The organism is Ureibacillus massiliensis 4400831 = CIP 108448 = CCUG 49529 (assembly GCF_000772965.1).
Taxonomy (GTDB): domain Bacteria; phylum Bacillota; class Bacilli; order Bacillales_A; family Planococcaceae; genus Ureibacillus; species Ureibacillus massiliensis.
Genome location: NZ_JPVQ01000004.1, coordinates 1 through 57,671, shown reverse-complemented (window position 1 = coordinate 57,671; position 57,671 = coordinate 1). Strand labels below are relative to the sequence as shown.

At 33.7% G+C, this 57,671-nt stretch carries 63 protein-coding genes (1 of these 63 running past the window's edge); 12 read left to right on the top strand and 51 right to left on the bottom strand.

Features of this window, described 5'->3' with window-relative positions:
- The 8 genes from CD30_RS03945 to CD30_RS03910 form a co-directional block, all read right to left on the bottom strand.
- On the bottom strand, window positions 1–124 hold the 5' end (the start) of the coding sequence (locus CD30_RS03945) for an MFS transporter (RefSeq protein ID WP_036172700.1). The gene continues 1,127 nt to the left of window position 1, outside the view; the window shows 124 of its 1,251 coding nt (coding positions 1–124); it begins with the start codon at window positions 122–124; its stop codon lies beyond the left edge, outside the window.
- 101 nt (window positions 125–225) lie between these two features.
- Window positions 226–861 (bottom strand): FusB/FusC family EF-G-binding protein, encoded by a 636-nt coding sequence (locus CD30_RS03940; protein WP_036172698.1) that lies wholly within the window; start codon window positions 859–861, stop codon window positions 226–228.
- A gap of 128 nt (window positions 862–989) precedes the next feature.
- Complete coding sequence (locus CD30_RS03935; protein WP_036172696.1) at window positions 990–1,271, bottom strand: CD3324 family protein; 282 nt, start codon at window positions 1,269–1,271, stop codon at window positions 990–992.
- Between the two features lie 225 nt (window positions 1,272–1,496).
- Window positions 1,497–2,471 (bottom strand): GGDEF domain-containing protein, encoded by a 975-nt coding sequence (locus tag CD30_RS03930; RefSeq protein ID WP_235802000.1) that lies wholly within the window; start codon window positions 2,469–2,471, stop codon window positions 1,497–1,499.
- Between the two features lie 32 nt (window positions 2,472–2,503).
- Complete coding sequence (locus CD30_RS03925; protein WP_235801999.1) at window positions 2,504–3,247, bottom strand: EAL domain-containing protein; 744 nt, start codon at window positions 3,245–3,247, stop codon at window positions 2,504–2,506.
- A 237-nt stretch (window positions 3,248–3,484) separates the two neighbouring features.
- A complete protein-coding gene (gene abc-f / locus CD30_RS03920) occupies window positions 3,485–5,116 on the bottom strand; it encodes a ribosomal protection-like ABC-F family protein (protein WP_036172690.1) in 1,632 nt (543 codons plus the stop codon).
- A gap of 302 nt (window positions 5,117–5,418) precedes the next feature.
- Window positions 5,419–5,940: a YfiT family bacillithiol transferase gene (locus CD30_RS03915; protein ID WP_036172688.1), complete on the bottom strand. Its 522-nt coding sequence runs from the start codon at window positions 5,938–5,940 to the stop codon at window positions 5,419–5,421.
- A gap of 54 nt (window positions 5,941–5,994) precedes the next feature.
- Window positions 5,995–6,663 (bottom strand): type 1 glutamine amidotransferase, encoded by a 669-nt coding sequence (locus tag CD30_RS03910; RefSeq protein WP_036172687.1) that lies wholly within the window; start codon window positions 6,661–6,663, stop codon window positions 5,995–5,997.
- Between the two features lie 359 nt (window positions 6,664–7,022).
- Between CD30_RS03910 and CD30_RS03905 the strand changes: the two genes are divergently transcribed.
- A complete protein-coding gene (locus CD30_RS03905; protein WP_036172685.1) occupies window positions 7,023–7,664 on the top strand; it encodes a GntR family transcriptional regulator in 642 nt (213 codons plus the stop codon).
- Window positions 7,665–7,803: 139 nt separating this feature from the next.
- On the opposite strand, the gene CD30_RS03900 is transcribed toward CD30_RS03905, so the two are convergent.
- The 6 genes from CD30_RS03900 to CD30_RS03880 all read right to left on the bottom strand — a co-directional run bounded on the left by CD30_RS03900 (window position 7,804) and on the right by CD30_RS03880 (window position 14,751).
- Window positions 7,804–9,378 (bottom strand): BCCT family transporter, encoded by a 1,575-nt coding sequence (locus tag CD30_RS03900; RefSeq protein WP_036172683.1) that lies wholly within the window; start codon window positions 9,376–9,378, stop codon window positions 7,804–7,806.
- A gap of 146 nt (window positions 9,379–9,524) precedes the next feature.
- The gene (locus CD30_RS03895; protein ID WP_036172681.1) at window positions 9,525–10,745 is read right to left on the bottom strand and encodes an MFS transporter; all 1,221 of its coding nucleotides are present in this window, start codon (window positions 10,743–10,745) and stop codon (window positions 9,525–9,527) included.
- 471 nt (window positions 10,746–11,216) lie between these two features.
- Complete coding sequence (locus CD30_RS19715; protein ID WP_084077633.1) at window positions 11,217–11,387, bottom strand: YpzG family protein; 171 nt, start codon at window positions 11,385–11,387, stop codon at window positions 11,217–11,219.
- A 165-nt stretch (window positions 11,388–11,552) separates the two neighbouring features.
- Window positions 11,553–12,725: an MFS transporter gene (locus CD30_RS03890; RefSeq protein ID WP_036172679.1), complete on the bottom strand. Its 1,173-nt coding sequence runs from the start codon at window positions 12,723–12,725 to the stop codon at window positions 11,553–11,555.
- 3 nt (window positions 12,726–12,728) lie between these two features.
- Window positions 12,729–13,880: an MGDG synthase family glycosyltransferase gene (locus tag CD30_RS03885; protein ID WP_036172677.1), complete on the bottom strand. Its 1,152-nt coding sequence runs from the start codon at window positions 13,878–13,880 to the stop codon at window positions 12,729–12,731.
- 370 nt (window positions 13,881–14,250) lie between these two features.
- On the bottom strand, window positions 14,251–14,751 hold the full coding sequence (locus CD30_RS03880) for a pyridoxamine 5'-phosphate oxidase family protein (protein WP_036172675.1): 501 nt from the start codon (window positions 14,749–14,751) through the stop codon (window positions 14,251–14,253).
- A gap of 156 nt (window positions 14,752–14,907) precedes the next feature.
- On the opposite strand from CD30_RS03880, the gene CD30_RS03875 reads away from it, so the two are divergent.
- The 3 genes from CD30_RS03875 (at window position 14,908) to CD30_RS03865 (ending at window position 16,397) form a co-directional block, all read left to right on the top strand.
- Window positions 14,908–15,135 (top strand): hypothetical protein, encoded by a 228-nt coding sequence (locus tag CD30_RS03875; RefSeq protein ID WP_036172673.1) that lies wholly within the window; start codon window positions 14,908–14,910, stop codon window positions 15,133–15,135.
- Window positions 15,136–15,228: 93 nt separating this feature from the next.
- Window positions 15,229–15,795, top strand: a complete 567-nt coding sequence (locus tag CD30_RS03870) for a flavodoxin family protein (protein WP_036172671.1) — start codon at window positions 15,229–15,231, stop codon at window positions 15,793–15,795.
- A 359-nt stretch (window positions 15,796–16,154) separates the two neighbouring features.
- A complete protein-coding gene (locus tag CD30_RS03865) occupies window positions 16,155–16,397 on the top strand; it encodes a YqhV family protein (RefSeq protein WP_052126035.1) in 243 nt (80 codons plus the stop codon).
- A gap of 113 nt (window positions 16,398–16,510) precedes the next feature.
- Here the strand turns inward: CD30_RS03865 and corA are convergent, their stop codons facing one another.
- From corA to CD30_RS03835, 6 genes are all read right to left on the bottom strand, one after another.
- Window positions 16,511–17,473, bottom strand: a complete 963-nt coding sequence (gene corA / locus CD30_RS03860) for a magnesium/cobalt transporter CorA (protein ID WP_036172667.1) — start codon at window positions 17,471–17,473, stop codon at window positions 16,511–16,513.
- 170 nt (window positions 17,474–17,643) lie between these two features.
- On the bottom strand, window positions 17,644–18,876 hold the full coding sequence (locus tag CD30_RS03855) for a quaternary amine ABC transporter ATP-binding protein (RefSeq protein ID WP_036172665.1): 1,233 nt from the start codon (window positions 18,874–18,876) through the stop codon (window positions 17,644–17,646).
- On the bottom strand, window positions 18,873–19,733 hold the full coding sequence (locus CD30_RS03850; protein WP_036172663.1) for an ABC transporter permease: 861 nt from the start codon (window positions 19,731–19,733) through the stop codon (window positions 18,873–18,875). The genes CD30_RS03855 and CD30_RS03850 overlap by 4 nt, the downstream gene beginning before the upstream one ends.
- A 59-nt stretch (window positions 19,734–19,792) precedes the next feature.
- The gene (locus tag CD30_RS03845) at window positions 19,793–20,791 is read right to left on the bottom strand and encodes an ABC transporter substrate-binding protein (protein WP_036172662.1); all 999 of its coding nucleotides are present in this window, start codon (window positions 20,789–20,791) and stop codon (window positions 19,793–19,795) included.
- A gap of 414 nt (window positions 20,792–21,205) precedes the next feature.
- Window positions 21,206–21,775: a nucleoside/nucleotide kinase family protein gene (locus tag CD30_RS03840; protein ID WP_036172661.1), complete on the bottom strand. Its 570-nt coding sequence runs from the start codon at window positions 21,773–21,775 to the stop codon at window positions 21,206–21,208.
- An 83-nt stretch (window positions 21,776–21,858) separates the two neighbouring features.
- On the bottom strand, window positions 21,859–22,845 hold the full coding sequence (locus CD30_RS03835) for a bile acid:sodium symporter family protein (RefSeq protein WP_036172659.1): 987 nt from the start codon (window positions 22,843–22,845) through the stop codon (window positions 21,859–21,861).
- 258 nt (window positions 22,846–23,103) lie between these two features.
- Here CD30_RS03835 and CD30_RS03830 point away from each other — a divergent pair, with 258 nt between their 5' ends.
- Together CD30_RS03830 and CD30_RS03825 are read left to right on the top strand one after the other, a co-directional pair.
- Window positions 23,104–23,553: a LytTR family DNA-binding domain-containing protein gene (locus CD30_RS03830; RefSeq protein ID WP_036172657.1), complete on the top strand. Its 450-nt coding sequence runs from the start codon at window positions 23,104–23,106 to the stop codon at window positions 23,551–23,553.
- Window positions 23,553–23,975 (top strand): DUF3021 domain-containing protein, encoded by a 423-nt coding sequence (locus CD30_RS03825; protein WP_036172655.1) that lies wholly within the window; start codon window positions 23,553–23,555, stop codon window positions 23,973–23,975. The genes CD30_RS03830 and CD30_RS03825 overlap by 1 nt, the downstream gene beginning before the upstream one ends.
- A gap of 180 nt (window positions 23,976–24,155) precedes the next feature.
- On the opposite strand, the gene CD30_RS03820 is transcribed toward CD30_RS03825, so the two are convergent.
- The 10 genes from CD30_RS03820 to CD30_RS03775 form a co-directional block, all read right to left on the bottom strand.
- On the bottom strand, window positions 24,156–24,539 hold the full coding sequence (locus CD30_RS03820) for an SET domain-containing protein (protein WP_036172653.1): 384 nt from the start codon (window positions 24,537–24,539) through the stop codon (window positions 24,156–24,158).
- 166 nt (window positions 24,540–24,705) lie between these two features.
- On the bottom strand, window positions 24,706–25,605 hold the full coding sequence (locus CD30_RS03815; protein ID WP_036172651.1) for an EamA family transporter: 900 nt from the start codon (window positions 25,603–25,605) through the stop codon (window positions 24,706–24,708).
- A gap of 90 nt (window positions 25,606–25,695) precedes the next feature.
- Window positions 25,696–26,397 (bottom strand): AraC family transcriptional regulator, encoded by a 702-nt coding sequence (locus tag CD30_RS03810; RefSeq protein ID WP_036172649.1) that lies wholly within the window; start codon window positions 26,395–26,397, stop codon window positions 25,696–25,698.
- A gap of 28 nt (window positions 26,398–26,425) precedes the next feature.
- Window positions 26,426–26,797, bottom strand: a complete 372-nt coding sequence (locus CD30_RS03805) for an iron chaperone (RefSeq protein WP_036172647.1) — start codon at window positions 26,795–26,797, stop codon at window positions 26,426–26,428.
- A 74-nt stretch (window positions 26,798–26,871) separates the two neighbouring features.
- Window positions 26,872–27,417 (bottom strand): DUF1697 domain-containing protein, encoded by a 546-nt coding sequence (locus CD30_RS03800; protein WP_036172645.1) that lies wholly within the window; start codon window positions 27,415–27,417, stop codon window positions 26,872–26,874.
- A gap of 157 nt (window positions 27,418–27,574) precedes the next feature.
- Window positions 27,575–28,015, bottom strand: coding sequence for an NUDIX domain-containing protein (locus tag CD30_RS03795; protein WP_036172643.1), 441 nt, complete (start codon window positions 28,013–28,015; stop codon window positions 27,575–27,577).
- Between the two features lie 325 nt (window positions 28,016–28,340).
- Window positions 28,341–28,964 carry an FMN-binding negative transcriptional regulator gene (locus tag CD30_RS03790; protein WP_036172642.1) on the bottom strand — a complete coding sequence of 208 codons (624 nt, stop codon included), beginning with the start codon at window positions 28,962–28,964 and terminating at the stop codon, window positions 28,341–28,343.
- 20 nt (window positions 28,965–28,984) lie between these two features.
- Complete coding sequence (locus CD30_RS03785) at window positions 28,985–29,503, bottom strand: GNAT family N-acetyltransferase (protein ID WP_036172640.1); 519 nt, start codon at window positions 29,501–29,503, stop codon at window positions 28,985–28,987.
- 26 nt (window positions 29,504–29,529) lie between these two features.
- The gene (locus CD30_RS03780) at window positions 29,530–29,982 is read right to left on the bottom strand and encodes a MarR family winged helix-turn-helix transcriptional regulator (protein WP_036172638.1); all 453 of its coding nucleotides are present in this window, start codon (window positions 29,980–29,982) and stop codon (window positions 29,530–29,532) included.
- A 174-nt stretch (window positions 29,983–30,156) separates the two neighbouring features.
- Entirely contained in the window at window positions 30,157–30,741 is a 585-nt protein-coding gene (locus CD30_RS03775) for a DJ-1/PfpI family protein (protein WP_036172635.1), read from the bottom strand.
- 137 nt (window positions 30,742–30,878) lie between these two features.
- Between CD30_RS03775 and CD30_RS03770 the strand changes: the two genes are divergently transcribed.
- Complete coding sequence (locus tag CD30_RS03770; protein ID WP_036172633.1) at window positions 30,879–31,316, top strand: Lrp/AsnC family transcriptional regulator; 438 nt, start codon at window positions 30,879–30,881, stop codon at window positions 31,314–31,316.
- A gap of 149 nt (window positions 31,317–31,465) precedes the next feature.
- Window positions 31,466–33,178 carry an ABC transporter ATP-binding protein gene (locus CD30_RS03765; RefSeq protein ID WP_036172632.1) on the top strand — a complete coding sequence of 571 codons (1,713 nt, stop codon included), beginning with the start codon at window positions 31,466–31,468 and terminating at the stop codon, window positions 33,176–33,178.
- Between the two features lie 181 nt (window positions 33,179–33,359).
- On the opposite strand, the gene CD30_RS03760 is transcribed toward CD30_RS03765, so the two are convergent.
- Complete coding sequence (locus CD30_RS03760; RefSeq protein ID WP_036172630.1) at window positions 33,360–34,400, bottom strand: NAD(P)-dependent alcohol dehydrogenase; 1,041 nt, start codon at window positions 34,398–34,400, stop codon at window positions 33,360–33,362.
- Between the two features lie 274 nt (window positions 34,401–34,674).
- Between CD30_RS03760 and CD30_RS03755 the strand changes: the two genes are divergently transcribed.
- The gene (locus CD30_RS03755; RefSeq protein ID WP_036172628.1) at window positions 34,675–35,085 is read left to right on the top strand and encodes a MerR family transcriptional regulator; all 411 of its coding nucleotides are present in this window, start codon (window positions 34,675–34,677) and stop codon (window positions 35,083–35,085) included.
- Window positions 35,086–35,201: 116 nt separating this feature from the next.
- Window positions 35,202–35,711 carry a type 1 glutamine amidotransferase domain-containing protein gene (locus CD30_RS03750; protein WP_036172626.1) on the top strand — a complete coding sequence of 170 codons (510 nt, stop codon included), beginning with the start codon at window positions 35,202–35,204 and terminating at the stop codon, window positions 35,709–35,711.
- A gap of 198 nt (window positions 35,712–35,909) precedes the next feature.
- Here CD30_RS03750 and CD30_RS03745 read toward each other — a convergent pair whose 3' ends face one another.
- From CD30_RS03745 to CD30_RS03695, 11 genes are all read right to left on the bottom strand, one after another.
- A complete protein-coding gene (locus CD30_RS03745; protein ID WP_036172624.1) occupies window positions 35,910–36,713 on the bottom strand; it encodes an ABC transporter ATP-binding protein in 804 nt (267 codons plus the stop codon).
- Window positions 36,713–37,750, bottom strand: a complete 1,038-nt coding sequence (locus CD30_RS03740; RefSeq protein ID WP_036172622.1) for a FecCD family ABC transporter permease — start codon at window positions 37,748–37,750, stop codon at window positions 36,713–36,715. The genes CD30_RS03745 and CD30_RS03740 overlap by 1 nt, the downstream gene beginning before the upstream one ends.
- The gene (locus tag CD30_RS03735; RefSeq protein ID WP_084077631.1) at window positions 37,747–38,790 is read right to left on the bottom strand and encodes a FecCD family ABC transporter permease; all 1,044 of its coding nucleotides are present in this window, start codon (window positions 38,788–38,790) and stop codon (window positions 37,747–37,749) included. The genes CD30_RS03740 and CD30_RS03735 overlap by 4 nt, the downstream gene beginning before the upstream one ends.
- Window positions 38,780–39,844: an ABC transporter substrate-binding protein gene (locus tag CD30_RS03730; protein WP_036172619.1), complete on the bottom strand. Its 1,065-nt coding sequence runs from the start codon at window positions 39,842–39,844 to the stop codon at window positions 38,780–38,782. Before CD30_RS03730 ends, CD30_RS03735 begins: the two co-directional genes overlap by 11 nt.
- Before the next feature lie 121 nt (window positions 39,845–39,965).
- Complete coding sequence (locus tag CD30_RS03725; RefSeq protein WP_036172617.1) at window positions 39,966–41,024, bottom strand: NAD(P)/FAD-dependent oxidoreductase; 1,059 nt, start codon at window positions 41,022–41,024, stop codon at window positions 39,966–39,968.
- 324 nt (window positions 41,025–41,348) lie between these two features.
- Complete coding sequence (locus CD30_RS03720) at window positions 41,349–41,852, bottom strand: hypothetical protein (RefSeq protein WP_036172615.1); 504 nt, start codon at window positions 41,850–41,852, stop codon at window positions 41,349–41,351.
- 150 nt (window positions 41,853–42,002) lie between these two features.
- Entirely contained in the window at window positions 42,003–43,025 is a 1,023-nt protein-coding gene (locus tag CD30_RS03715; protein ID WP_036172613.1) for an LCP family protein, read from the bottom strand.
- Entirely contained in the window at window positions 43,015–43,542 is a 528-nt protein-coding gene (locus tag CD30_RS03710) for a sigma-70 family RNA polymerase sigma factor (protein ID WP_036172611.1), read from the bottom strand. Before CD30_RS03710 ends, CD30_RS03715 begins: the two co-directional genes overlap by 11 nt.
- Before the next feature lie 465 nt (window positions 43,543–44,007).
- Complete coding sequence (locus CD30_RS03705) at window positions 44,008–45,468, bottom strand: CoA-acylating methylmalonate-semialdehyde dehydrogenase (protein WP_036172609.1); 1,461 nt, start codon at window positions 45,466–45,468, stop codon at window positions 44,008–44,010.
- Window positions 45,469–45,503: 35 nt separating this feature from the next.
- Entirely contained in the window at window positions 45,504–46,706 is a 1,203-nt protein-coding gene (locus CD30_RS03700) for an iron-containing alcohol dehydrogenase (protein ID WP_036172607.1), read from the bottom strand.
- 473 nt (window positions 46,707–47,179) lie between these two features.
- Entirely contained in the window at window positions 47,180–47,455 is a 276-nt protein-coding gene (locus tag CD30_RS03695; protein ID WP_036172605.1) for a hypothetical protein, read from the bottom strand.
- A 376-nt stretch (window positions 47,456–47,831) separates the two neighbouring features.
- On the opposite strand from CD30_RS03695, the gene CD30_RS20280 reads away from it, so the two are divergent.
- Window positions 47,832–48,008, top strand: a complete 177-nt coding sequence (locus CD30_RS20280) for a hypothetical protein (RefSeq protein ID WP_170215803.1) — start codon at window positions 47,832–47,834, stop codon at window positions 48,006–48,008.
- 482 nt (window positions 48,009–48,490) lie between these two features.
- On the opposite strand, the gene CD30_RS03690 is transcribed toward CD30_RS20280, so the two are convergent.
- From CD30_RS03690 to CD30_RS03650, 9 genes are all read right to left on the bottom strand, one after another.
- Entirely contained in the window at window positions 48,491–49,489 is a 999-nt protein-coding gene (locus CD30_RS03690) for an NADP-dependent oxidoreductase (RefSeq protein ID WP_036172603.1), read from the bottom strand.
- Window positions 49,490–49,530: 41 nt separating this feature from the next.
- Window positions 49,531–49,866, bottom strand: coding sequence for an ArsR/SmtB family transcription factor (locus CD30_RS03685; protein ID WP_036172600.1), 336 nt, complete (start codon window positions 49,864–49,866; stop codon window positions 49,531–49,533).
- A gap of 421 nt (window positions 49,867–50,287) precedes the next feature.
- Window positions 50,288–50,632: an MmcQ/YjbR family DNA-binding protein gene (locus CD30_RS03680; protein ID WP_036172598.1), complete on the bottom strand. Its 345-nt coding sequence runs from the start codon at window positions 50,630–50,632 to the stop codon at window positions 50,288–50,290.
- Between the two features lie 45 nt (window positions 50,633–50,677).
- Window positions 50,678–51,580: a hypothetical protein gene (locus CD30_RS19395; protein ID WP_052126031.1), complete on the bottom strand. Its 903-nt coding sequence runs from the start codon at window positions 51,578–51,580 to the stop codon at window positions 50,678–50,680.
- A gap of 238 nt (window positions 51,581–51,818) precedes the next feature.
- Entirely contained in the window at window positions 51,819–52,253 is a 435-nt protein-coding gene (locus CD30_RS03670; RefSeq protein ID WP_036172596.1) for a DUF4362 domain-containing protein, read from the bottom strand.
- 161 nt (window positions 52,254–52,414) lie between these two features.
- The gene (locus tag CD30_RS03665) at window positions 52,415–52,969 is read right to left on the bottom strand and encodes a hypothetical protein (RefSeq protein ID WP_036172594.1); all 555 of its coding nucleotides are present in this window, start codon (window positions 52,967–52,969) and stop codon (window positions 52,415–52,417) included.
- Between the two features lie 638 nt (window positions 52,970–53,607).
- Window positions 53,608–53,958: a VOC family protein gene (locus CD30_RS03660; protein ID WP_036172883.1), complete on the bottom strand. Its 351-nt coding sequence runs from the start codon at window positions 53,956–53,958 to the stop codon at window positions 53,608–53,610.
- A gap of 77 nt (window positions 53,959–54,035) precedes the next feature.
- Window positions 54,036–54,263 (bottom strand): hypothetical protein, encoded by a 228-nt coding sequence (locus CD30_RS03655; protein ID WP_036172592.1) that lies wholly within the window; start codon window positions 54,261–54,263, stop codon window positions 54,036–54,038.
- 524 nt (window positions 54,264–54,787) lie between these two features.
- Window positions 54,788–55,564: a MerR family transcriptional regulator gene (locus CD30_RS03650; RefSeq protein WP_036172590.1), complete on the bottom strand. Its 777-nt coding sequence runs from the start codon at window positions 55,562–55,564 to the stop codon at window positions 54,788–54,790.
- A gap of 185 nt (window positions 55,565–55,749) precedes the next feature.
- Here CD30_RS03650 and CD30_RS03645 point away from each other — a divergent pair, with 185 nt between their 5' ends.
- Complete coding sequence (locus CD30_RS03645; RefSeq protein WP_036172588.1) at window positions 55,750–56,967, top strand: MFS transporter; 1,218 nt, start codon at window positions 55,750–55,752, stop codon at window positions 56,965–56,967.
- The last annotated feature ends 704 nt before the right edge of the window (window positions 56,968–57,671 follow it).

Genomic DNA, 57,671 nt, shown 5'->3' with positions numbered 1-57,671 from the left:
TAACATACCACATAATGGCATACTGTACTAACGAAGATCCAAATAATGAGATTGTTTGACTACTCAAAAAAAGAATGATGTTCTTTTTCCAATTCTCCATTGAGTTATTTGCTGTAATAGTCATTGTTATTCCTTTCTGTAACTATTGTATTAGTATTTCAATTATAATCAGCAATAGAATCAATAAAACAATAACATCATCATTTGAAGATCTCTCCTTTTTAATTACCTTAAATTGTTAACAAATTCTTTGAACCGATTTAAATCCGTTAAAGCTTCATTGCAGGATTCACTATTTTCGCAAATATAATTACCTTTTTTCGTATAAGTCCCAAGAGCTGTTCCATTTTTTGAGACCATAAGCATACCAACTTTTGAATGTTGATTACAAACAGAGCATATTCCCATTTTTTCAGTATGACTGAATACGCCACGTACACCTTTTAAAACCCCATCATCATAATAAACTACATACTTACGATTGGAGCCCGAATCAATCCAACTTAAATAGGATATTTCGCTCCAGTCAATGGCTTCAGTCTTTGGTAGCTTTAATTTCTTATCTTTTGGAAATAGCTTTTTAATTTCACTATCTGTCGGTGCCTTGAAAGGAATCACGTATTGTTTTATTTCACTCGCAAATAATTCAAACTGTTCTTTTGTTTGTATGTTGAAAATAGGTTGTAATAAAAGCTGTTGTTCGATGTCATGGAAGGTTAATTTCTCATTAATCTCCTCTTGCACTAGAGCATAAATCGCATTGATTACATTTTTATCTTTAGATGTCGTATTTGCATTTAATATTTTTTTTGCTTGTTTTTTAATAAATTGATATTGCTCGACATTCATAAATTTTGTCATGTTGAACACTCCTTCTGCTCTAGGTTACAGAAAAAGCTTTCTAACATCAATTATGGAAAATGATTTAAAATAAACTCGCCATAAAAAAGAGTACGAGTCAACTTTGAATCGCACTCTTTATTAATACCCTAATAATGTTTAGATTCACATTTTTTATAAACAATTTTTTTAATCGTTTCAACAGATAAAGCAAATTCTTTTGAAAGCCTTTCTAGAGAAACGCCTTCTTTAAATAATTGTCTTATTTCAGCATTTCTATTTTCTAATCGTTGACGCTCACCAGAAAGAACGCCCCATTTGACTTTATTTTCGTCTTGTTTTGGAATATAAATTAAATCACCTTGAACATACTGCTGCAATTCTGCAAGTAGATGTTTAGGTAAGATATCGTTTGCATTTACATAACGCATTGTAAACTCTCCTTACTTTATATTTTAAAGTTAAGGGCAAAGCGTTATGAACAATAGACTTTCACTTAGGCGATGAATAGGATTCACCCCATGCAAAGTATCGCCATATTATTCATAGGCTTTGCATGAGTTTTTGTAGTAAGTGGCACAATATTTTGAAATGCCATACCGTCACTTCCTTTAAATTAAGTCTAATGAAATATAAATATATCCCATATCCATATTTTATTTGGAACAGTCACATTTATCAATTATATAGCAGCTTCCTTTGTATTTTTTACAATCACGTTTGACCGCTGCAACCCTATCGGATAATTCTTCAGCAACTTCGTAATGTTGTTCTTGATTTGTTATTACGGCTATTGATAATGACATTATTGAAATATTCTCCATCTGCCCTGATCTTCCCTTTATTTTTAGAGTTGGATCAGATAAATGGTCTGAATCATAAAATTCCGGAATAGTTCCATCAAATTCTTCAATAATTTTTTGGCAAATTGGTTCAACGTCGTAATGGGGGATGATAGCCATAAAGTCATCACCCCCGATATGTCCTAAGAAATAGCCAAAATGAAGAACATTTCTTTTCAATATTTCGGTTAGATGTAAAAGTACTTTATCTCCTCTATTAAAGCCATATAAGTCGTTATAGGTTTTAAAGAAGTCAATATCAAAATATAAAATACTATATTGTTCAAGGGATATTGTTTCGACAAGTTTTTCATTGATTAAGTGATTACCTGGCAAACTACTTAACGGATTAAGGAAACTCGCTAATTCGACCTGTATTTCTACAGATTTCATCAGTAATGCACGAATACTTACGACACCTGAAAATCTCCCGTCTTTCGTAACGATGACATCATCATATAAATCTTCTTCTTCTCGTTCCATTGCTAAACGGCTGACTTCCGTAATCGATTGAAAATAGTCAACAATCAGAGGATTCGTTTTTGCTAAAAGTTTACTTTCCCGTCCCATAAAAAGATTATATCCATACAAAGTCCCGATTTTTTGATAAAAATGGGTTCTTGTTATATGTGCAATCGGCTTTTCATGATGTACGACAACTATGCCTCGCATATTAGGATTAGCCGTAAACATTTTATCCACTTCTTTATTTTTCACTGATGGATCAATATAAGGGACCTTTTTTACGATTTTCCCTATATTTGTTTCTACTTCTCCTATTTCCGTCACCATTTGATCACCTTATTTTTCAATGGGATATTTTAAAAATTGGGGATTTTTCCAAATGAAATTTCTTGCTGAGGTTTACCCAATGCATAACCTTGAGCATATTGAATACCAACCGATTGAAGATAATGCAATTCTTCAACTCGTTCAATGCCTTCTGCAATAATTTTTGTTTTTGATTGTTCAGCAAAATTATTAATTAATGACACTAACTGTTGCCCAGCTACGTTTTGATCAATATTTTGAATAAGGGAGCGATCTAGTTTGATAAACTCTGGCTTTAAATAAATGAGCGTTTTTAAGCTATTGTAACCCGACCCAACATCATCGATGGCGATTCGATATCCTTGTTCTCGATAATTCGATAACACTCTCTCGAATTCTTTAAAGTCGGTTACTGCACTTCTTTCTGTTAATTCAAACACTACATGCTCTGGCTGAATACCCATTTCTTTTATAAATTTAAAGGTCTCTCCAGCATGGTAGTTTTTATCAAGTAATACATAGGGATGTATATTAATAAACAAGACAAAATCATCTTGAAAATTTTGTTTCTTCAGCCTTTCTGTATATCTTTTAATAGAAAGATTTCTACAAAAACGTTCGAAGGGAAACACAATATTTGTTTGACCAACAAACTCATAAAATAAATCGGTATTTGAAAAAAGTTGTGTCCGTATGGGACGATTTAATGCTTCAAATCCAAAGGTCTCACCGTTTTTAATATTCACGATAGGTTGAAAATAAGTTTCTAAGGATTCTTCCTTAATAATTTTCATCAATTCTTTATATCTCTTAAAATATATCAGCTCTTCATGTCTACGACTAAATATATGCTTAATATAGGAAAAAAGATTAATTGAGCTTGTTTTGGTATATAGGGCTGACTTCATAATTTTCTCCTAATTATAAAGGGATTATTTCCTATACTATTCTTTTATTGTTAACTTGATATTAATCTTACATTAACCTTTGTAAAATAAGACATTCCGCTAATATGTTAGTAATGCAATTCCCTATTTCAGTTCATTAATTTTCTTCGTAAGCTCTTTAAATCGTTGATCCAATTCTAAGTATTGTGCATCCTTTGGTGTCATAAAACTCAATTTCCCCAGTACTTCCTGTCTTTCTGTCTCGTATTTCAGAAGTTGTTCCTTTTTATTGTCGATTGGTTCGGGCGGATTTTCGATGACTTTGACTACACTTTTATTTTTTATTTCTAGTTTATGATTTGTCGTTTTTTCTATAAAATATCGATCGTGGGAAACGACGATTAGTGTACCATTGTATGTTTCTAGCGTTCTCTCAAGCTGCTCTCTTGACGGTAAATCCAGATGGTTTGTTGGTTCATCCAAAATAAGAACGTCTTTTTCTTCCAATATATATAACATGAGCTTACATTTAACTCGTTCACCCATACTCATGTTTTGGATGGGCTGGGTCCAAGCAGATTTTGAAAACCCAAGATGCTTCAGGAGATTTCGAACTTTTCCTTGTTCTTCAAAGGATTCACGATGAAATAATTCCTCAGGTGTGTTCTCTAAAGGTAAATCAAATACTTCTTGTGTTAAATAGCCGATTGAAGCAGATGGCGATATCCATAGTGTACCTTCAGCATGTTCTTCACCAATCAGAATTTTTAAAAGTGTCGTTTTTCCACTACCATTGGAACCGACTAAAGCAATCTTCTCTCCGTGTAAAATCGTAAAATTAACATCTTCAAATAAAGTTCTCTTTCCAAAAGTCTTTTTCAGACTCTTTACTTCAAAAAAACGTTTCCCGCGCTTTTCATTGGCTTTTAATGTGAAGTGAACTTCATATTCATCATCAACACGTTCTATTTTTTCTTTTTCTAGCTCTTTTTCGAGTCGTTTTCTTTTTGATTTTATTTGAGTATCCATTCTTTTTGCTTTTACGCGATAAAATTCTTTAAATCCCTCTTTTTTCGTCGATTCTCGATGTGCCTTTTCTGACCAGCTTGATAATTCATTTATTTGAGACTCAATTTCTGCAATCATTTTCTGCTGTTTTTCGAAGGCCCTTTTTTGAGATAATCGTTTTTGCTCTCTTTCTTTCATATAACTCGTGTAGTGTCCAGTATGTTCAATTAATTTCTTGTTCTCAATAGACCATATTTTAGTGACTACTTTATCTAAAAAATAACGATCATGGGATACTAAAATAACGGTACCTTTATATTGCTTTATTTCCTCAATTAGTAACTGAGCACCTTCTTCATCTAAATGATTCGTTGGTTCGTCAAGTAATAACAAATTCGCATTAGTAGTAAAACCTTTCGCTAGTCTTGCCTTTAGCTTTTCACCACCACTGAGATGGACATACTCATTTGCTGGAACATGCCATTTGGATAAAAGTGCCGCCTCCTCTGTATTCAGTTCATTCGGAGTAAAATGCTCCTTCTCCTGTTCAACAAAGGAAGTGGTTATATTATCCTGTAGCCATTGAATGTGGCCTTTCGTTGGCTGTATTTCACCCTTTATCATTTGAAGCAAGGTTGATTTACCAGCACCATTTTTGCCGATAATACCAATAACGTCTCCCTGATGAATTGAACAACTTACATTTTCAAATAGTCTATTATCCTTTATTTCAAATTGAATATCCTGTAATTTACAAATCTCTTTCATAATATCTCTACCCTTCTTAAGGGAGAAAAAAATCCTCCCGTTTTTTTCGGAAGGATTAGTCTTTTTACATCTCTAAAAAAGCTATCTTTAATTACAGATAACTTGAATTTATAATGAAAATGGGCAGACTAATCCTATTTTGTTGAAATAAACATTTTATTTATCTCAGAACTAAAATAAGATTATTTGTCCATTGTCCACCCATCTTCCCTTCATTTCGTAGTTGGCATCATTGTACCACAGATTTATCGAATAGTTCTATTCTTTCCACCATGATTGGTAAAATGAAACTTCACCATTCACTAATTAGAGTTATATTTTTCTATCGCAATTTTTATATGTGCTAAATGATGATTTGCGTGCCATGCACATTTTAACAAAGTTTCAGCTACTGTGACTTTACCATCTACTGAATGGATGAATCCTCTATTTAATTCCACCTCTGATAAATCTCCTCCTAAATGCACGATACGTTCATTAATTCCTTCCATCATTTTTAAGGAACTCTCTAAAGGCATTTCAGTATCTGGTAGTATAGCCCACTTTTGCTGGTCGAATGCAGAAATTGAAGGAGCATCAACGGTTAAAGCCAATTTTATCCGCTGATATAAATTCAATTGAGCATCTGCTATATGATGTACAAGTTGTTTCACAGTCCAGCTTCCTTCTCGATAAGTACTTTGAAGTGCCTCATCACTTAAAGAGCTAACAGCTTGTCGTAATCTAGTAGGTAACGTTTCAATCTCTTTAAGCCACCCTTGAATATCTTCGGATGTAATTGTTTCTGGAATTTCCATTTTTCCAATCGGATATCTTTCGTCCATTCTTACTCCCCCTGTTCTTTGCTTTAAATTATTCATATAGACATACATTCATGCTTACTTGGAATGTTCTAATAAGTAATCAACAAGCTTTAGCAAAATAATTGCATTTTCTTTCGGTGGATTCTTTTCCAATATTTCTTCTTTTGTTTGGACAAATTCTCCGCCATCTAAATAATCTTCATCTGCTTCAACTAGAGCCTTTAATGTTTCAACTGTTGATTCAAAATGAAATTGAAGACCAATCACATTCTCCTTATAAAGAAATGCCTGATTTTTGCATATTTCTGTTGAGTAGAAAGTAATTGCTTCCTTTGGTAATGTAAATGTATCGCCATGCCAATGCAATACCTCTAATGTATCTGGCAAGAAATTAAATGGCGTTTCATTAGATGTTTTATGAATAGGCCACCAACCAACCTCTTTGCCAGCTCGATTTTCCATAACTTCTCCACCAATGACTTCTGCAATTAACTGCGCTCCCAAGCAAATCCCTAGTACGGGCTTATTTTGATTGATCACATTTTTAATAAATGCTTTTTCTTCTTTTAGCCAATTATACGGATCATAAGCTCCCATTGGGCCACCTAAAACGATTAATAAATCAACCTCTTCAACATTAGGAAATGTATATTTTTCAAACATCTTAATGATTTCATAGTTAGATAAGTTTTCTAAAATTCCTGGCGTTTCGAATGGAACATGTTGAATAATATATGTTTTCATAGTTATCGCTCCTAAGCTATATCATTAGTCCTATTCTACCTATTATAATATTCCTATTTATTTATTGGAAGATGTCAACTAAAGACTTATTTTATTCCATCTATAAACACTTCTATTAAGTAATGAAAAAATCCTTCAAATCCGCAATAATCTATCTAAATTTTCAGAATTTAACATTAACACGAACCTTTTATTTTTAAGACTACAAATTATTTCATTCTAATAAAAGTAATTTTCAGGATTCGCTCATATTCAGCAATTTTTAAGTTAATTAAGCTAGTTGTAAACAAAGGCTAGAATATTACATGATATAATTTGAAGTAAGCTTTTTTAACATACTAAATAAAGGACGAAGAATTATGAAAAGACCAATGGATATCACCTATGAATATTTAAAAGAAAAAATATTAAATGGCACTTTTCTTCCCTCTCAAAAGCTAAACGAAATCGACCTTTCTAAAGAAATTGGTGTGAGTCGAAATACAATTAAAAAGGTTCTGTTAAAGTTAGAAAAAGAGCATCTCGTCGTGACTGAGGATAATAAAGGAGCCACGGTAAAAGCCTATACACTTGAAGAAGTGATAAATTATTTCGAAATACGGGAGGTGCTTGAGGCTCTAATTATAGATAGTGCTATCAAAAATATAACCGATCACGACATTTTAAAATTAGAAGAAATTTATAATAAAATGGAATCCACCTTAAATGAAGTGAAATTTGTTGAATACCCCACATTAAACAAACAATTCCACAATATCATTTACTCCTTAAGCTCAAATAAACAAGCTGTTGAAATGGTAAATATGATTAAATCCCAGCTACAAAAGTATCATTTACGTACAATTTTAATACCGGGTAGAAATGAAAGTTCTTGCCATGAGCATAAAGCAATTTTAAGTGCAATTCAAAACCGTGACCCTTCTGCTGCTAAAATAGCCATTCAAACACACATAGCGAATATTCGAAAAACAATCGTGTCAAATTATAATCTTTTAATGTAACTTATAATCTTGTTGTTTAATCAAATTTTAGTATCTCGAAATTGTTTAGTAAATCGGATTCAAAACGGCTAGTTTATAGTTAAAATAAATGGTACAAAAACAAAGAAGGAGCATAGTTCATAAACTGCTCCTTCTTTCATTATTGTTTATTGTTATTTTCCTTTTCAATAACTTCCCGCATTCTCTTAAGTCGCTTAATATCACTTTTCTTTATTGGGATTATTTCATGTTTTAGCATCTTCCACATTGTAATTCCAAGCAATAATAAAATGATCGCAAATGGTAGGGCTGCTATTAATGATGCTGTTTGTAATGCATCTAAACCACCAGCATATAGTAACACTGCTGAAATTGCTGCCATCAATACCCCCCAAGTTAGCTTTGTAACAACTGTAGGGGACATGGAGCCTTTTGACGTCATACTTGCCATGATAAATGTTGCTGAATCCGCTGAAGTAACTAGGAATGTGAAAATTAATACAATTCCTATGATAGATGCAATTGTTGCTAGCGGTAAATTATTTAAGGTTTCAAAAAGTGCCACAGTAATGTCTTTATTCACTAATGTTGCAATATCTGTTTCTTTATATAAATCTAACCAAATAGCTGTTCCACCGAATGTCGCAATCCAAAAACACGAAATAACAGGTGGGACTATCAGAACCCCGATAATAAATTCTCGTATTGTTCTTCCCCTCGATACTCGTGCAATAAAAGCCCCAACGAAAGGTGACCAGGCGATTGCCCATGCCCAATAAAAGACTGTCCAATCCTTTACCCATGATCCATGTCTATACGGTTCCAGTCTCAAGCTGTATTCCACAAAATGAGTAATATAATCGCCAATTGCTAATGTAAAGGATTCGAGAATAAACACAGTTGGCCCCATGATAAATACAAAGGCTAATAAAAGAATGGCTAAACCCATATTTACGTTACTGAGAATTTTTATCCCTTTCTGTAAACCAGTTGTTGATGAAAGCATGTAACCAACAAACATAACCGCAATAATTGCTATTTGTACTCCAAAATGGACTGGTAAGCCGAAAACTGCATTTAAACCGCCATTCGTTTGGAGAACACCTAGTCCAATAGAAGTCGCTACACCCATTACAGTTGCTATAACAGCAAAAATATCAATCGTATTTTTTATGCCTTTTTTCGATCCTGTAATCGGTTCTAATGATGTAGAGATTAATAAATCCTTCTTTTTATTAAATTGCATATAACACATTACGAGACCCATTAACGTGTAAACGGACCATTGACTAATGCCCCAATGGAAAAATGAATACCCCATCGCAAGACGTGCACCCTCTGCTGTTAATGGCTCAACATTTTCTGTAGGTGCAGTAAAGAAATGACTCATTGGTTCTGCAACACCCCAAAAGACAAGCCCTACTCCTAGACCTGCTGAGAACAACATAGAAATCCATGTAATAAAAGAAAACTCAGGTCTTGCTTCGTTGCCTCCCAAACGGATTGAACCAAATTTACTAATAGCTAAAAATAGTAAAAATAAAATGATAATAAATACGGTAAGTAAGTAAAACCAAGAGAAATAAGTCGTGGTTAAATTAAATACATATGTTGCGACTTCACCGAATTTTTTAGGAACAATTGCTCCTATTGCAACTAAAATTGCGATGACTATTGCCGATACGGAAAATACAGGATTTTTCAAGATATTCTTCACTTCATACACTCCTAACATAACTTAAGTTTATATTTTACTATTCCATTCATTATCATGCGTAAGAAAAATTGTTATGTGGGATATGTAAAAAAAGAGCCCAGTAATTAAAGCCCAGGCTCCTGTTGTTGACAAATAATTATAACATACTAAAATTCATCAATCGTTCACTCAAGTTTTGGTTCTTCTTTTAACTTTAATATCGGAATAATAAATAATACACCAATTAGGAATAATACTCCAGATAAAAGATATATTCCAGAAAGTGTTAGTGGAATTTTAAGCATTCCTGAAATGGACATACCAATAACCATAGTTCCCATAAACATTGGTGACAGTACTCCATTTACCCGACCAATAAATGCAGTTTCTGTATTTTTTAAAATTAAAGTATTAATCCCAATTTGAATACAAGGTAGGAACAAACCATTGATAAACTGTAAAATAATCGTTAACACAACATTAGTTGAGTAACCAATAATGATAGTACCTATCATACTGACTGAAATCCCGATCATTAATAGTACTTGTGGCGAAATTTTCTTTGATAAAGAAAAAATAATTGCACCACCAAGCAACATTCCGATACCACTTGCCATTAGCAACCATTGTAAAAACTCTTTTGTCATCCCTAAGTTTTCAATCGCTATAAAAATAGCCAATGGTTGAACAATCCCTACTGCCAAACCACAAACTGCAAAGATTATTCCCATTGCTTTTAAAATTCTACTAGATAATACATACTTGAACCCGTCAATAAGCTCTTGTTTAAAATTAGCTTGAACATTTTTCTCATTTTCAATATCCTTCGGTAAAAATAATAAGACAAGTGCTGAACATAAAAACATTACGCCCATAATACCGATGGAAATATAAATACCGTATTTTTGATATATTAGTGTTCCAATTACCGGACCAATTACCATAAAGATGGCCATTAACGATTGGAACATCGCCATAACTGATTGAAGTTCACTTCCTGGAACATGCTGTTTAAACAACCTCATTGCTGACGGCATAGAGAATTGAGATAAAATTGCAGAAACCAATGTCGCAAGGAAAATCATATACCAAGATCCATAAAATAAAGTTATGAGTACAACAAAAATTGATACAGCGGATAGGAAGTCACACCAAACCATTGTGAGCTTTGGTTTCCATCTATCTGCAAACGTCCCTCCAATAAACGAAAAGATAAAAATTGGCGCAAATTCCGCTACGGATATTAAGGATATATAAATAGGGTCATTGTTTGTTATTTCCGTAACATACAGTAGGATTGCAAAGTTTCTAATCCAAATACCGAGCTGTAGCAAAACGTTTGACGCCATTATGGCTAACACTATTCGGTTAGCAAAGATTTTCCTTGATTGCTGTTCTGTTAGCATTGAGACCTCCAAATGATATTCTTGATATGCTTAAATACTCTCTTTTTTTACTAATCTAGTGATACCAAAGAAGAATATAAAAAACAATAAAACACAACTCATTTAAACGTTAATGAGCTTCCAACCAATATTAGTACGTTATATAGACGATTAAGTTTCACTTTTCGTGTAAAGTTTATTTCGCTTCTAAAATTATTTCCTACGAAATAATAAGTGCAAAAAATATTATCCATATGTAGAGATATTTCCCTCAATGAAAAATTTAAAAGACCCGGAAAATAAATTCCGGGCCATTCTCACTCATCCTCCATGATTACCTCACCCTCAATTTACAAAGTCTCAAGATTCAATTTTTTGAATTAGTGAGATGTATGCTTTTCTTGAAGGTGCTTCGGCGGGTAGTTCATGACAATCCCTCCTGAATTCATATCGGATAAAGTGAATTAGTGATTCACAAAATCCTAAATGATGTTACCAGTGTCTTGCTTTCGCATTTATTCTCAGTATTTGGGTATTCAGAGGAACCTCTGTTTTACCATTTACTAGAGATTTTTGCAGCTTCGGCTTAGACCAGTTTCGGCTTAGCTTTTGAGCTTTTGGATTGAAATCTCCTGGACCACTCAAGTGCAGCTCACCTCTCATCATTATTGGATTCCTTTGTGAAACCGATTTTAGTATGAGTAATCAATACTAACTTATTCATCTTAATTTAAAATCCAACGTAAAGAATATATCATTTATCATGCATAACGTTATTATCTTTGAGAAAAATAAAACTAGCTTGTATTTTTCAACAAGCTAGTTTTATTATCCGTTTGCCTTAATCTCTTTCTTTTGGTTTTTTAACAAATAAAAGAAGTAGAATAAAGCAGCTATTCCAAAAATAGTAGCACTACCTTGAATCGTTGTTAATGTTTGATAAGAGTCAGCTAGGACACTTCCAATTGCAGGACCAATCATTACACCCAGACCTTGGATGCTTGAGAAAATACCCCATCCCACCGCTTTTAATGATTCTGGGATATATGCTGCAACAAAGGAATTCCAAGCTGGTAAAAATAGCGCGTAAAACACCCCTAAAACAACTACAACTGTAATAATCACTGCTAAACCTGGCTTTGTTCCAAGCGCAAATAATGCAGTAGCAAAAATGACAAATCCAATGATACACAGAATGATCTTATTCTGAATATTATCAACCAATTTACCAAGTGGAAACAGCGCTACTACTAGGCTCGCTCCACCTATTAATATTAATAATGTGTACTGATTTGTTGTAAGATGTAAATCATTCTTTGCAAAAACAGGGAGAATCGGTATTAGCATCCCCATTCCAATCCCTTGGAAAAGGATACCTGGTACAACGACTTTACTTTTACTTACTAGCTCTTTTGTAATATTCCACTGTTTTTTAACGTCTATCTTTTCCACACAAATATTTCCAGTATTCACGATAGTATACATGAGCCACGCTACTATTGTTAACCCTGGAAGTAACCATAATAAATTATCTATATTAAACTGCATTAAATAGTTCAACGTAACGTAGCCCGAGCCTAGACCAAGCAACCAACCAAGATAAACGACACTAATTCGTTGCCCTCTTTTTTCTCCTGCTGCTTTCGTTAGCAAGTAAATCCATATCGGACATGACGCAATACCTGAAAATAGAGCACTGATAATCAATGTAAAGCTATTAGGCCATAAAGTAAACATGCTTAAACTTGCTGTTAATACAAAAAAGCTTAAATGGAGTACCCGATTACTACCTAAGTTTTCTATAATATATCCCATGACAAAATTTGCAAATGTATCACCTATAAAGTGAATTGAAATTGCTACTCCGACAATCGCTAATGATATTCCAATTGGATTAATGGTTAAACTTGGAAGATAACTTATTACATAAGCACCTCTAACAAATTCAACTAATACTAATGGAATAATTAGTAGATAGAATTCATATTTAATAGATTTCATAAATTACACAATTATCCTGTTCATTTTTTCTTTATCAGAGTATAAAGCGATGTCTAAAACATCCTGACATATTACCTCTGAAGAATTTTCGTTGTATAGAGCTTTCATACTCTTTTTCATGCTGAGACGTAACTTTTCATCTTCTAATAAATTTAGGATACTTCCTAGTAAGAGTGATGGACGCTCTACTTGGATTGCTGCGCCTTTACTTTCAAAGAAAAGAGCATTTTCTTTTTCCTGACCAGGAACTGGACGATACAGAATTAATGGCACCTGAACAGCCAATGCTTCACTTAAAGTAATGCCACCTGGCTTTGTCACCATCACAGTAGCCATTTTCATTAACTCATCCATTTTATTCGTATAGCCAAAAATCACTACGTTTTTATTTCCGGCAAACCTTGTTTCCAAAGTATTTTTCAACTCTTCGTTCTTACCACAAACAACCATTATCTGATTTCGATTTCCATCTAACAATTTATTCATTGTTTCATCAAAATCTTTTAAAACACCATAAGCACCAGCAGCAATTAATACAACGGGACGACTGCTATCTAATTGATATGCATCAAATAACGCTTGTTTATCGTACTCTTCCTCAAAAATCGAGTCGATTGGAATACCCGAAACCTTTATTTGTTCACATGAAAAACCTTGATTCATTAAGTCACATTTCAACTGTTCCGTTGCTACATAATATCGGTCAACCTCTTCGTGAATCCAATTTTTATGTGCATAGTAATCAGTAACTACATGAACAATCGGGATTTGTGCACCTGTTCTCTTTCTGAATTCAGGTACAACTAACATCGGAAACGTATTGACAATAATATCAGGCTTTACTTCATCAACGAGTTGTTTCATGGTACTCATACCGTATTTATTTAGGAAATCATACGATACAATCCTCTTATTTTTACTTCCTCCATAATAAAGGAAACCGTAAATCTTTTTACCATAAGTAAAACTTTTAATATATAAATATTTGGAAGCCTTCGTTAGGATAGGATGGGAGGCTAAGTATAAATCGGACTCCACTATATTGTCTTGATCCACCCCTAGTTTCAAGAACATATCTTTTAAGGTTTTTGTCACCTTTAAATGACCATTGCCATAGCTACCTGTTAATAACAAGATCTTCGGGTTCCATGTCATGTTTGTCACCTTTTATCACCTTCGTTAAAATATATATCTATAAAAGAATACATTGCAATTATTAACCAATTATAAAATAAACATTAAGTTTAAGATTAAGATTTGCAAAACTACCCCCTATTTTCAAAATAAAGGTAAATGCATCTTATAATTCTTTATTATATGTGATAAATGCATTTTAAGTATAGTACTTTTTTATAAGTGTACCATTCACCAAACATCATTTCACCCATTAAAATTTATCTTACTAACTGATATTATACTGCGATGGATAAATATTCAAAATTCTAGCCCTCATTATTTTAAAATAACATATAAAATGAGAGCGCTTAACTGCTAGGTAACAGTTGAACCCTCTCATCTCTAACTTTTAATGGCTAAAAGCTTCACTATATTTTCCAGTCATTTTTTCAATTTCAATTTCAAAGAGTTCTGTTTTCGGAAGTGCTGGATAGCCACCCTTTTCGAATTGCCAATTAGGGTCTCCATATTTTTTCCAAAGCTGATCATAGAACCATTCTTTCTTTGAATCCTCTGTTATATGTTGAATCGTCCCAAAAATGACGACACTCGTATATGCTAATGCAGATTGACAAGCATATTTTTTCCCCGGAATGATTTGCCCCATTTCACAAACTTCAACAGATACTTTTTGATTATTTTTAACGTTTGTCCAAAAGTGACTTTCTCTCAAGTTCCCTATATGTATATATAGTTTAGATCCACCTTCATATACGTATACAAACGGAATAACATATGGATATCCGTCTTCCCCGACACTTGCAACATGTGCCACTTGCGCCTTCATTAAAAAATGCTCTGTATCTTCTACTGAGAATTCTCTTTTTTTATTGTTCATTATCCCTTTCATAAATCCCATCTCCTTTATAAATATATATTCTAAATACATCTTTTAATTTCCTTTCTATTTTCGAAATTTTTTCATTTACATATGTTGGTTGTTGATATTTCTAAATTTCTTAAATTATGATAAAATTGTCTTGATTAATTGTAGGGGGTTAGGTTAATGGGAAGCAAAGTACAAAAATTAGATGCAAAAGTAGTGCCAGAGCGTTTAGAAGAAGCTTTAGTTATTCGTGATCGTTTAATTCTTCAGTTAATTATTAATGTTCTAGATGAAAAACAAGTTTTAGAACGCCACATTGTTAAAGAACGTGTAGCAAATTTAATTGAACTTTCTGATCATGATGCAGACTTAAAAGAAACATTACATGCATTAGTTAACAAAATTTAAGATTACTTAATCGAAAAAGATGTACATAGATTTTATATATGTACATCTTTTTTTCTAATCTAACCTATTTCATAACTGAAAAAGGAGGGTAATATGAAGATTGTTGCATTTATTGGTAGCTCTCGGCCAAATGGAAATACGGAAGTTTTAACGGATGTGCTTTTAGAAAACATAAATGTTAGAAAGGTATATTTAAAGGATTTAACGATTAAACCTATTGAGGATATGCGTCATACAGAAGAAGGGTTTCCTATTGTAGATGATGATTATGATTTAATCCTAGATGCGATTTTGGAAAGCGATATGCTTGTTTTTTCTACGCCAATTTATTGGTATAGTGCAACAGGCCTGATGAAAAATATGATTGACCGTATTAGTCAAGCCATTCGAGATCAACGGTATCCAAATTTAAAGGAACATCTTAAAACAGTTGAGACGTTTGTCGTTGCAGTTGGTGGAGATAATCCCCGAATTAAAGGTTTACCATTGATTCAGCAGTTTAAATATACGTTTGATTTTTTAAATATGCCTTTTACGGGATATGTAATAGGAAGAGCGAGTAAGCCCAAGGAAATTTTGCAGGATAAAGTCGCTTTATCCCAAGCTCGATTAATGAATGAGCAAATTAAGAAGCTCATACAATCTAGGGAGCAAAGTTAATATCGTCATATAAAAACCTTTAACTTTTCATTTCAGGAGTTAAAGGTTTTATTCTGTAAAAAGTATTCTATATGGCCTATTTTCTCTATATAAATGGGAAAACAAAAGGAACAAAGTAAACAAGATTGTGAGTATAGTGTATTTTACTAACAGATTGATTGTTGTTTAAAAGCGAAAACTCTATTGTAATGGCCGTTTAGACATTCTACAACTGGCGTTTTGTCTTTGTATAAATGGTTTATTAAGGTTATATTGTAAATTCCCATTTTATATAATAATTTCTATTGGACAATCATACACTTTGTTAAGTTTAAACTGAGAAAGTGGAGGTTAATCCTTTGGGAAGTGCATTGTTATATATGGTATTATTACGTATTTTATCAGGAAGTATTGATATTGCAGCTGCAGGACTCATGTATAAATTTCAGAGCTTAGAAAAGGCTTTAACAATTAATACGATGCTTGCTTTAGTCGGACCTACAGCAATGATTATTACAACAAGTATAGGTGTAGCAGGACTAGGTGATCGTATATCCCTCGGGAAAATTATTTGTTTATTTAGTGGTATTGTTCTAATTTTAATCAGTATGCGAATGAAGTAATTTTGTATAATTTTAGATTTATGTGTTGGATTCGTGATTTTATGTTCGATTTCGGCAAAATACTGTGCGACCTAAGTCTTCCAAAGCTAACATTCATTCGCCAATAATATCAATCACTTAAACCAACCTCTACGCCAAAACCAAAGCAGCATCGCTACACCTATAAACCCCATTAAACCTAGTGATAAAAAGTAGCCGTATTCCCATGTTAACTCTGGGATGTTTTCAAAATTCATTCCGTAAATACCGGCGATAAATGTTAAGGGTGCAAAAATAGATGTAATAATCGTTAGCATTTTCATCACATTGTTCGTTTGATGAGAGTTTAAAGATAAATAACTATCTCGAATATCTGCCGTTACCTCTCGATTTGTCATGACCATCTCAGATAGCTTTAGCAAATGGTCATATATATCATTAAAGTATTCTTTTCTTTCTTCAATTCGGTTCAAATTCAAATGATGCGAATTTAACATCCGATAAAGCAAATCACGCATCGGATTAACGATATGCAGTAGATTTAAAAGCATATTTCTCGTCTCGAATAATTCATCCATTAATTGATTCATTGATTTATTTTCAGTTCTTTTTATCATGGATTCTAACTCATCTTCTATTTTATAGACGATTGGGAAATAATTATCGACGATTTTATCCAGTACTTCATAAAATACATAATATGGATCCCATTTTTCAAGCCTTTCTTGAGCTAATAACATACTCCAAACTTTATTCACTTCAATAGAAGGATTTTTATGAAATGTAACGATGTATTTTTCGCTTATAAAAAAGTCTACTTCATCTTTAATTATATCGTTTTCTTCTTCATGAACCGTATGTGTGACAAAAAATGTATACTCCCTGTAGTAATCTAATTTTGAGCGTTGAAATTCTTGTACACAGTCCTCGATGGCTAATGGATGAAAATGAAAAGTATCAGATAAAAGCTTAATTTCATCCTCTGTTGGTTCACTAAAATCCACCCAATACCATTTAAAGGACATTAAGTCGATGTTTGTGGTGAACGTGTTTTTTTCAAGATGATCTTCATTTGTTATACCAATGAAATTGATCATAATTTTACTTCCTTCTTTTTTATAATTATTTCAATTCTTATAAAGCTTATTATTTGTTGAAGAGGTGTCTTTTACGCATCAATTATTTGGACAACTCTTAGAATCAATAAAAGAGTATCAAATTCCATATGAGGTTTTTGATACTCTTTTATTTTGACTAACTAAGACTTTTAATTGATTACTTCAACTTCCTTAACGGCTTCTATTTCTTCATTTTCCACCGTGTTATCACTAATTAAACTTGCAAGTACATGTACTCTTAAGATAATGCCCTGTATCTCTTCCTCTTCATTTACGACCACTAGAGGATATTTTGACTCTAACGCATATTGAATAATGTCTTGTACATAGTCTTCTGGACGGACAGTTTTAACGTTTGTAGATAACACGTCCACCAGTGCTTTTTTCTGTTTTATTCCATCAATGGCTCTGTCTATCGTAATCATTCCTTGTAGCTGTCGATTTCGATTTGTGACAAAGGCACTGGAAATGCCATTCTCGCGCATGACTTTTACGGCAACATTTAGACCTTCTTCTAGCGATACAAGCCCGTATGGATTCACCATGATATTTTCTGCCTTTAAAATCTTGGATCGATCAATATCACGTATGAAGTCTGTAATATAGTCATTTGCAGGTTCCTCTAAAATTTCTTCAGGGGTTCCAATTTGTTCAACCATTCCATCCTTCATAACGGCAACTCGATCGCCGATTCTAAACGCTTCGTTTACATCATGGGTAATAAAGATAATCGTTTTTTTAAGACGATTTTGTAGGTCGAGTAATTCCAATTGCATTTCTCTACGAATCAGCGGGTCAAGGGCACTAAACGGCTCATCCATTAGTAATATGTCTGGATCATTTGCAAGAGCCCTTGCAATACCAACTCGTTGTCTCATACCACCAGAAAGTTCGTCTGGAAACTTATGCTCATAACCCTTGAGCCCGACAATTTCCAGCTGTTTTTGAGCAATGTTATAGCGCTCTTCTTTCGTTAAACCGCGAATTTCAAGGCCATATGCAATGTTCTCTAATACTGTACGATGACTAAATAAACCAAAATGCTGAAATACCATAGCGATTTTTTTCTGACGGAATTCTTTTAATTGAGTGCGGTTATACTCAACAATATTTTCTCCATCAACATAGATGGCACCTGAAGTTGGCTTATTTAATAAATTCAAGCAGCGAATTAAGGTAGACTTACCACTTCCCGACAGCCCCATAATGACAAAGGTTTCACCTTCCATAACCTCCATTGAGGCATTGAAAACCCCCACTGTATGACCTGTCTTTTTCAAGATTTCGTCTTTAGGCATTCCTTTTTCTACTAAAGGAATTACCTTTTTTGGTCTTGGGCCGAATATTTTAGTGACACTATCAATCTTTATTTTTAATGTCATGCGAAATTCCTCCTTTGTCTTTGAAGACGATCCGCAATGCCATCTGTAACTCGATCAATAATGATTGCTAAAAATACAATACTAATCCCTGCTTCAAAACCTAAAGATATATCAATTCGGTTAATAGCGTATAATACCCGCTCTCCTAATCCTTGCGCCCCAACCATAGACCCGACAACAGCCATTGCTAAGGCCATCATAGTAGTTTGATTGACCCCTGCCATAATTGTCGGCAATGCTTGTGGCAGTTGAACTTTCATAAGCATTTGGAAATGAGAAGATCCAAAAGATTGAGCTGATTCAATTACTTCCTTATCAACATTGCGTAATCCTAGCTCTGTTAAACGGATGACAGGAGGAAGTGCATAAATGATCGTAGCAATTACTGCTGGGACATTTCCTAATGGGAAGAAAAAGATGACAGGAATAAGATATACAAAACTTGGCATTGTTTGCATTGCGTCAAGAATTGGCCGCATTATAACTGACATAGCTTTGCTAAAGGCCATACCGATCCCTAATGGAATCCCTATTAAAAGAGACAACACTACAGATATTAAAACAACGGATATGGTCGTAATGGTTTCCGGCCAAAGTTCAAAGGTCCCTATTAAAAACATGAAAAAGGCATAGAGTACCCCACTATATAAACTTTTAAAATACCAGCCTATGGCAAAGACAATTACAATAAAAATCCACCATGGTATTGCTAATAGTCCAGATTCTAACCACTTAATTAACGAAGATGCGATGACAAATATGAAATCAAAGAAACGTTCAAAATTATTTGCTAAAAAATCAATAAATGCTGCAACACCATCTCCGATTGGTATTCGAATATTAAAAAAATCGTCCATTTTTACAGACTGCCTTTATCGCAGTCTATTCACCTCACATTTTGGAGTTTGGTTAACTATTATTGAAGAGAAGCTTTCACTTTTTCAGCTACTTCCTCTGGTACCCATTCAGTCCAAATAGCTTCATTCTCCTTTAACCACCACTCGGCCGTCTCATCAGGGTCTAACTCATTTTCACCCATATACTTCAGCATTTCTTCTGTTGCTGCGTTACTAGATTTATAGTTGCTTAAAAACTCTGCTACTTCACTAGCTTGATTAGGAAAATCCTTATGAACAGAAATGACAACATCGTTTGGCGGGAATTCAGTTCCTTTTGTACTTTCCCATGTTTCTGCTTCGTAAGGATTGTCTTCAAGCAATGTTAAATCGTAAGAAGCCGTAACCCATGTCGGCGACCAATAATAACCTACCCATGGCTCTCCTTTTTGGTATGCACCAGCTAATTCTGCAACGATGGCAGCATCCGAACCCGGTGCTAAGTAATTGTAATATTCGTCAAGTCCATATGTTTCAAGTTTCGTCTCCAAGTGTTCACTAACTGCCCAACTCGATGGCGCACCGATTACACGCCCTTTACTGCTATCTTCTGGGTCTTGGAAAATTTGCGGATACTTTTCTAGGTCTTGAACCGTTTTTAAGTCTGGTGCAACTGGTTCAATACCTCTTTCTGCATCGCCTTCTATCACGTAAGTTGGAACATATAATCCTTGTGTATTATCAGCAAAATTTGTTGCTAATGTAACAATATCGCCTTTTTCAAGCATCTCTTCATAGATATCTTTTACATTATCTGTCCATACTTCCATATAAACATTGATATCTCCTTGCTGAAGTGCCTGCATTGTAGCGGCGGTTGTACCATTTGTAACCTCAGTCTCGTAGCCATAGCCTTCCTCAATAATAGTTTGTGCAATACTATTATGGACTCTTATACTATCCCACCCGGCATCTGCAAACTTAATTACATCAATGCTATTTGCGTTCTCCTCGCTATTACCACAGGCGGTTATGAGAAATACCGCAAATAATAAACACGTAAAAATAATTTTTTTCATAAACTTTTGATCCCCTTTATTCATTTTTTTAAATTAGATGCTCCTATAACACCTCTCTTTCATTATGTTTTCTAGAATAATGCTGCACTTTTGAGCAAAATTCACTTAGATGCAATTTTCAGAAAAATGAGCTCCCAATTTATAGTCATCTATGATACATCAATTTCTGAAAATTATCAAGTTTATAAACTATTAAACAATTCGCTTTATTTTTCTAACATAATAAAAAACTTTTCGATAATAGGAAAAAATCAATTTTCTGTAGATGATTTTTTGTTTATTGTTTATTTAATGTGTCCTTTTCAACAACATATTTTCGTTTTGTAATTTGTTATGCCAGAATTGTTCGAAGTAATGAAAATAAATAAAAATGCTCACCTAAAGTTCAGGGAGCATCATTGGTGTTGTATTAAATTATTTTATGTAGCTTTGTATTTCTTGCACGATTTCATCAATATTTCGATTTGTTGTTGAAATACGGATAAACTCGCCTTCCAAACTATTAAATTCTTTTAAGAAACGATTTAATAGTTCTTTGTCGTCTAATTGATTATCTAAGAAGCCTCTTCCTCTTAAATTTAAACGTTTTTGACGCTCTTCTTCCTCAACATCCAGATAGAAAATGTAGTCTGGTTTACGAATGGAATATAAATTTGTCTCATATTCGTAAGCCACATCCACACCTTTTGCACGATGTGATACGACTGTATCAATAAAGTATCGCACACAATAGACGTTGCCATCTTTTTTACTCATTGTGTCATTGATAAGCTCTGATAAATAGACATTTGAAGCTAAATAGTATAAATAATGGGATGCTGGTGATACACTATACAATTTTTCATCCAACTCATGGCGATTTGTCGAGAATGGAAAAGGTGGTGATTTGAGCTTAGTAGAACCTGAATCTGCCATATGTAAATGTTCAGCTACAGTACTTGTACCGCTACCATCAAGACCTGTTAATACAATTAGTTTACCCATGTTGTACACCTCAATTTAATCGAGTTTTCTACTATCCTTTAAGAGTAGTATACGATATTTCATAGTAGATGGCTTTAGAAATTTTACCCTTTATGTATCGTACTTGATTCCATTGCTTCAACACTTGTTCTTGTATACTTCTCTTTATAGATTTCTATAACTCTACTAAATTGAGCTGCTAATACTTGTTGGAACATCATCCCAAAGACCACAGGCATAGCGACCTTAGCGGGGAAATAAGTACTTGCAATAACAACTCCTACCGCAATGTTTCGCATTCCTCCAGCGAATACAAAAGATGTTACAATACTTTCCTCTCTCCATAGAAAATGGCCTGTGACTAAACAAAAAACATATCCCGATATAGAAATAAACAATACAACCAATATAATCGCGATAATATCCCACGTAATATTTTTTAAGTATGGTGCAATAACACTACTATTTATCATGACGATTAAAAATAGACTGATTTTCTGAAATGGCGCCAATGTTTTCCCCAATGTTTTTTCGATACGTCCTTTTGTATATTCATTAAGAATCAAGCCGACAATCGAAGGTAATACAATCATCCACAATAAATCAACCATCAGTGATAAAGTATCAATTTCAACTGCTTGACCTACCACTATATGTACTAGCGTTGGCATCACAAGTGGCGCAATAAGTGTATCGATTAAAATGATGGACAGACCTAGAGTTAAATGTCCTTTACATATACTAATCCATATAAAACTGGTAACTCCTGTAGGCACAGCAACAGACAAAATAAACCCTAATGTTAAAAATTGATCATGAAAAAAGAAACTAGACACCAAATACGCCCATAAAGGCATTAAAATATGTAAAAAGGCAATAGATGCTAAAATAACCCATGGATATTTTATAAAACTTTTTAATCCTTGGAGGTTTAGACTTAGACTACTAGCAAGTGTCATAAATGCGAAGATCCAAGGAACTAAAAACATCACTTGACTACCTACTTCTTCTAAAAAAACCCCTATAACAAGACTTAATGGCGTCAAAACCGGCATTAACTTTTGAAGCCTACTATTTATTTGCTCTAACATTCCGAGCCTTCTTTCTATAAAATCATTTGATTACAATTATTACTCACTAAAATAGTTTTGGAATGGGACTATTTTACTTTTAATTTACATTAAACTACATAAATACCAGTCTCTTCGAATCAGACGGTTGTTTTATTTACAATCCATACTCATCTTTTATTTCCCACCACTTATGTTTCAAAATAATCCACTTACTTAAAAAATACAATATGTAAGTTTTACCCATGTTATAGTTGTTTTAGGAAATGGAGGATGCATATGCAAATTAAGTTAATTATCGATGATCGATATGATGAAACTGAAATCCATATTCATACAAAGGCCTATACACCTGAGATTGAACAGCTGATGAAAACACTAAAGTCTTCTACGACTGAAGTAATAGATGGCTATGCGGATCAGCAGATTCACATGCTAAAAATTTCGGATATTTATTTCGTTTATTCTGAAGGGGCTAAAATTTATTTTCAAACAGATGAAGATGAATACGAGTCAAAACGGAAATTGTATGAGCTAGAAGAATTGCTAGAAAAAGAGTTTGTCCGTATAAATAAATCCACGCTTGTAAATGTATCAAAAATATCCTTTTTGAAAATGGAAGGAATCGGGAGGATGCAGCTTGTGATGAAAAATGAGACGACAGCTCATGTTAGTCGCAATTACTTAAAAGGATTAAAAAAGCGACTTGGTATCGGGAGGGAGCAGTAATGAAAAAAGTAATTCAATTTATTTTAATAGGAGCACTTATCGGATTAAGTACCTCGTATATCGTGATGACATTTGTGCTATTAGGTGACTCCACATTATCACTAACAGGGGAAGAGCTTTTATTACAACTAAGTTTAGCTTTGTTATTAGGGATAGCCTGTGGTCTTGTCTCACTTATTTTCACTGTTGAAACATTACCTTATTTAGCTAAACTTGCAATTCATTACGTTGTCACTTTGCTCTTGGTACTTATTTGTGGCGCGTTTGGTGATTGGTACGAATCACCAATGGAAGATCCTATTCAATTTATCTTCTTCATTTTTTTACAACTCTTTATTTATCTCGTAATCCTAGTTGGGATTTATTTAATGGACCTAAAGCAATTGAAAGCAATAAATAGGCAATTACAAAATCGAAAATAAAGGGTGAATTTATCGGGTTCATTACCATCTCAGCAATTGTATTAACAGTGAGTTCGATTTGGATATATAAGCAAAAAATAAATAAGAAATGGATAAAGGTTATATCCATCTCTTATTTATGGAGCATTTCTATATTAGAAATGCTTTTTGTGATTACTTAAACACTTTTATAATGGTTAGTTATTTTTCTTCTTGATCAAACCATAGTAGTTCTTTATCATCTACATCGCCATTATAATTGATTAGAATTTCTTCCCCTGCTTTTATATCTTTGTATGCATAAAAGTCAAATGTGTGATTATTAAAGTTTATTTCATAAGTCGCATTTGGTTCATATGAATGGTTAAACAACATTCCATATCCTAAAAGTATTGCAGTATGATTTATACCATACTCAAAGGCATAGTCAGCAAGTAATGTTTTCTCAATGTGTTGATGCTGATCGTTTGGATAAGCTATGACTGGCGCTTCATGGATTAGCTCTCCCTTTTTAATATCACATGTTGCAAATACCCCTCTATTGAATTCGCCATCACTTACAGTAGATGTTCTGATTTCGATCATGTTGTTCTCCTACTCACTTTTGAATTTTCTTAACTAACTGTAACATTAATTTCACTAAAGATATACTGTAACTAATGGAAACTTTCGTTTAGAAATACCTTTATTATTCTCCCACCAATTTCCCACTAGAATTTAATCATCAAAATACTCACCCCATTAATCAATGCTACTCCTTTTGAGCTAGCATAATTTCATTTTCACTATCCGATTTTTTGGGCGTCCACATTAATATTCCAATTCCAAGCAATAAGAGGAATATCCCTATCCATGAAGTGATGTTCAATGTTTCCTCTAATAAGAATACACCTAACAATGCAGCTGTTAATGGCTCCGCTAACGCAAGCGTAACTGCTGTTGATGAAGAAACGTTCTTAAGTCCTCTTGCAAAAAGGAGATACGCTATCCCCGTTGCCATAATTCCTAATTGAAGGCTTACACCCACACCTTGCAAGCTCATAATCCATGACATATCAAATATAAATAATAATGGAGATAACCAGATTGCACTAAGCGTGAATACAATCGCCACAACAGATATAGATGAATGCTTTTCAACTAAAGTTCTGCTTATTAAAGTGTACCCTGCGAAGGATAATCCAGCTCCAAGCGCCATCAAGATTCCAAATGGATCAACGTTTACCGACTCTTTATTACTAAAAAGCATTAGACACCCTAAAATTGAAAGAAACGTGGAACACCACCACACCTTAGAAGGACGAACTTTTAAATAGAGCCATTCAATAATCCCAGATAAAATAGGTGCACTTCCGATAGCTACAACAGTTCCAACAGCTACTCCCGTAATCGAAACAGCTGAGAAAAATAACGGCTGGTACAAAGCCATACTTAAAGAAGCTAAAATCGTAGTCTTGATAGGCCAATTTTTAAAATCGAACTTACCTATAATTAACACAACGACTATTAAAAATAAACCTCCTACAGCTAAACGAGTGGCTCCAATTGCAATCGGGTGCGCTGTTTCAGGTGCAAAGGCTTGTGTTGTACCGGTCGTTCCCCAAAGAATAGCCGCTAATAATATTAAAAAAGGAGATAATTTATCCTTCAATTTTGTTCACCTCGATAAAAAATAAAAAGAATATACATTTGATAATAGAAAATTACTTAAAAGCTTTCTTTACCAAATTTAATATTCTTTTTATCTATTATTAAGGACTCTATATTTTTGTGGAGTAATTCCCTCACAATTAACAAACCATCTTGTAAAGGATGAAGAATTCATAAAACCTACTTCTTCACTAATTTTTGATATCGACCACTCTGTTGAAATCAATAAATGCTTTGCCTCTTTCAAGCGAAGTTCGTTTATGTATACCTTTGGGGATTTCCCTGTTTGTTTCTTAAACCATGAAGAATAATATACTGGGTGATAATGCTCTATATTTGCCAAAGTTTCTAATGTAATGGGCTCTCTAAAATGTTTATGAATATATTCTATTGATGGTGGATTAGAGATTTGAAGTTTGTTCGTTACATACCTCGTTAAATCCACTAAGGCGGCTGTACTCGCCTTATTTCTTGACTCTTCTAATAGTAAATATCGAATAGAAGCCCACTGTTCATCCACCTGAATATACATATTGCTTGTGTCCTCTGGTAAATATTGCGAAGGAATATCTAAAATTAAAAATTCATTCCTATCAACTGATCGATAATTATGATCACACTTGGGAGGAATATACAAGCAATGATCAGGGTCAAGATTTATCTCTTGCCACTTCGTTTGTAGTTCTAAGGAGCCTTGTAGTGGAAAAAGAAATTGCCCAAACTCATGCTGGTGAGATTTAAACTCTTTAGAATAGGATCTTTTCTCACAAATGACTTGGTTTAAACCGTCCATTTTATTCCTCCATAATCATTCATATCTATTATTTCCGCCAAAATGTTGTGTAGTCTGCCTTATCCCAAATATTAAACTCAATTAGCTTCTGAAGCAATTCATAATTTACGGGCTCATTCCAACCAATTCGAAACAAACCTTTCGTAGCGCTATAACCCGCTTGTGCAATATCATCAGCAAAATGCTCCATAACCACTTCTTCCGGTGATACACTCATATGATTCTTCGCCGTTGAAAGGCCGATAATAAATGTGCCATGATCAGAAAACATTGGTGTATTCCACTTGATTTCTGGCTTTAAATTAGGAAATTTATTAGCAATCCACATCAAAATCTCCTCAGTCCTTGCTCGATGTTCGAGGTTCTCAATTTTCGTTAAATAGTCTGCAAATACTTCCATATTTTCCTCCAAGATTAGAATTATTTATGATCGATTTAAATTATGAGTAAAATTATATAGTAGTAATTAGTAAATTAGCTATTTTGCACTTGCATTAGTTCATATATTTTACGAGTGGTGTTAACATTTCTTACTGTAACTTGTTTGTATATTTTTGAACCAATTATCTTTGACATGCCACTCTTTGTTACATTTTTCTTGTCTACTGACCATAAAATTGCACCAGGGACATATTTTACTGTGTCAATATCCGGTTTAATAATGAGTTGTTCAAGTATAGTCTCGTCATCGATTTCATCCCATAAAAACAGTACATCACTTTTCATGTCTTTATCATTTTTCCATGTTTCAGGTAAAGCATTTACGATTATTGCTACATCATCGATACTGCGAACTACTACTTTAATTTGCAATCCGAAGTCATTATGGATCGCTTCTTCCAAAATTTTTGACAGCTCATTTTTTGATAAGTTTTTAGAAGTGAAAATGATGTTTCCTGTATTAATGTATGTCACTACATCCGTCATTCCTACTTGTTCAAAGGATTGCTTAAGTAATTTCATATCAATTTTATTATTTCCACCAACATTTATCCCCCTAAGAAGAGCAATATAAACCATAGCCATCCTCATTTCCTTTATTTATAAAATACTATTTAAATAACTTTAACAATCTCTTTCCTTAATTTAATCGGAAAACAGAAATTATTTATACAATGACTTTCATCGTTATTTCAACAAAAATGCCATTAATCCTTCTTATCGCATTAACTTCTTTTTACCGAATGAACGCCCATTCTTTATTAGATAATGCATCTTTTAACCATCTAGGATGCATTTTTAATAGATCTGATGGTAGGTTTTCCTCTGAAAAAAACTTGATATCCAATGATTCATTCGAATTGCACTTAAGTTCTCCTCCTATCATTTCAGCGAGGAAACAAGTTGTTATAAAATGTACTACTTGACCGTTGGGATATTCAAATACCTGCGAAGTAGGGTCTGAGTATACGCCAATTAGTTTTTTTATACGTATATCTAAATCGGTCTCTTCTTTTACTTCTCTGATTGCAGCTTCGGAAACAGTTTCCCCCACTTCTATATGACCTGAAGGAATACCCCAAAGTTGAACATCCGACCTTTTTTGTAATAAAACTTGGTTCTTCTCATTCAAAATAATCACTGCAACAGCAGCTTTCAACGCATCAATTCTTTTCATACGATAGTCCTCCTTCATATAAAAAAGGTCCGAAAAGAAAGATTTCAACGCATAACAAATACGCTGAACCTTTCCCCTCGGACCTTTTGTGTCAATAGGTGCCTTTTACTAAATTGTAAAAGATGCAGCCCTCGGTCACAAGACCTATCAAAATAGCGGAACCCTAGCTGCAATTTTCTAGTTCATAAATTAAATATTTTTTATAGTACACATATTATTTTACAACTAATAACAAATCAATTAAAGGTGTTATTTGCTATCTGTTCTTTAGTTAAAAAATTTTAAGTATCCATGCTTGAACATACTTTTCTTGAAATTTGGATCTTTATTGATTCTTTTTAACCTTCCTCTCCATCAATTGCGCTATTTGTTGCGAATGTAAATCTCCTTCTTCATAAAGTTTATTTATAATATTCTGATAATCTTTTTCATTACGATTTTGACTTAGCTTATTGGCAGCTTGAATTTCTTCTACTTTCATCTTAAATCCTACAATACCTTTAAGCTCTTTCTCTAAAATTTCTGGTGATAGCTTCTCCCATAAAACTGGATTTTCTCGGTGTTTTTCATATTTTTGTAGCAACATTGTTAAGTCCTGCACTAACTCTTCATTTTTCAAAATGCTAACTGTACCATAAATATGTACTGCTTGATAATTCCATGTTGGTACATTTTCCTTTTCATACCAAGAGGAAGAGATATAAGCATGAGGTCCTTGAAACATGACCAATACATCTTCACAGGTTTCAAAGGTCCTCCATTGGGGGTTCCCATAAGCCATATGACCTGTGAGGTAATAACTTTCTCCTTCTTTCACTAACTGCAATGGTAAATGAGTGGCAATGGGTTTCCCTTGTTTTGTTGTAACAATCGTGCCAAAAGAGTTTTTCTGAACAAAATCCCAAATTTCATCCGCATTTGTGACTTTATAATATTTTGGAATATACATATTACTCATCCTTTCGAAGGTTATATAAGTGCTTTGGTCATAATAAAGTCTAGTTGCTCTTCATCGCCCATATAAAAAGAGTGGGTACCCGTTTGAACAAATCCCATTTTCTGATAAAAGGCGATTGCATTTTCATTTTTTTCCCACACACCAAGCCAGATTTTCTTTTTATTACTTTCTATAGCAATGTCAATCGCTTTATTTATAAGCAATTTACCAAGTCCATTTTTTTGAACTTTCCCCTTTAAATAAATCCGCTCGATTTCAAGTGATTCATCGCCCATTTTTTCCGACTGTGCATCACCAGTATTGAGCTTAAGATATCCTACGATTTCATTATGAAAAATTACAAAAAAGAATTGCGAAGAAATATTAGTGAGCTCTTTTTTTAAGTGGTTTAAGCTAAATGCACTCTCCAAATAAGCCTTCATATTTTCTGTTGAATTTTGATCTTTAAATGCATCGTAAAATGTTTCTTTACTTATTTCTTGAAGTGTTTGTAAATCTTCAATGTTGCACTTTTTAATTTCTACAGTCATTTTTTATACAGCTCCTTTATGGTGTATCAATAAATTCTCTTATTTCCCTTTTTTACATATTCCCAATCTTTCTCAACATTTTTTCTTACTTTTTGAAGAAGCTTAAATAAAGTTTCAACCTCTGTTTCGGAAAGTCCAGCTAGCGCGACACTATTTGAATGATCATTTTCTCTTTTTAAAAATGGGAAAACTTTTTCCCCCTCTTCTGTAGGAAAGAGTTTTTTAATTTTTTTGTTATGTGGATCTTCTCTTTTTTCTATAAATCCATTAATTACAAGCTTTTTAATTGCACGAGCAGCCGTTGTTCGATCTACTTTTATCATTTCGGCTAACTTTTCTTGAATGATTCCAGGATTTTCACATACTCTTACAAGATACAAATACTGTCCTTTTGTAAGGTCATATTCTTTAAATTCAATATTACTAATAGAATCTAGTGCCCTTGCGATCATACCGATTTCACGTAGAATTTCCTTCATATTTATCTCCTTATACAAGATTTTTATTGCAATTACAACAATATTTCGCTTGTATTTAGTGTAAATCCAATTTATTGCAAATGCAATAAAATATACTAATCCAATATAAAAAAGGCTGCTTAGAGAAATTGAACTTTCTCCGACAGCCTCCAAACATTTTGATATACTATTTATTTATTCGAATCCCATTAATTCTTTTACACGGTTCGTATTATCAGATGAAGTTAGCGTTTCTAACAATTTAAATGCGACATCAAATCCTGTTCCTGGGTTTGATGATGTAATAATGTTATCATCGACAACAATTCGTTCATTGACAACTTCAACATCGTATTGTTCTAATTGTTTAAGCCGTTTACTTGTTGGATGATTGTATGTTGTGGCTCTTCTATTTTTTAAAACTCCGCTATGGGCAATCATAAGTGAGGCAACACAAATCGCTGCGATTGGTTTTTTGCGATCATTAAAATACTGGATAACTTGTTGAAATTTTTCACTAAAAGCGTCTTTATAAAATCCCGCTTCTTCAAATCCTCCTGGAATGGCTAATGCATCGAAATCGTCAAGATCAATATCTTCTAGCAGCATCTCAGGTGTTACCGAAAAATTCCATGTACATTGAAGCTGTGGCCACATCCCTACAGTTACTACTTCAGTAGAGCCATCCCCTTCCCATTTATTCCATCCAAGCACATCAGTAAAAACACTTGCTTCTACTGCTTCAAATCCATTTGCTAATAATAATAAGGTTTTCTTCATCGTAAAACCCCCTTTTTTTGTATAGTTTATTGAAAAGCTTCTATGCTTTACATAATATCAAAAAGGATTTTTTACAATTTTTCTTAATTTTCCCTTTAAAAAACCTTATAATACTTTTTAAAAAAAGGTAGGATTCCATGGACACTATTGATTATGAAATCATAAAACATTTACAACTGAATGCTAAAATTTCGATGAAGGAGCTTGCATCTTATGTACACTTATCAGCCCCTGCTGTCACTGAACGAGTCAAAAAGCTAGAAGAGCAAAATATTATTGAGGGTTACTACACTGAGCTCAATTTAAAATCGCTTAACCGCACAATTGTTGCATTAATTCTTTTTAAATCTACGGATTGTAAGAAGTTATCGAAATTTTGCAATTCACATCCAGATGTACTTGAATGCTATAGAGTAGCCGGAGAAATTAGTTATATTGTAAAAGTTGCAACATCCTCAGTCGAAACGTTAGAACAATTTATCGACCAGGCTATGCCATACGGAACGCCTTCAACAAATATTGTATTATCTGAATATGTAAGGAAGCCTTTGTTGTTTAATAATTTTGAAGAATAATCCTCCACACAGGAATAAATAATAAAGCAGAATATATATCCATTAAGTCACATGTGAAATAGAGTGATTGATAATCATTCTTAATTGTAATAAAATATTATTTATGCTTTCATTTAAAAAATAGGTAAGAAAGAATAAGAGGACCAAGTATGATATCTCGTTTTTTTACATATTACAAACCACATAAACGGTTATTTTTAATTGATTTTACTAGTGCCATAATCGTTGCTATTTTAGAACTCGCTTTCCCATTAGCAGTGCAATGGTTTATTGATGAGCTTCTCCCTACACGTGAATGGGACATGATTGTGAAGGTCAGTATTTTATTATTATTAACTTATATCCTTAGTACGGTGCTTAATTTTGTCGTGAATTATTTAGGACATAAGCTTGGTATTAATATTGAAACTGATATGCGTCAGCAATTGTTTAACCATTTTCAAAAGCAGTCCTTTTCATTTTTCGATAATATGAAAACGGGGCATGTGATGAGCCGCATTACGAATGATTTATTTGATATCGGAGAGTTTGCTCACCATGGACCAGAAGATTTCTTTATCGCTATCATGACCTTTGTTGGAACATTCATCATTTTATTTACAATAAACCCGATGTTGGCCTTAATTGTTCTAGTAATGGTACCATTTTTAATTTGGCTGATTACATTTAGTAATAAAAAAATGAATCACGCGTGGAAAGAAATGTACGGGAAAGTTGCGGATGTGAATAGTCGTGTAGAGGATAGTATTGCAGGTATTCGCGTCGTAAAGTCTTTTACTAATGAAGAGTTTGAATCTAAGCGTTTTAAAACGCAAAATGGTTTTTTCCGTCAAGCCAAACTATATGCATATAAAATAATGGCTGGAACCCATTCTAGCATTTATATGATGACTCGCCTTTTAACACTTGTTGTGCTAATTGTTGGTGCTTGGCTCTGCTTTAATGGACAACTAACAGATGGTGAATTTATAAGCTTTATTTTGTATACCAATGTATTGATCAAACCAATTGATAAAATTAGTGCATTACTCGAGTTGTATCCAAAAGGGATGGCGGGCTTTAAACGTTTTACTGAAATGTTAGATAAAAGTCCTGAGGTTGCAGATCGACCTAATGCAGTAACAGTTGATAAACTTAACGGCGATATTGCTTTTCAAAACGTATCATTTAGCTATGAAAACAATAAAAAGGTGCTAGATAATATTTCCTTCCATGTAAAGGCGGGGGAAACCATTGCCCTTGTTGGTCCGTCTGGTGCAGGTAAAACAACCATTTGCTCTCTCATCCCACGTTTTTACGATGTGGAAAGTGGAGCTATAACGATTGATGACCTTGATATACGAGATATGACGCAACAATCCTTACGTAAACAAATTGGGATTGTCCAACAAGATGTCTTTTTATTCACTGGTACAATCCGAGAAAATATTGCCTATGGACGTTTAGACGCAAGCTTTGAGGAAATACAAGAAGCTGCAGAAAAAGCCCATTTAAAAGAATTTATAGAAGGATTACCAGATGGATTTGAAACAGAAATTGGGGAAAGAGGATTAAAGCTATCAGGTGGACAAAAGCAACGATTAGCCATTGCTCGTATGTTCCTGAAAAACCCACCAATTTTAATATTGGATGAAGCCACTTCTGCACTTGATACAGAGACAGAAAAAATCATTCAAACTTCTTTAAGTGAGCTCGCTCAAAATCGCACAACATTAATCATCGCCCATCGTCTATCAACCGTTCGCGATGCCGATCAAGTGCTCGTCGTTACTTCAAATGGGATAGAAGAACGAGGAACATACGATGATCTAGTTGCAGCTGATGGAATTTTTGCAAAGCTCCACCATATTCAGTTTAAGTAGGCTTAAATGTTATGAAGGAAACAATGCTTCTCTAATAACCTTCAAAAACTAATTTTTTTAACACGATAAAACAGGTGAGGAACAATGGTTCTCCACCTGTTTTATTTTTTATATTAGTAAATTAATAAGCAACATGGTTCCTTCAGATTATTAAGTTCCTTAAGCAATACCTATTAAGCAATCACATAGTACTAATATCAATTACGAATCGATACTTCACATCCGAGGCTAATACACGCTCGTATGCTTCGTCAATTTGATCTGCAGAAATGACTTCAATCTTAGGAAAAATGTTATGTTTCGCACAGAAATCCAACATTTCTTGCGTTTCGCGAATACCGCCAATCAAAGAACCTGCAAATGAACGGCGATGTCCAATTAAATTCATTACTCTAAGTGATAATGGTTCTGCAGGAGCACCGACATTCACAAGTGTTCCATCAAGTGTTAGTAATCCTAAATAGGCATCCAGATTAATTTTTGCACTTACTGTATTAATAATTAAATCAAATGTGCTCGCAAGTTTTTCAAAGGTTTCTGGATCGCTTGTTGCATAATAATGATCTGCTCCAAGCTCCAATCCATCATCTTTTTTCTTTAACGACTGAGATAGAACCGTGACTTCAGCCCCCATTGCATGGGCAATTTGCACTGCCATATGGCCAAGACCACCCATTCCAATAATAGCTACCTTTTTACCTGGACCAGCTCCCCAATGGTTTAATGGTGAGTATGTCGTAATCCCTGCACAAAGTAGTGGTGCTGCCTTGTCCAGCTCAATACTATCTGGAATTCCCAATACGAAGTCTTCGGTTACAACAATGTGAGTTGAATAGCCACCTTGAGTTGGTTCACCATATTTATCAACCCCTGCATAGGTAGGAATATTTCCTTTATGACAGAACTGTTCTTCCCCTTTACGGCAATTTTCACATTCACCGCAAGAGTCTACCATACATCCGACTCCTACTCGGTCACCTATTTTGTATTTTGTAACGTTAGGTCCTACTGCCGTAACAATTCCTGCAATTTCATGCCCTGGAACGAGTGGATAATTCACAGGACCCCATTCCCCATGTGCTGTATGGATATCTGAATGACAGATGCCTGCAAACTTAATCTCAATTAATACATCGTTTAAATCTAGGTCACGTCTTTTAATTTCAGCAGCTCGAAATGGTTTGTCTGGACCATCGACTGCTCTCGCTTTTGCTGTTATCATAAAAAACCTCCTATAACTTATATGTTCTAGAGAATGCGCCTATACGAAAAAAGGAATATCTAAATTCGACCTCATCTTTTTCTTCACACACTCTCTTCTAAAATAATGTTACTCCTTATAGTTAACTCGAGGTCAAGTTATTAGTTTTTTCTTTTTGAAATTCTCCTAAAGTCTCCACTTCAAGCAACTTTGACTTTTCGTAAATAGCGTGATAGAATCTCTCCCAACAATAGAGCTAACTCGAGGTACATAGCCTTGAGCAGGAGGATAAGTGATGAAAACATATTCTATAAGTGAAGTTGCAAAGGAATTAAATCTTACAGTATACACATTGCGTTATTATGATAAAGAAGGGCTTATTCCTTTTGTAGAGCGTTCTTCTAGTGGCATTCGAATATTTAAAGAATCCGATATCGATGCTTTAAGAATCATTGAATGTCTAAAGGCTACTGGGATGCCTATTAAGGAGATTAAAAATTTCATTGATTGGTGCTCTAAGGGGGATTCAACACTACAACAAAGGTATGATATGTTTTTAGAACGAAAAGCCACTGTTGAAGCGCAGATGGAAGAGTTAAAAAAGACAATGAAAGTCATCGAGCATAAATGCTTTTATTACAAGACTGCATTGGAGGCAGGAACAGAAGATGTTCATAAAGAACAAAAAATAGAGATTAATAATTAACAAATGGATACTTCATTTTTCTAGAATTAGTAGGACAACAAGCACCATTCTTGAAATTGGTATGCGAGCCAATTATAGTAAACTTGTAATAAATTATTTATTGGAGGGAAAATTTTATGGCAAAGGTTGCATTTCTTTTAGCAGGCGGATTTGAAGATTCTGAAATGAAAAATCCTTATGAGGCAATTAAAGAGGCTGGTCATGAGACAACAATCATCGGTCTAGAAAAAGGTGCTGAATGTAAAGGGAAAAAAGGAACAGTATCCTACACTGCTGAATTAGCTTCATCAGAAGCAAAAGCAAGTGACTTTGATGCAGTAGTTATCCCAGGAGGATCAGCTCCAGAAGCTTTACGAGTAAATGATGATGTTGTGCGTTTTGTAAAAGAGCTAAATGAACAAGGGAAGCTTATTTCTGGTATTTGTCATGGACCTCAAGTAATGATTAGTGCCGATATCTTAAAAGGGAAAGCTGCAACATGTTATATCGGAATTCGCGATGACGTAAAATTAGCTGGCGCAGATTATAAAGACGAAGAAGTAGTAGTTAGTGAAAACTTGGTAACATCTCGTACTCCTAATGACGAACCTGCTTTCATTCGTGAAATTCTAGCAAAATTAGCATAATATAATAGATTAAACGATACGGTAGACGAAGGTCTATCGTATCTTTTTTAGCTCTGAAATTAAAAAAATGAGCGCTTATTTTTATTAAGCGCTCAAATGTGATTTAATTTACTTACTTTAATGATTCAATTAAGAAATGACATTTAATTGATTTACCATTTGTATCGCCCCATAATACTTCTATAAGTCTATAATCTTTTATTCCTTTACATGATACCGCCCTTTTGGAATGATTAATGGAGTATCCGAAATAGGATCTGGAATGACGACACAATCTAAGTCAAAAACTGATTTTACAAGGTCCACAGTTAGGACTTCTGTAGGTGCCCCTTCTGCTATAAGCTTTCCACTCTTTACGGCAAAAATATAATCTGCATAGCGTGCTGATAAATTAATATCGTGCAATACCATCACAATTGTTGTGCCATACTTACGGTTTAAATTTGTAAGCAGGTCTAATATTTCCACCTGATACGTTATATCTAAAAAGGTAGTAGGCTCATCGAGAAATAAGATGTCTGTTTGTTGTGCAAGGGCCATTGCAATCCATACACGCTGCCTTTGTCCTCCTGAAAGCTCATCAATATCATGATTTGCAAATTCAGTAATGTTCATAAATTCCATTGCTTCTTCTACTGCTTCGTAATCTTTTTTAGACCATCCACTAAACAAAGATTGGTGCGGAAATCTCCCTCGACCTACTAAATCCGCAACAGTAATTCCAGCCGGAACGACAGGAGACTGTGGAAGAAGCCCTAAAATACGCGCTAATTGCTTTGGGGGATATTTATTTATCGCTTTTCCATCGAGAGTAACATCACCCTCTGTAGGCTTGATTAGTTTCGCCATCGTTTTTAATAGAGTTGATTTCCCACAACCATTAGCTCCAATAATGACACTAATTTTATTTTTTGGGACTTCAAGATCAATTCCATGAATGATCGTTTTATTTTCATAGCCAGAAACTAATTTGTTTACTCGAAAATCATACGTCGTACTCATTATAATTCTCCTTTTTGGTTCATTCGGATTAATAGATAAATTAAATACGGTGCTCCGAGTATTCCCGTAATAACCCCAACTGGGAACCGGTATTCAAATGCAAACTGGCCTATTAAATCTGCAAATAATACGAGAATAGCGCCGATTAATCCTGCTGGGAGAATATTTGAAGAGCTAATACCTACGAGTCGATTCGCAATTGGGCCTGCTAAAAATGAAACAAAGGCTATTGGTCCAGTCGTGGCTGTAGCAATGGCAATCATCACTACTGAGCTTATAATTAAAGTAATTCGCATTTTATCAGTGGCTACACCAAGCGATGTTGCCATTTGGTCACCTAATTCTAACATGCTTAACTCTTTACCTAGCATTAGCATAACAGGAGTTAATACAATGACGATGATGATTAAAGGAATGGCTTCACTCATACTTGAACCGTTTAAACTACCACTTAACCATCGCAAGGCTCCTGCAATATCCTGCTCTGAGCTTTTAAGAATCAAAAATGAAATGACCGCATCCAACATTGCTTGCATACCTATTCCAATGATAATCAATCGACCAATTGAAAATGAGCGACCACGAGATAATAAATACATAATGATTACCGTTATTAATCCCCCAATGATTGCTGCAATGGAAACAACGGCATTACTTGAATGTAGTATAACAATACAAAATACAGCGGCTGCACTAGAACCTGATGTAATCCCTAAAATATTCGGATTCGCTAATGGGTTTCGTAGCATCGTCTGAAAAATATAGCCTGCAACACCAAAAGCAAAACCTGAAAAGAGTCCTGTAATCATCCGTGGGAATCGAATCGTATTAATCGCAAAATTGGCTCCTGAAATTTCCTCACCCATTAATGATCGAATCACCACATTCACTGGATAAATCGTATTTCCTAATAACAGCATGGCCCAACATAGAGCAACTGCAAAAACGATTAATAGAGAAGTAACAAAAATCCAGCGTCTTTTTCTTTTTTGGATTCCCACTTTTATAAAATTACTTTCACTTGATGGATTTCTCATAATGACCTCACCTTCGATCTCTTAGCTAGCAAGATGAGGATTGGTGCACCTATAAAAGCTGTAATAATCCCTACTTCAAGTTCTCCAGGACTTCCAATGAGTCTGCCTACTACATCAGAAAATGTTAAAATAATCGCTCCTGCTAAAGCTGACATAGGAATTAAAAAGCGGAAATCTGGTCCAATAACTAAACGCATCGCATGAGTTGCTAATAGTCCAATAAAACCTATAGGACCTGCCAAAGCGGTAGTTATTGCACATAAAATTACGCCCGCGCAAATCGCAAAAAGACGTAGAATACCCGGTCGAACACCAAGACCTGTTGCAACATCATCACCTAATGCTAAAGCATTTAATGCTGGTGCCGTTACAAACGCGATAATAATGCCAACTAATAAAAAAGGAATGAAAATAGTGATAGATTCCCAAGATCCTACTCCCACACTTCCTACTTGCCAAAATCTAAACTGATCCATCGCATATTGACTTGGAATCATAATAGCCGTTACAAGTGAAGAAAGAGCTGCAGTGGTTGCAGCTCCGGCTAATACTAATTTAATCGGTGTTGCCCCACCGCGCCCCATAGAGCCTATTCCAAAAACGACAATTGTTGTGATAGCAGCTCCAATTAAAGCTAACCAAATATACTGGCTTGCTGTTGTAATATTAAAAAATGTAATACCACTTACTACAAACAAGGCCGCACCTGTATTAACACCTAAAATACTCGGGTCAGCTAATGGGTTACGTGTTACAGATTGCATAAGAACACCCGCAATCCCTAACGCTGCGCCACAACATAAACTAAAAATTGTCCGGGAAATACGTTTTTGTACAACGTTTGCACCGTAGGAATCTTGGTTGTGATAAAATAACCCATCCATTAACTCTTGGATACTGACCACTCTAGCTCCTAATACTATTGAAGCAACGATGGTAAGGAGTAATAAAATTAGTCCCACCACTACTATTAATGAAAAATGCTTCGGTACATGTAAATCTAGTTGCTTAATTTTAGAGGCTGAAGTGTTATTCTTCAATTTTATCAATTGCCCCACCAATTAATTCTAAATATTCATCCATTGTGTAAGCGATGGAAAGTGGGTTTGGCGTTCCCGCTGCTACTAACGGCGTATCACTTGTAATAAACGCCACAGAACCTCTTTTAACTGCTGGAATTTTGCCAAGTAAAGGATCTGCTTTAATTGTTTCGTAAAGTGCTTCATCACCATAACCAACGATTATATCTGCGTCAAATAAAGCTTCTACATTTTCAGCACTTAATTTTAACGAGTAGCTTGTTGGGTCTGTAATAAGCTCTGTAATACTTTCTGGATATGTCAATCCTAATTCTTTTAAGAAGGCCCCACGTGAATCAATAGGTGTATAAATGTGTAATTGGGATAAATCTTTTGCTGAGAAGTTAACCCATACTACTTTTTTCCCTTTAATTTGAGGGTAAGCACTTAATTTTTCTTCGATTAAATTCTCTGTATCTTTAATTAATTGCTCTCCTTCTTCTTTCATACCCATACCTGTTGCATTTAATAAAACTTGCTCACGCCATGTAGTCGCCCATGGTGCAGTCGGATATGCAACAACAGGTGCAATTTGACTTAAAAGTTCGTAATCTTCTGCCGTGATGCCAGAGTAAGCAGCAAGTATGACATCAGGATTGGCATCTGAGATTGCTTCAAAATCTAATCCATCCGTATCTTGGAAAACATTTGGATCTGTTACGCCAAGCTCATCCAGCTTTTCTTTTGTCCATGGTAATAAGCCACTATCATCTTGAACACCGAAGTTTGCAGCTGAAAAGCCAACAGGCACTACACCAAGTGCTAAAGCGATATCATGATTAGCCCATTGAATTGTTACAATTCTTTCCGGTTTACTTTTAATTACCGCATCACCTAGAGCATGCTTTATTGTAATTGGATATTGTGAATCTGTTTCTTTTTCAGTTTCTGTCGAAGGTGTTGCTTGTTCATTTTCTTCCGGTTTTGATGAGGACTGACTAGAACAACCAACTAATGCAAAGATTGCAATAATAGACAGAGTCAGCATTAATAAAAACGACTTTTTGTTTTGCATATGTATCCCTACCAATCTAGTTTTTTAAACCATTCGTCGATTGGTAAGTTCTATCTCACGAACCAATCGAGAATGATTCTCATTATCATAAATGTATGCCATGATTTCCCTACTGTCAATATTATTTTGAATTTGTAGATGTTTCAGTTTTACAAAATAGTTCTTCTAAAAGTTCCTTATTTTTTTCTGCGAATTTTTCATTATGTGATGATACCATTCCATATTCGTTGGCCTGAGGATCGATATACTTTTTCGCATTATTTACAGCAAGCACCGCATCTTGAAAAGTTCCAATGAGTAAATTAACTTTGTCATCATATGAAATAATATCTCCAGCACCAAAAATCCCAGGGACTGATGTTTTACATTGACCTTGACTAACTAAATAATAATCGTCTTTTCGTAAAGGTTGAATATCATCAGCAAATGTTAATGATTTTTCCCGGTTATAGCCATGACTTATTAGAACATCGTCCACTTGTAATTCATAGGTATCTCCATTTTGTGAAATAACTACTTTTTCAATTGCCGTTTTACTGTCATTTGATACTACAGACTGAATTTCAGCATTAAGCATAATTTGCACACCGTGTTTTTTAAGCTTTTCCACTTGAGATTCATGGGCAGTCAATTGTTCCTTTCGATAAATAACAACAACTTCTTTTGCCACAAATAATAGCTCTACAGCCCAGTCAATCGCGCCATTTCCGCCACCTGATACAAGAACTTTTTTATCTCGGAAACGCTCCAACCCTAAAATCGTATAGTGTAAGTTCGTCATTTCGTACTTTTCCGCGCCCTCTACCTCAAGCTTAATCGGACTTAAAATGCCTCCACCTACAGCTACAATAATTGTTTTTGAATAATGTACTTCACCCGAATTCGTTGTAATAACAAAAATATCGTTTATTTTCTCTATTTGTTCCACTTTCGTATTTAAACAAATTGTTGGTGAAAAAGTATTTGCTTGATTAACCAAATTTTGAACAAAAAGCTGTGCCTGCATTGGTGGTTGACCACCAACATCCCATAGGATTTTCTCAGGATAAATATTCACTTTGCCACCTAGTACAGGCTGCACCTCTAAAATTTTCGTTTTCATATTTCGTAAACCACTATAAAAAGCACTATATAAACCCGCAGGACCTCCGCCGACAATCGTAACATCAAATAATTCCATGTAATCCTCCTTAAAATTATCCTCAAAACCACTGATAATAATTCTCAACTAATCTGATTATAGGTGAAAATGATTATCAATTTCAACCTAAATAAATATTTTCATTTAAATTCAATAAATTAATTGAGGTATTTAGACTGCTTTTAACTAAGATAAATAAACGAAGGCTTCGATTAATGGATTCAAAAAAACTCGATCCAGTTTCGGATCGAGTCTTTATAATCTTTTTTCAAAAATCACTGTGACTATCTAAAAAGTTGGTAATTGGAACTGCTTTTAATTTGAAAAGGAAACTCTTAGTCTTTTATTCGCTTTATGATTTATTTAATTATTTGAGATTTCTTCCACTGTTCTAAAAATTTCCGAATATGTACTTCGAATATTTTTCTCATTTAATTCATCATTATATAAACCATATTCCCAATAATGTTCACTATCTTTATCATAAAGAACTGCATAGGATAATTCTGAATCTAAGGAGTCATCGAAATCAATATCTTCATATGCAAACGGAACATACGAACCTGTTCCGATAAATAAGAAGGGTGTGTGACTGCCGTTATATACACTTGTATATTGTGGTTTGCCTGCTTCTTTTAAATATTCCGTGGCAATAAAAATCGCATCAAAATTTGATAAGTTATCTATATCTTGCAAAATATTAAAATCTATTTTTGTAAACTTAATGTTATCTTCTCTAATCCTTGGTACTTCACCAATAATTCCAATATGCAGTGCTTTTCCGGTATATATTTCTGTCTCTACACTTTCATCTAACTTGGAACACCCAAATAACGTTAATAAAACAGACATTAACAATACGAACATTTTAAGAATTCAAATCTCTAATTTAACTACAACATATAAAATACCAAGTCGGAATAGTATAATTTTACCAATTTATATACAAATGATGATAGTAAAAAATAAAACCACTATTTAGTTTAGTGGTTTTAGGAAGGCTATTTTAATTCCCATTTAGTTAAATGTCGTTAACTCTTCTGAAACTGAGTTTAAAAAATCTTTTTCAAATTTAATAAAGTAAGCTCCATTTATCTGCGTATCCGTCATTCCATCGATTAGTGATACTACTTGTATTAAAGGGAATTTCATTTTATTTTCAAGCAATTGTTCAAATGGAATATTGCCTTCTATATTAGTAGTAAATTGTTTTAATTGTGTTTGCGGTAATACCTTTATCGTTTGATGTATAACTGCATTAATGAGGTTTAGTTGGTCTTCTTCATCCAAGCTTCTTCTTCCTACTGTCGCTTCCATTAGTAATGCTACAACCTCTTCTCCATTCAAACGATTAGTGCCCTTTTCGAATTCAAATGCCACTTGAGAGATAGCTCGTACTTGAACATCTTCTTCCAAGTCGTAGTCTATCCCATTCACTGAATCAATCATTGATGAAAAAGTTTCTAAATCCATTACAGCATAATAATCAATTGTTAAATTAAATAGCTTAGATACTGTTGTTCTTATATCTTCAGCTTCTCCTGAACCATAAGCATAAGCATGCGTCAATTTATCATATGAAGTAGTTCCATCATCATTTTCCAATATAGGAGCATAAGTATCACGAGGGATAGAAACAACTTTCATTATATTTTTTTCTTTACTATAAGTAAGCAAAAGATTGATAGGTGTTCTATTATTCTCATCCTTTAACGTAAATAATGCGGTAAAATCTTTATCTATTTGTGCTACTACTCCATTTGAATCAGTACCGTTATTTCCATTACTTTCGAATATTTCATTATTAACGTTCCCTTGAAGGATCGTTGGCATAAAGAAAAATAAACACAAGCCTACTGCTAACAATGAAACTGTCAATGGAGCGAGCTTTTTCGAAATTGATATTAAAGATTTCTTTTGATTATTATTCGATTCCATTTTATGAAGTTGTTCGAACACCTCATTGCGATCTTCTTTCGTAAATGTTAGTTCCTGATTGGACATATGGCTAAATGTGTTTTTCAAACTTTTATCTTTCACTAAGTTCAGCCTCCTTTAACATCGACTCTAATCTTTGTTTTGCTCTTCTTAATCGTGTTTTCACTGTATTAACTGGAATATCTAAAATATCAGCAATTTCATCTGTTTTTAATGAATCATGGTAGTATAGATAAACTACTTCTCTATACTTTTTCGGAAGAGAAATAATCGTCTCATTCATTTGTTCGTTATTGTATTGATCAATAATGGATTTCTCTACGGATGGAAATACTGATTTTGCCGTTTCATTGATAAAACTTTTTACTTGAACCATTTTGTAATTCCAACTTTTTAAATAATCTTTACATTCGTTAATGGTGATACGATAGAGCCATGTTTTAATCTGTGCGTCATAACGAAACGAATCAAGGCTTTTGTAGCATTTGATAAACGTATTCTGTACCATATCTTTTGCAATCTCCGCATCTTTCACATAAGAAAATGCCAATCGTACCAACTCATTACCGTATTCAATCATTATTATTTCTAATATGTAATCCTTTTCTGACTTGTCCATTCTGCTACCCTCTCTTTCAACCTACTTCAAATTCTGCTATTAGACGATTACCAAATTATAATAGGTTCAATTTTAAAAAAATAATTTACAAGGATATTCTTTTTAGCAACTATATTAGGAATGATTTATCTAAAACATATAAAAAAGCATCCATTAAAGATGCTTTACTTGTAATCTTCTATAATCATTTTCCCATAAATAGATTTTTTACAATATGAATTTTATAACTCTTCAACTATGTAATCATTAAATGGCATTCAAGTGACCATATTTTTTGTAATCCTTCATTTGATTAAGGATTTATTCGTGAAAGTGGTATGTCGCACAAATGGTCAATAGTTAATTTAAGATAAAAGACAAAGAAAAGAGTAATACCTGTTTACTCTTTTCTCTGCGCAATTTTTATTATATTGAACTTATAATTTATGAATTTATGGCTTTTGAGTTACTTCCGAAAATACATACTTAATAACGAGCTGTTACCATTTTCTTTCTTGTATAAAATTCAATCCCATCTGTCCCATTTGCATGAAGATCACCGTAGAAAGAGTCTTTCCAGCCTGAGAATGGGAAGAACGCCATTGGTGCTGGTACACCTATGTTAACTCCTAACATACCAGACTCGATATTTTCACGGAATTCACGCACACTAGCACTACTATCTGTGTATATGCAAGCCCCATTTGCGAAGCGAGAACTATTTGCTATATCGATTGCTTCAGCTAAAGTTTTTACACGGATAATGGAAAGTACTGGCGCGAAAATTTCATCTTGCCAAATTTTCATCTCTTGCGTGACATTGTCAAAAATTGTTGGCCCTACAAAGTAGCCATTTCCATTTACCTGTTCGTCTTTACGCCCATCACGAACTAAATGTGCTCCCTCTTCCACACCTAATTCGATGTATCGAAGTGTACGTACTTTGTTACTTTCACGAATGACAGGACCTAAAAATACGTTCTCTTCTAATCCGTTTCCAATGACGATGTTATTTGCTTCATCGACTAAGCGCTCAATCAATTCATCTGCAATTTCTTCTTGTACAGTCACTACTGAGGCTGCCATACAACGTTCACCAGCTGAACCAAAAGCCGCCCCGATAATTTGTTTTGTTGCGTTGTCTAAATCTGCGTCATTTAATACTATTGAGTGGTTTTTTGCACCAGCTAAAGCTTGAACGCGTTTTAAATTTTCAGTTCCTTTTTTGTACACGTACTCAGCTACTGGCTGAGAACCGACAAAGGATATAGCTTTCACAAGTTTGTGTTCTAAAAGACCGTTTACAACATCGTGCGCACCGTTGACGATATTTAATACTCCCTTTGGCAATCCAGCCTTTTCAAATAATTCTACTAATCTCGCAGCTAAAAGTGGCGTACGTTCAGATGGTTTCAGAACAAATGTGTTACCACAACTAATGGCAAGCGGGAACATCCAGCAAGGCACCATCATTGGGAAATTGAAAGGCGTAATACCCCCAATAACACCAATTGGATAACGATACATGCCAGATTCTATTCCTGTAGCAATGTCGGGAAGTTGTTTACCCATCATTAACGTCGGAGCACCTGCTGCAAATTCAACGCATTCGATTCCGCGCTGTACTTCCCCGTATGCTTCGTTAAAGTTTTTCCCGTTTTCAATCGTCACTAATTTTGCGAGTTCATCCCAATTATCTACTAATAATTGTTGATATTTAAACAGGATACGAGCACGTTGTGGGACTGGTGTTTTGGACCAGCCTTTAAATGCTTCATTCGCCGCTTGGACAGCTCTATCAACATCTTCTTTTGTTGATAGAGGTACTTCTGCAATGACTTCTCCCGTTGCAGGGTTATAGACTGGCTCTGTACGACTTGTAGATGATTCCACCCATTCTCCAGCAATATAGTTTTTCATTACGTTTGTATTCGTTGTGCTTGTCATTTTACATTCTCCTTTTTAATTAATATGGTAGGTCATCAAGAAGTAAGCGTGTTTGGTTTTCCTGAAAAATTATAGTGATAACAGTAGTTGTATAGGTCAATAATTTCTTGCTTCGTTGGCACTTTCGGATTGTTTGCTGGGCTACCACTTGCAATTGCATCCGTTGCCATTTTATCGAGCACTTGTTGAAATTTTTGTTCATCAATTCCCCATGTTTTTAAATTAGGGATATTTAAGTCACTACAAAGCTGTTTGATTTTATTAATCGTAAGATCAGCTAATTCTGTATCCGTTAATGTTGTTGATTCTGGAGAGATTATCCGTCCGATTGATGCTAATTTCTCAATAGCTGAATCCTTCGTATATTCAAGCACTCCAGGAAGCAACATCGCATTTGAAACACCGTGTGGTACATGGAACAATGCCCCTATCGGACGTGACATTCCATGAACAAGTGTGACGGAAGCATTACTAAATGCGATACCCGCCTGCATAGAAGCAATTGCCATTTTTTCTCTTGCGTCAGTATTTTCCCCGTCATCATAGGCTACCTTTAAATTACTTAAAATTGCTTCTATCGCAGAAAGAGCAAGCGTATCTGTTAGCGGTTGTGCACGACGTGAGATATAGGCTTCTATTGCATGGCAAAGTGCATCAACTCCAGTTGCTGCCGTAACAGTCGGTGGAGAAGATGTCGTAAGCATCGGATCCACGATTGCTACTTTTGGTAAAAATGCTGAATGTTTAATCATCATTTTTATATCTTCACTCGTATTTGTAATGACTGTAACGTTTGTGACTTCAGAGCCAGTGCCAGCAGTTGTTGGAATCGCAATAAGTGGAATAGGTCTCTGTTTAATTGGAGATTTCCCCCCTATATAATCCCCAATATAACCTCCATTTGTTGTTAACACTGCAACTGCTTTAGCAGCATCAATACAACTACCTCCACCTATAGCAACAATCACGTCACATTGTTCTGCTAAACAAAGTTGAAGTGCACGGTCGACATGTAAATCTGTCGGCTCAGTATTAACATCTAGATATGAAACGTAAGATACCTCAATCTCCTTTAAAATGTTCTGGCATGTTTTTACATGGCCTATTTTTTCGATAATACGATCACTAATTAAAAGTACTTTCTTTCCATAAGCTTTCACTTGTTCCCCTAGCTGGGATAAAGCATTTTTCCCATAAAAAACGGAATTCGGTATAGAAAACTCCGAATATGATTTCATATATTTCCCCCTTGTACTTTCTCTACATTTTCAAAACAATGTGTAAAAAAGAGATAATCCAAAGACATAGTATTTATTAATAGTTCTTTTTCTTCTAAAGTATTAATCTAATTTTAAATTTATGCTTCATCTACTAATTTACTAACTTCACTTCACATTAAATTATTCAAATGAAGCTTCTAATACATTCAGAATCGAGTTATTCAAAGTATCCAGTGCTTTAAAGCAGTTAGAAAATTGAAATGAAAGTAGGTGGAAGAGTTTATAAATTTCGTGGATTATATTACAAATTACATTCGAATAGACTGTTATTGGTGAACGTTGGATTCTAGTAGATAGGGGCAATTAATCTATGAAAGCTCTTACAAATGCGATGTTAAAGATTACTTTATTAACCAACTTGTACTTGAATGAAAAAAAGACACATTTCTAATTGATAGAAATACGTCTGAACATTAAGTTTATAATTTTGCTCAAAATTCTGGTAAGATCCCTTTTTCCCAATCTATTGATGCTCCATTTTTTTCTATATCTTTAATCCAGTATTGCCCGTTTTCCGAATTAAATAAAATTAAGTCTCTTTCATTAACCACTATAAGTTCCCAGTCATTGGGGTTTTCTGTATAAGAAATGGTATCTGATTGTAAATTATATGAAATTTTTGTTAAAGCTTCAGAAATATAAAACGAACCGAAAACAAAACAGATTCCAAAAAAAACAAGAGCTAGTGATACAAAATTCTTATTCATCCGTCAATCCCCTCACCTATTTTTCTATATTTACGCTCTTTCAATATGCTAGTTTAAAATAATATGTAATTTTTTAACTATTAAGGAAAATATATTACAGTTTCATTTTAACAGTAAATATAAAAATATGAAAATTAAAACGAAATGAAAACGAATATGTGAAAACTTTATTATAGTCCCTAATGTTTGTGGTGGTACTTATTTCACTAAAATTTATTACACGCTTCTTTTACCATTTGACTTCATCAGTTCTTCTCTATGAATTACAAAACTTTTATATTCCATTATATTTCTTTTTATTTAATTGAAGCAGAATTGTATCTTTTTTTATTAATTGGGAAAAAATAATACTGAAAACGAAAAGGGAGGATTGCAAATGGAAGCAAATATGAGTGTTGAAGAAGTTGTGAGTAAAATTGCTGAGTTAGTAAAAAAAGAAGGACAGCCACTACGAAAGAAACAGGTAAAGAAGTCAAATCCAGAGTTAATGAAAAATGCATTGTATTATTTTCCAAGCTGGGAAGATGCAATGGAAAAAAGCATCAAATCTTAGTCTACAGTCATAGGTAGAATTATTACTAAGGTTGGATATGAACTGTTTCCAGCCTTTTTTGTTATTTGAGGAATTAACGGAAGTATAAAGGCAAACAAAATAGCGAATATTGGACTAGCTATAATGCTCGTTAGTTAAAAATCTTTATTATTAAACTTATTACAATTAATAGAGCTGTTCCACCGAAAATTCCACCGAACATAATATAGCCTATTATCTTTATCGGTAATGGGAGGTTTCCACCTTTGCTAATCGGATAGCCCTCTATTTATTTAAATATTCCATTGCATCATTAAAAGGTTTATTAGTTCTTTCATCATGATTTGGCATTTTAACCCGCCTTTAACTTCACCGTTTATTTAAATACATTATACATTTATTATTAAATACACCTAAATGTAATACAAATATATAACTATTCAAAAAATGTTATTTAATAAAGTTACTTACTTTTATTTTGTAACTTAAATGACTATTCAAAGTCATTTAAGCTTTAATATTACTTTCCCTTTAGCCCTGCCAGACTCAACATATTCCATCGCCTTTTGAGCATCATCAAAAGTAAAGACTTTATCTATTACAGGTTTGATATTACCTGATTCAATATAGTTTGCAATACTACTTAATTGTTCTCCACTTGGCTCCATAAACAAAAATGTATATTGGACATTATGCTTTTTTTCAAGTGCAGTAATTTTACTACTTGCTAATGAAAACAACAATGTTTTAAAAAATCCAGAACCATATTCTTTTGCAAAGCGGGCATTCGGCAATCCCGAAACGGAAACAATTTTCCCTCCGTTTTTGACAACTTTAAAAGATTTTTCTAGTATTTCGCCCCCAACTGTATCAAATACTGCATCATAATTTTTTAATATATCTTCAAATTTTTCTGTTTTGTAATTAATCATTTCATCTGCACCAAGAGACTTTACTAGTTCCATACCTGCAACACTTGCTGTCGTTGTAACAGTTGCCCCCATTAATTTTGCCAGTTGAATTGCAAAAGTACCGACACCACCAGCTCCAGCTTGAATTAATATCTTTTGTCCTTTTTGTAATTGTAAGATGTCTTTAAACGCTTGATATGTAGTTAACCCAACTAATGGAATCGATGCTGCTTCCTCAAAGGTTAAATTTTTAGGCTTTAAGGCAATATCATCTTCATTAACAGCAATATATTCAGCAAAAGTACCAATTTTATTCTTTCGTGGACGTGCGTATATTTCGTCACCAACTTTAAACCGAGTTACTTTTGCGCCAACTTTTGATACGACACCAGAAAAATCATTCCCAAGAATAAGAGGCATTTTATATTTAAGCAACAACTTCACTTTTCCATCACGTATCTTAAAATCTATAGGATTAATACTCGCTGCATGAATTTCTGCGAGCACCTCATACTCACCTATTTCAGGTGTTAGAATTTCAGCTAAACGCATTGTGACCTTCCCATATTTATCTATAACCATCGCTCTCATTGCGTGTTCCTCCAATAATGTGTTTTTATATCCCCTTAAATTTAATAAAAATCTTCCAAAAACTTATCTATATCCGTCACAAGATTTTTTAGTAAACCTATTTTTGAACGTATATTAATAAAATAAAAGTTCATTGTCCCTTCCTTACGTCTTAAAATAACACCGGCTTCTTGTAAAATCTTAAGATGATGAGAAACAGCAGGCCGGGATAGATGTGTTTGCTCAGTGATTTCCCCTACACGCAATCCTGTTTGACAATCCGTTGCCATTAGAACTAACAAGATTGATTGACGGGTTTCATCACCAATTGCCTGTAATACTTTTTGAGAATTTATAAAATCATCTTTAATACGATTTAGTTGGCTCTTTTTATCCATTCAATGAAAACCTCCCATAGTTAGTCGAATCGTTTAAGTTGACGAACCATATGACTGAACACAACAATATAATATTGTTAAGTTTGCTGCAATATTGAGAAAGAAAATCGAGACGAATCATCTTTTATACAAATTTTATTCCCTCATTACATATCACATCTTATTTCATAATGGATCCCATATAAAAAAACACTTTCCTTATTCAAGGAAAATGCCCGATTATTAAGATAGTATTTACTGCCATTTGCTAGTAAAACATTATATCCCGATAGCGTAATAATTATATTCTTCAAGCTAATACGATAACTTATTTCATTAATATTTGTTTTTGTTATGTAACCTGCAATGAAAACAAATAACATGATAAGATATGAGAGTATTACTGTACTATATATCATCTCGCTCGGTTCTATCCGTCAATTCAAATATACGCTTTTTTACTTTTTGGTTTTGTTATTTCAAAGCTATGCTTCACCATATCATAAATTTCAGCTTTAGGTAAATCCCCATCAAGAATCACAGTATTCCAGTGGTCTTTATTCATGTGGTAACCTGGTTGAACATCTGCAAATGTGTTTCGTAAAGTGCCGGCATAATCGGGATCGCATTTCAAATTTACACACAGATGACCATTACGATTAAAAATAAGAGCAAAAATCTTCTTATTTTCCCTATGCCGAATTGCGGTCCATCCTTCTCCAAATGGGTGATCTTCAAAAGAATGCGGATATGATAAACAATGTTTTATAATCTCATTCATATTCATTGATACTACCTCATTTCAAAAATAGCCGTCCTTTTAGTTGAATAACTATTCGTACCAACCTTTGGACTCTGGAAGTGATTTAAACGTATCCTTATTTTTAATTATATTAAAAACATATTTTCTCAAATCAATTAATTGTTTTGCATCATTCGTTGGTTCGCAGTATTCCCCTGAAATAAAATGCGTTATCGTTTCGCCGTTGATCATAATTTTCCACGCTTCTTCTTCGTACGGTTTTTGTAGACAAACAGCTCCGTTTATAGGTTCAGGTGTAAGAACTTTCTGTTCGGCTATATTAATTTCTTTCATTTTCATATAAATATCTTTCATTTCTTCTTCTGTTAAGGTTAACTCAGTACTTACAGTACCATCCGCTATTAAATCTTTGGTCACTGTGCCTTCAAAGGTAGTAATCTCATTCTTTTTTTGAACACCGAATTTAATAGAAAAATCAAAATCAGTTGGCATTTCTTTTGGCATGCTTCGAGTAGTGGTACTAATTACGTTACTGTTATCTTCACTTTCGACTAATCCAAGCTCTTTGGTTTGAGGCATGTACTTATACTTCCAGTAACTTTTCACATTATCTCCATCCGTTTCCAATTCTTGTATCAGAGTTATATAATAATCAGCTGATGATTCCTCTGTCCACACTTCTGAAACTCTATTCTTTGGATCAGTGGTAACTGTTGGTCCGTGTAAATTTGCATCTGTTTTTGATGTGTATGTTACTTTAAAGGTATTATCTCCGTTTTCAAATTCTTTTGTTATAGAATCATTTGCATTTAATTTTGGAAACTCAGGATGATTTTTTAAAGCTTCATTTATCATCTCGAAATCATAGTTGTGAAGTGAACTATTTGTTGTAACGGATTGGGATTTTTGTTCTTGAGAACATCCAACCAATGCAAAACTAATTACGATAAATAAAACATATATTTTTTTCATAAATCCCCCTCGTATATTCGTCCATTAATAGATACTAAAGTTTCAAGTTCTTCTAAGAGTAAGCTGCATCGTTTATGGAAGTACATTCGTTTACAATCTCACTTAAATTCCACATATACGTTAATAAAAATATTCACAGCATTTTAGGTTGGTAACTTTTCTGATTTATCAACCTTACAAAAAAGATGGTAACCGAGCACGTGTTAAAGCCTTAATACAGGTTAACTAAATTTCATTTTTAATTATCTTTATCTAGATTTATAAGAAATAGATCGTAGCCTTTTGTACAGCCACTTAATAAATAATCTATATCGCCTTGCTCCGACTCCTTTTCTATTATTTTTGTACATACATCTCTTTCTACCCCTTTTCCTTCTCCAGCATATTCATCAAACGAATTGTCACGAGTATAATGAATAACTTTTCCATCATATTCTAAGTCTTGGAATATAGGATCCCCCTCGTGAGTAAATCCTGTAATACGAATATTGTCTTCTTTTTTAATAGAAAGGTTATTTAAAAACAATTCGAACCTTTCGAAGTTTTCAACTTGCACTTGATAAACAATATCCCCTCTTTTAATCGCTTCATCATAAGAATATGCTCCACTTGAACAACCAGTAGCGCTAAATAAAGTCAAAATAATAATTGTTGCCAATAGGAACCTATTCATATTATTCCCTCCAGACAATTCTACTAATTTTAAATCATAAAATTGGTGAATTAATACAGGTTGTTCTTTTAAACAATTTACAAACATTACTATAATAAAAAATTATAAGCTGTTAAAATAATACTCGATAACAAAATAGGAGCGAGTAACCTTCTTGGACATCAATAATCAACCTTCATCTTGAATGATTGTTTGTATTTAATTAAATCATCATTCTGGTATTTTAAATCGGGTAGTAACGTTTCCCAATATGCACTTAGTTCCGTGTAATTCATCTTAGCTAATTGATTGTAATCCAGCTTTTCATCAAGAAACTTCACGTCAGTTAACCAAATATCAAGTAATTCCAAGACTTCTTCATCTGATACATTTTCAGCCCCTAATTCGTATGAAGGAATGTGACTATAAACACTGAATAAGTTAGCTAGTTCTCTATATCTTTCATCTTTTGGTTCAACAATTTCTAATGTATGAGTAGATAATTGCAAACTCCAAGACATAGCAGTTAAATATTCCGCTTGTTCCTTTATAGAAATATCGTTATATTTACTTTGCAAAGTCTTACCGAAATTATATGAATAAGTAATTCCATCATGAACTTTTTCAAACATCGCTAACTTCGACTCTTCATCACTTTTATTAACTTGTTGAAAGAAATATAAATTGAGAAAGATTGATAAAATCAGCCCGACAATTATTAATCTTTTTACTTTCATTTTTACCCCTACTTCCCATGAACACCACTATTTTCTCAATATCTTTGTCGAAATAACCAGAGACGTTAGTAAAAAGTGTTCCTGACTATTTCAGAAAACGCTACCCTTGAATTAATAAGAACTTTTAATGAAGACCATATCTAAGTATCTGATGTCTAATAACCTCATTACCAAACGTGAACCATAATAAAAAAACATAGTAAGTTTTAAACATTAATCCCCAATTACTTATTGCACTTTTTTGCCCCTTAGCTTTAGTTGAAGAATTGTAGCTTTTAATACAAAAATATTACCTTAATCTTACAATATCATATTTTCCAAATAATTGGATAATCCTTTTTCAAATAACTAAACACTCAAACTAAAATTTTGGATTGAGTTTTTTAATGTTAGTTCCCGACTTTGTTGTCATTCAACAACCTGTAGCTTTGAAATAAAGTTTGATCCAAAACACATCTCAGACCAATATTTTACGACAAATAAAAAGAATCCATTTTGAAAAAAAGATTGATCAAAATGGACTCTTATCCAGCAGATTAAGTTTTGATTTTTATAAAAAAGTTTGATCATTTGCTATTTGTGTTACACCACAATGCACCTTTTTGAGGAAGATTCAACAAGTCTGAAATATCATTTGTTTATAGATGGGTAAGAATATTGACTAACTTTCCGAATGGATCTCTTACATAAAAGCGACGAACCCCCCAAGGCTCATCAACTGGTCCATACTCAATAGGAATCCCAGCTTCTTTTATGCGGGTGAGTGCTGTATCAAGATCATCAACTTCAATTGACAAGTCAGGTGCTACTGTTCCAGATCCTCCCTCAGAAAGGAAACTGATTTCAATGGCCATTTTCTCATGAGTACCGTAGGTTGCAATAAATCCGTGATTCATTAATTGATCAAGTCCAAGTATTTCCTCGTAGAATTGCTTTGCTTTAGAAATGTCCTGCGTCTCTACATTGGCAACAATTCGTTTAACCTTTATTATTACCACCTCCCAGTTGCTATTAAATAATATTTAAAAAGTTGTTTCGAACAGAGAGAAACATTCAGGGGAAAAGATTATAAGTCATCATCTTTGTTTTCAACTAATATCGAATTTGTTTCTTTTCGAATATGACCACTAGAAGGAATTAAATTCCCCAATATCAGTTCAAAAAGTACTTTACTTTCTTCGCTGGACATTTTAACACCGATCTTAGATTTTTCTTCTATAATCAAATCTATATTTTTTAAAACAGTACGGTTCCCTTCCTGTTTCAATAAGTTTTCTATTATTATTAATGCCATTCTATCCACACTTTCACTGACATTTTTATAAATTTTATATAATAACCCGCTTCCCCAAAGTTAGAAACCTAATTTTAAATCCATAGGAATTCTATTTCTGGAAATACTTTCTAATGTAAGTATACTTGATATAGAAATAACTTAAAGAATTAGGCTCTTACATTAAACACATAGAACAGTAACAGTGATTTTTAATATCTAATTTCCCGGTAAAATTAAGGCGTAAATAAGTGTCAGTATTAAAATTTAGTTTAATCAATTAGAAATTAACAGCAATTATTCATAACATACCAATTTGCAGAAAATTATAAAAATAAAAAACCCTGAACATCAAGGTTTTTATATCACTAAATCTTATAAATTATTAATGACAAATTTAATTTAAAATTTATAATAGCATTAGTAATTACTCATATGTCGCTTTGAAATAAAGCTTAATTATTTTCTATAATCGATCAAACTAACCCTCAGTTTAGTGGTGCAAAGACTCTTGAGAGTCATTACTTTTCAATTAGTGTTTTATCTTACTCATTATTATCTTTACCTTCACTATTTTCTTTATCATCATAATACGTTTTCAACTCATTATATATATATCTAGCTATGTTTTCAGGAAAATAATTATTAAACTCCTGATTGTACTTGGCAAAAAAAATATCATCATTAATAAGACTTAAAAAGTTTCTACTCGCTGGAAATATGTTATCCATATTGTTCAGAATATCTCGTACTTTTTTTCTGCTTGTAGAATCATTATACTGAATAGCATTTTTAATCGCTTGAATTAAATGCCATGTTTCTCTATCCATCTTCATCTTATATTCTGGATCATGAAGCAACTTTATTTCTTTCATGAGCTGCTTGTCAGCTATAAAATATTCTTCTAATGCTTGGATTTGTCTTTTTTCCCGCATAAATAAATCAAGCATAATAAAAGCAAATTCATCTAATTCTTCCTCAGAAATACCTTCAAGGTTATACAACCGATCCATTCTTGTAATTACTTCTAAAATATCATTTAGCTCTTCTTGTTTTCTCGTAATTAACTGCTTCTGTACCAGCAATAACTCTCGATTACTTAACTTCTCATTAGTCAATTGCTCTTTTATTTCACTTAAAGAGAGACCCAGATTTTTGAAAATCACTATTTTCTGAAAAATCTCCCAGTCTAATCGTGTATATACTTTTCGACCATTTTGATTTAAATTTTTCGGGGTAAGTAACCCAATTTTATCGTAGTACCGTAATGTTCTCACCGTTGAACCTACTAATTTTGCAAACTGACCAATTGTTACTTCCATGTTAACACCACCCTACTAAATTATATACTGTTACGTAAGGTCACAATCAATACACTTATTAATAGATTCACTAATATAAATTAACGAAACTAAAACAGAATATTTTTTATTAAAAAAAATTTGCTTACGACATAACGTAACAATCTATGATTGGTTCTAGATTAAGTTTGAGAGGAAGGTTATGTATGGAACAACAATCATTATTTCGAAATCGCTCTTTTCTATTTTTATTTATCGGTAGTTTTTTAGCGATTATTGGTTTTAGCATGTTTTTCATGACAACAACTTGGTTTGTCATCTCTGATTTAGGTTCTGCTAGTTCATTGGGTATTATACTTATTGCCATTACTGTGCCACGTATTCTCATGATGGCATTTGGTGGGGTTCTCGCTGATAAATTTAAGAAGACGACAATTATGTTCAGCACGAGTTCAATCCAAGGAGTTCTACTAGTTATCCTATTTTTATTGAATAATGCAAATCAATTAACATTTGTATACCTTATCATTTTGGGACTCATTTTTGGAACATTAGATGCGTTTTCTGGACCGGCTGGGACCTCATTAATCCCGAAAATAGTACAGAAAAACCAAATACATCAAGCAAATGCCGTTATTCAGGGATTGGGTCAGATTGGTTTTGTTATTGGACCTATGATATCTGGAAGTGTAATGGAATTCGGTGGTGTAACAACTGGTTATTTAGTCTCGGCTATTATTGTTCTTTTGTCTGCCTTTTTCATGTTTCCACCTTTCTTAAAAGAAGGTCCCGTAGACAATACCATTAAACAAACACCGCTTAAAGATTTCATAGAAGGGTTTTCTTATGTAAAAGCAAGTAAATTTTTAATTACAGGTATCCTTATTTTAATTACGTTAAACTTCTTTGCCTTCGGAGCGATATCCATTGCAATCCCAATTTTAGTGGAAACGTATGGAGGGACACCCATTAACCTTAGTTATATTGATGCTGCTTTAGGGGTTGGGATGCTAGTAAGTACAGTAATAATCGGTATGATCAAAATACGCCGTAGGGGATTAACCTCGATTGCTGGATTAATTGCAACATTAATCGTGGCTATAGCATTTAGTCAAATCCCTAATTTGTATATTTTGACAGCATTAGCGTTCTTAATTGGATTTACCATGACATTTGTTTCAATCCCATTTTTCACTTCAGCACAAGAAGATACTGATCCCCGCATTATGGGAAGAGTCATGAGTATTGTCTTCTTAGCAATGAACGGGTTTGATCCGCTTGCCTATGCAAGTGTAACTTTACTCGTTTCTAGAGGATTTGATATTCAATTAATCATTCTGTCCTTTTCTATTGTTGGATTAATTATCGCTCTTGCCATTTTATGGAGAGGACAGACCTTTAGAAATTACAAGTCTAGGTATTAATTTATCTTCAAGAGAAGGGGCTATCCCATAAGTGGTGATTTTTCCACTATAGGCAGCCTCGTTTGTATAAAAATTCAAAAAAAATTATTAATGAAAAAATCGTCCCCTTTTCTATAATTGTAAGTGACCAAACCAACAATAAGAAAGGTGAGACGATTTTTATGTACATAAATAAAATCACAAAACAAGAAAGCCTACCACTATCAATTGAAGAAAATAGAAAACAGGTGAATGAGAAAAACAAATTTCCCATTCACCTGTTTATAATTTTGGGACTTTTTGGACAGCCCCTCATTTATTGAATAAAAAGATATTGAAAATAATATCACCGTTCTAGGTGGCTTTTTCGTCTACGTTTATAATAAGAAAAGATGGTGGTAACATGCTAAATAAAGAGATTCAACAACAATAAATTGAGCAGATTCTCCGGTACAGCGTGTACATAACACAAAATATTAACATAGGGAAGACCTCTTTTCTAGGACTGGTACCAATATATTCCTTATTGGAGTTATTTAAATTGTAATCCATATATATAAATATATTATGGATTTAATGTAAATATTTGTATTTAAAACGAAGCTTATAAGGATTTATGAACATATCCTGTTACTTCTTGCTAGCCTCGTACTAAGAAGTAACAAGTACTTGATAAATGTAGTTGTCAAAAATAAACGGTAACTCCCCCCTTCTCCCAAACCCTT

Bases quoted from the DNA above. Each gene is read 5' to 3' on its own strand.
- CD30_RS03655 (WP_036172592.1), bottom strand. From the start codon at position 54,263: ATGGCATTAATAATAATAGAAAACTTATTGAAACAGGAAGGGAACCGT.
- CD30_RS03810 (WP_036172649.1), bottom strand. From the start codon at position 26,397: ATGGACGGTTTAAACCAAGTCATTTGTGAGAAAAGATCCTATTCTAAA.
- CD30_RS03785 (WP_036172640.1), bottom strand. From the start codon at position 29,503: ATGACTGTAGAAATTAAAAAGTGCAACATTGAAGATTTACAAACACTT.
- CD30_RS03705 (WP_036172609.1), bottom strand. From the start codon at position 45,468: ATGACAAGCACAACGAATACAAACGTAATGAAAAACTATATTGCTGGA.
- CD30_RS03750 (WP_036172626.1), top strand. From the start codon at position 35,202: ATGGCAAAGGTTGCATTTCTTTTAGCAGGCGGATTTGAAGATTCTGAA.
- CD30_RS03690 (WP_036172603.1), bottom strand. From the start codon at position 49,489: ATGAGAGCGATGGTTATAGATAAATATGGGAAGGTCACAATGCGTTTA.
- CD30_RS03850 (WP_036172663.1), bottom strand. From the start codon at position 19,733: ATGGACGATTTTTTTAATATTCGAATACCAATCGGAGATGGTGTTGCA.
- CD30_RS03740 (WP_036172622.1), bottom strand. From the start codon at position 37,750: ATGAGAAATCCATCAAGTGAAAGTAATTTTATAAAAGTGGGAATCCAA.
- CD30_RS03890 (WP_036172679.1), bottom strand. From the start codon at position 12,725: ATGAAATCTATTAAATATGAATTCTATCTACTAATTATTCCATTAGTA.
- CD30_RS03790 (WP_036172642.1), bottom strand. From the start codon at position 28,964: ATGTATATTCCAAAATATTATAAAGTCACAAATGCGGATGAAATTTGG.
- CD30_RS03885 (WP_036172677.1), bottom strand. From the start codon at position 13,880: ATGACATGGAACCCGAAGATCTTGTTATTAACAGGTAGCTATGGCAAT.
- CD30_RS03830 (WP_036172657.1), top strand. From the start codon at position 23,104: ATGCAAATTAAGTTAATTATCGATGATCGATATGATGAAACTGAAATC.
- abc-f (WP_036172690.1), bottom strand. From the start codon at position 5,116: ATGAAAGAGATTTGTAAATTACAGGATATTCAATTTGAAATAAAGGAT.
- CD30_RS03680 (WP_036172598.1), bottom strand. From the start codon at position 50,632: ATGAATATGAATGAGATTATAAAACATTGTTTATCATATCCGCATTCT.
- CD30_RS03795 (WP_036172643.1), bottom strand. From the start codon at position 28,015: ATGAAAAGAATTGATGCGTTGAAAGCTGCTGTTGCAGTGATTATTTTG.
- CD30_RS03650 (WP_036172590.1), bottom strand. From the start codon at position 55,564: ATGGAAGTAACAATTGGTCAGTTTGCAAAATTAGTAGGTTCAACGGTG.
- CD30_RS03855 (WP_036172665.1), bottom strand. From the start codon at position 18,876: ATGACATTAAAAATAAAGATTGATAGTGTCACTAAAATATTCGGCCCA.
- CD30_RS03825 (WP_036172655.1), top strand. From the start codon at position 23,553: ATGAAAAAAGTAATTCAATTTATTTTAATAGGAGCACTTATCGGATTA.
- CD30_RS03745 (WP_036172624.1), bottom strand. From the start codon at position 36,713: ATGAGTACGACGTATGATTTTCGAGTAAACAAATTAGTTTCTGGCTAT.
- CD30_RS03710 (WP_036172611.1), bottom strand. From the start codon at position 43,542: ATGGACAAGTCAGAAAAGGATTACATATTAGAAATAATAATGATTGAA.
- CD30_RS03925 (WP_235801999.1), bottom strand. From the start codon at position 3,247: ATGAAAATTATTAAGGAAGAATCCTTAGAAACTTATTTTCAACCTATC.
- CD30_RS03775 (WP_036172635.1), bottom strand. From the start codon at position 30,741: ATGAAGAAAACCTTATTATTATTAGCAAATGGATTTGAAGCAGTAGAA.
- CD30_RS03665 (WP_036172594.1), bottom strand. From the start codon at position 52,969: ATGAAAGTAAAAAGATTAATAATTGTCGGGCTGATTTTATCAATCTTT.
- CD30_RS03765 (WP_036172632.1), top strand. From the start codon at position 31,466: ATGATATCTCGTTTTTTTACATATTACAAACCACATAAACGGTTATTT.
- CD30_RS03840 (WP_036172661.1), bottom strand. From the start codon at position 21,775: ATGGGTAAACTAATTGTATTAACAGGTCTTGATGGTAGCGGTACAAGT.
- CD30_RS03865 (WP_052126035.1), top strand. From the start codon at position 16,155: ATGGTATTATTACGTATTTTATCAGGAAGTATTGATATTGCAGCTGCA.
- CD30_RS03730 (WP_036172619.1), bottom strand. From the start codon at position 39,844: ATGCAAAACAAAAAGTCGTTTTTATTAATGCTGACTCTGTCTATTATT.
- CD30_RS03695 (WP_036172605.1), bottom strand. From the start codon at position 47,455: ATGAATAAGAATTTTGTATCACTAGCTCTTGTTTTTTTTGGAATCTGT.
- CD30_RS03835 (WP_036172659.1), bottom strand. From the start codon at position 22,845: ATGTTAGAGCAAATAAATAGTAGGCTTCAAAAGTTAATGCCGGTTTTG.
- CD30_RS03845 (WP_036172662.1), bottom strand. From the start codon at position 20,791: ATGAAAAAAATTATTTTTACGTGTTTATTATTTGCGGTATTTCTCATA.
- CD30_RS03935 (WP_036172696.1), bottom strand. From the start codon at position 1,271: ATGCGTTATGTAAATGCAAACGATATCTTACCTAAACATCTACTTGCA.
- CD30_RS03875 (WP_036172673.1), top strand. From the start codon at position 14,908: ATGGGAAGCAAAGTACAAAAATTAGATGCAAAAGTAGTGCCAGAGCGT.
- CD30_RS03645 (WP_036172588.1), top strand. From the start codon at position 55,750: ATGGAACAACAATCATTATTTCGAAATCGCTCTTTTCTATTTTTATTT.
- CD30_RS03780 (WP_036172638.1), bottom strand. From the start codon at position 29,982: ATGAAGGAAATTCTACGTGAAATCGGTATGATCGCAAGGGCACTAGAT.
- CD30_RS03770 (WP_036172633.1), top strand. From the start codon at position 30,879: ATGGACACTATTGATTATGAAATCATAAAACATTTACAACTGAATGCT.
- CD30_RS03905 (WP_036172685.1), top strand. From the start codon at position 7,023: ATGAAAAGACCAATGGATATCACCTATGAATATTTAAAAGAAAAAATA.
- CD30_RS03760 (WP_036172630.1), bottom strand. From the start codon at position 34,400: ATGATAACAGCAAAAGCGAGAGCAGTCGATGGTCCAGACAAACCATTT.
- CD30_RS03915 (WP_036172688.1), bottom strand. From the start codon at position 5,940: ATGGACGAAAGATATCCGATTGGAAAAATGGAAATTCCAGAAACAATT.
- CD30_RS03755 (WP_036172628.1), top strand. From the start codon at position 34,675: ATGAAAACATATTCTATAAGTGAAGTTGCAAAGGAATTAAATCTTACA.
- CD30_RS03895 (WP_036172681.1), bottom strand. From the start codon at position 10,745: ATGCTAACAGAACAGCAATCAAGGAAAATCTTTGCTAACCGAATAGTG.
- CD30_RS03870 (WP_036172671.1), top strand. From the start codon at position 15,229: ATGAAGATTGTTGCATTTATTGGTAGCTCTCGGCCAAATGGAAATACG.
- CD30_RS03940 (WP_036172698.1), bottom strand. From the start codon at position 861: ATGACAAAATTTATGAATGTCGAGCAATATCAATTTATTAAAAAACAA.
- corA (WP_036172667.1), bottom strand. From the start codon at position 17,473: ATGATCAATTTCATTGGTATAACAAATGAAGATCATCTTGAAAAAAAC.
- CD30_RS03685 (WP_036172600.1), bottom strand. From the start codon at position 49,866: ATGGATAAAAAGAGCCAACTAAATCGTATTAAAGATGATTTTATAAAT.
- CD30_RS03820 (WP_036172653.1), bottom strand. From the start codon at position 24,539: ATGATCGAAATCAGAACATCTACTGTAAGTGATGGCGAATTCAATAGA.
- CD30_RS03805 (WP_036172647.1), bottom strand. From the start codon at position 26,797: ATGGAAGTATTTGCAGACTATTTAACGAAAATTGAGAACCTCGAACAT.
- CD30_RS03725 (WP_036172617.1), bottom strand. From the start codon at position 41,024: ATGGAATTATTTGATGTTACGATTGTCGGCGGAGGTCCTGCGGGTTTA.
- CD30_RS20280 (WP_170215803.1), top strand. From the start codon at position 47,832: ATGGAAGCAAATATGAGTGTTGAAGAAGTTGTGAGTAAAATTGCTGAG.
- CD30_RS03670 (WP_036172596.1), bottom strand. From the start codon at position 52,253: ATGAATAGGTTCCTATTGGCAACAATTATTATTTTGACTTTATTTAGC.
- CD30_RS03900 (WP_036172683.1), bottom strand. From the start codon at position 9,378: ATGTTAGGAGTGTATGAAGTGAAGAATATCTTGAAAAATCCTGTATTT.
- CD30_RS03800 (WP_036172645.1), bottom strand. From the start codon at position 27,417: ATGGTTTATATTGCTCTTCTTAGGGGGATAAATGTTGGTGGAAATAAT.
- CD30_RS03720 (WP_036172615.1), bottom strand. From the start codon at position 41,852: ATGTTCGTATTGTTAATGTCTGTTTTATTAACGTTATTTGGGTGTTCC.
- CD30_RS19395 (WP_052126031.1), bottom strand. From the start codon at position 51,580: ATGAAAAAAATATATGTTTTATTTATCGTAATTAGTTTTGCATTGGTT.
- CD30_RS03880 (WP_036172675.1), bottom strand. From the start codon at position 14,751: ATGAAAGGGATAATGAACAATAAAAAAAGAGAATTCTCAGTAGAAGAT.
- CD30_RS03910 (WP_036172687.1), bottom strand. From the start codon at position 6,663: ATGAAAACATATATTATTCAACATGTTCCATTCGAAACGCCAGGAATT.
- CD30_RS19715 (WP_084077633.1), bottom strand. From the start codon at position 11,387: ATGAGAGGTGAGCTGCACTTGAGTGGTCCAGGAGATTTCAATCCAAAA.
- CD30_RS03700 (WP_036172607.1), bottom strand. From the start codon at position 46,706: ATGAAATCATATTCGGAGTTTTCTATACCGAATTCCGTTTTTTATGGG.